This window comes from Campylobacter novaezeelandiae (assembly GCF_004323845.1).
GTDB lineage: Bacteria > Campylobacterota > Campylobacteria > Campylobacterales > Campylobacteraceae > Campylobacter_D > Campylobacter_D novaezeelandiae.
In genome coordinates this window covers 1-57,671 of sequence record NZ_QPGR01000009.1, presented here as the reverse complement: position 1 = coordinate 57,671, position 57,671 = coordinate 1, and the positions used below count along the sequence as shown (strand labels likewise).

Below are 57,671 nucleotides of genomic sequence, written 5' to 3'. Positions count from 1 at the left end.
TATCACACCATATTCACTGTCCTTTAATTAATGCAGGAGATGGAAAACATGCTCATCCAACTCAAGCTTTACTTGATTTATTTACAATTTATGAGCACTTTAAAGGCGAAATAAAAGGGAAAAAAATCACTATTATAGGAGATATTAAAAGTTCTCGGGTTGCAAACTCAAATATTGATCTTTTAACACGATTTGGACTTGAAATCACCCTAGTAGCACCACCTCATTTTATGCCAAATTCTAATTTAAACTATACTTATGATATAAAAAAAGCTATAGAAAAAGCTGATATTATAATGAGCTTAAGAACTCAGGTTGAAAGGCATGAAAAAATAGTTTATGCTTCATTAAAAGATTATGCTAATGACTTTTGCATTAATTCAAGCCTAATCAATGATAAAAAAGTAATTTTACTGCATCCTGGTCCTGTAAATAGAAATATTGATATTAGTGATGAAGTAATGAACGATCCAAGAAATTTAGTTTTAAAGCAAGTTGAACACGGAGTGGCTATTCGTATGGCTGTTTTAAAAAAATTTATTTTAGAAAACTAAGGAGAAATAAATGCTAGAATGGGATTTAACCGCATTATTTACAAATGAAAATAATCTTAATGAATTTATGCAAAAACACCTAAAAAAATCTTCTGAATTTAGATTAAAATATGAAAACAATCTTTATAAATTAAATCCTAAAGAATTTTTAAATTCTTTAAAAGAATACGAAAATCTTAATCTAGCATTGCAAAAAATTCTAACTTTTGCTTATTTAACTTTTGCAAAAGACACAACAAAGGGTTCTTTTTACGCAAAATATGAAGAAGAATGCAAAAAAATTGAAGAGAATATACTTTTTTTTGAACTAGAATTTTGCGATTTAAAACAAGAAAAGACACAAGAATTTATCGATTTTTGCAAAGATTATAGCTTTTATCTTAGCAATTTAATCAAAAACAAGCAATATAACTTATCAAAAAAAGAAGAAAGAATTTTATTGCAACTTTCAAATACAGGTGCAAATGCTTTTGCAAGACTCTTTGATGAAAGTATGAGTGCTTTAAAAATACCTTTTGAAGGGAAAAAACTAAGTGAAGAAGAAATTTTAAGCAAACTTTATCATCATGATAGAAAAATTCGCAAAAAAGCTGCTAAAAAATTTACCAAAAGCCTAGAAAAAAACTCTTCGCTTTTAACCTTTATCTTTAATATGATAAAAACCCAAAGACAAATAATTTGTAATCTAAGAGGTTATGAAAATTATGAACTCCCAAGACATATAAGCAATCAAATTTCACAAAAAAGTGTTGATGCTTTAATTCTTAGTGCTCAAAAAAATTTCCATCTTGTTTCTAAATTTTATAAAAGAAAAAAACAAATTTTAGGTTTTAATAAATTAAAAGATTATGACAGATATGCGCCTATTGGAAAAGAAGCTCACTTTGATTTTAAAGAAGCTAAAAAAATAGTTTTAAATGCTTTTGGAGCCTTTTCTAAGGAATTTAAAGATATAGCGCAAGAAGCTTTTGATAAAGGTTGGCTTGATGTATATCCAAAAAATAAAAAACAAAGCGGAGCTTTTTCTCATCCAGCAACACCTGATTCTCACCCTTTTATTTTGCTAAATTATACCGATCAAAGACGAGATCTTTTTACACTTGCACACGAGCTAGGCCATACTATACATCAAAAACTTTCTTACAAGGTAAGTTTTTTAAACCAAAATACACCTTTAACAACCTCTGAAATGGCTTCTGTTTTTGCAGAAATGCTTGTTTTTGATTATATAAAAGATAAACTCAATAAAGAAGAATTATTAACCCTTTATGCTGCTAAAATTGAAGATATTTTTGCTACTTTTTATAGACAAATTAATTTTACTTGTTTTGAAAGACGCATTTATAAAGAAAAAGATGAATTAAGCAAAGATAAGATCGATAGAATTTGGCTTGAAGAATCTCAAAAAATGTTTGGAGATAGTGTTATTTTAACCAAAAACTATGCTTGTTGGTGGTCTTATATTCCACATTTTATACACTCACCATTTTATTGTTATGCATATGCTTATGCACAACTTCTAGTTTTAGCTCTTTATGGGCTTTATAAAAGTAATAAATGTCCAAATTTTAAAGAACTATATCTTAGCATGTTAAGCTCAGGTGGTAGTATTAGTCCTAAGGATCTTATAGCTTCATTTGGATTTGATATAGAAAGTAAGAATTTTTGGGAAATAGGTATTAAAGAAATTGAAAAATTAATTAATGATTTTGTTAACTTTAAATAGTCTTTATCTTTAAGGAAAAATTATGATAGAAAAACTTTTACAAGATAATGAATTTGTAGAATTAATGCAGCAACATTGTTATGAAATAATTCAAACTTTAATTAAAAAAAATATAGAATTTTCCATAGTTTGCAATACAAAATACACTCAATTTAATCCAGAACTTCCTAAGCATTTAGATCTGAGTGAAAATCCTTATACGCTTTTTGCATTAGCAGGATATACTTTTACTTCTATTAAATTAGACAAAGAGTATATTCATTTTCATGCAGGATTTGGAACAGATGATTTTGCTACTTTTGTTAGGGTTGATTTAGGCGCCATTACTCAAATTCAAATTGAAAATAATGTTATCTTTATTAATTTTAGTTTTTATAAAAGAAAAGATGAAAATCTTGCCAAAAAATCAATAGATTTATTTTTAAATAATCCTAAAAATAAAGATATCTTTAAAAAATGATTTTTAAAGATATAAATCAAAGCCAAGAAAAAGCTATAAGGCACATAGATGGTCCTATGCTTATTTTAGCAGGAGCAGGAAGTGGAAAAACAAAAACTATTACAACAAGACTTGCTTATTTAATCGACGAAGTTGGAATTCCTGCACAAAATACTTTAACTCTAACCTTTACAAATAAAGCGGCCAATATTATGAAAATTAGGGCTTTAAATTTGATGAAAAATTCCAATAACCAAAATCCTTTATTATGCACTTTTCATAAATTTGGTCTTTTATTTTTAAGAATGCATATAGAAAAATTGGGACGTAAAAATAATTTTATTATTATTGATACTGAAGATAGAAAAAAAATTATCAAAGAACTTATAGATGAAGAATTAAATGCTTCAAATATTTCTAATTACATTTCATATTTAAAAAACCATTCTAAAAATGTAGAAATGGTTTTTAATGATTTAAACCTTTATAAAAACGACGAAGAAAAATTTAAAAAATTTGAAAAATTAGCTCTTTGCTATAAAAATTATCAAAATTATCTTTTAAAAAATAATTTTGTAGATTTTGATGATTTGTTAATGTTAAGCAATGAAATTTTAGAAAGCGATCATAATTTTGCCAAAGAACAAAGTGAGCTTTATCGCTATATCACAGTAGATGAATACCAAGATACCAATGCTTTACAATATCAAATTCTAAAAAATCTTTGTTTGGTGCATGAAAATATTTGCGTTGTAGGCGATGATGATCAAAGTATTTATGGATGGCGTGGTGCAAAAATCGAAAATATTTTAAACTTTCAAAGCCAATTTAAAAATGTAAAACTTGTTAAACTTGAACAAAATTATAGATCAGTAGGAAATATCTTAAATGCCGCTAATAAACTTATAAAAAACAATGATAAAAGATTAGGTAAAGAACTTATTTGCACCAAAGATCAAGGAGAGCAAATTAAGATTGATGAGGCACAAGATGAAAAAGAAGAAAGTCTTAAAATAGCAAAACATGTAAAAACATTACTTCAACAAGGAGTTGATGCTAGCGAAATTGCTGTTTTATTTCGTATTAATGCTCTCTCTCGTGCCCTAGAAGAAGCACTGAATAAAGAAAAAATTCCTTTTAAACTTTTAAGTGGGATTAAATTCTATGAAAGAGCAGAGATTAAAGATATCATTTCTTATCTTAGACTTTTAACTAATCTTAATGATGATTATTCTCTAAAACGCATTATAAATAGACCTAGAAGAAATTTTGGTTCTACAAGCTTAAAAAAATTAGAAGATTATGCACAAAAAGAAAAAATTTCATTATTTGAAGCTCTTAATAATCTTGATCAAAGTGATTTTTTTCCAAAAAAAACTCAAAAAGAAATTCATCTTTTTTTAGAACACATAAAAACCTTAAAAGAATGTAACAATTTAAAAGAACTTATATATCAACTAGAAGAAAAAATCAAATTAAAAGATTTTTATCAAAATCAAGCAGATTCTGAAGATAAAATTTCTAATATTGATGAATTTTATGCAAGTCTTAAGGATAAAATTAAAGAAGGATATTATGAAAATTTAGATGATATTTTAAATGAAATCGCACTCTTAAGCGATCAAGATGATTTAAGTGAAAAAAGTATTAATATTATGAGCATTCACTCAAGTAAGGGACTTGAATTTGATCATGTTTTTATTATGGGGTTGGAACAAGGCATTTTTCCACTGCTTAATGATACAAGTGATATTGAAGAAGAAAGACGCTTAGCCTATGTTGCTATCACAAGAGCTAAGAAATATCTCTATCTTAGTTTTACACATTCAAGATTTCATAAGGGTATAAGAATGCCCTTTAAAAAAAGTCAATTTCTTGAAGAAAGTTGCTTAAATATAAAATCTTCAAAAAAAGAGCATATTTTGCAAAAAAAAGAAGTAGGATTTAAAAAAGGGGATTTAATCAAACATAAAATTTTTGGTATAGGAAGGATAATTGATGTTCAAACAAGTAAAAATGAACAAAAACTCAGCATTAATTTTGGCGGTATCACACGTAATATTTTATCTTCCTTTGTGGAAAAAGTAATATGAATAAACTTTTTGTCGGTTACAAACCAAATGGAATAAGCTCAAACGCTTTTTTAAATACCATTAAAAAAAAATACAAAGTAAAAAAAGCGGGTTACTCAGGAACACTAGATCCTTTTGCCAAGGGAGTTTTAATTATAGCTTTTAATCAATTTAGTAAACTTTTTCGTTTTCTAAAAAAAACTCCAAAAACTTATAAAGCCACCCTTTGGCTTGGGGTTAAATCTTTAAGTTTAGATGATAAAAATATCACTCAAGTAACAACAATTAACCCCTATAATTTAGCCTTTTTAGAAGAAATCAAAAATAAGCTTTTAGGAGAAATTGAATTTATACCTCCTAAATTTAGTGCAAAAAGAATTCAAGGCAAAAGAGCTTATGAATTTGCTAAAAAAGGACAAGAAGTAGAACTTAAACCATGTAAAATGCATATTTATGAATGCAAAATTCTACATTATATCCACCCTTTTTTGAGTATAGAACTTTCAGTTAGCGAAGGAGCTTACATTAGATCTTATTGTGAAATTTTTGCTAAAAAATTAGGGATAAATGCAACACTAAGCTCTCTTGAGCGTATTAAAGAGGGTGAGTTTATTTATAACAATGAAAAAAGTTTAAATGTGCTACAATATCTAAATTTAAAAAAAAATTTCCTTAAAGATAGTAGTAAATTACAAAATGGATTAAAAATTGATATTCAAGAATTAACATATCAGGAAAATGGCACTTACTATCTTGAAGAAAAAAATTTTTTTTCAATTATTAACATAGAAAATAATAAAGTTCATTACATTTTAAATAAGGTTGCAAAATGTTAATATTATCACGAAAAGAAAATGAAAGTATAAGAATTGGTGAAGATATAGAAATTAAAATTGTTCAAACAGGAAAGGGTTATGCAAAAATAGGTATAGAAGCACCAAAATCTTTAATGATACTTAGAAAAGAACTAATTACACAAATTAAAGATGAAAATTTACATTCAGTCGTTCAAAAAGAAATTAAACTTGATGATCTTAGTAAGAAATTAAAAAAATGAAAGCTTATGCTAAAGCAAATATTTTTCTAAAACTCATTGGTTTTGATAAAAGATCTTATCATCTTTTAAAATCTCGTTTTATTTTAATCGAAGATCTTTTTGATGAACTTTTGATTATAAATCAAAAAACACAAGAAGGATTTGAGCTTATTAGTGACTTTGTATGCGAAAATAATATAATCAAAAAAGCCTATAATCTACTTTGTGATTATGGATATAAAAATGAATTAGAAGAATTTTTTAAAAATCAAAGCCTTAAACTTATCAAAAATATACCAACTTGTGCAGGACTTGGAGGAGGAAGCTCAGATGCAGCAAGTTTCTTACTAATGATGAATGAAAAATTGAATTTAAAAATTCCTAAAGAAAAGCTTATAAATTTAAGTTTGCAATTAGGCAGTGATATAGCCTTTTTCTTAAGTGGATGCAAAAGTGCCAATGTCAGTGGTTGTGGAGAGATCATAGAAGAATTTCACGATGATATTCCAAATTTAAAATTTACTTTTCCAGAAATTCATTGTCATACAAAAGAAGTTTATGGACAATTTGATAAAACTTCTTTTAATTTTTCAAAAAATTTTAAAGAAGCTAACAACTATGAGAAATTAAGCACTAAAGAACTCTTAGAAAATTTTGATAATCTCAAACTTAATGATTTATTTACTCCTTGTGTAATTTTATATCCTAAAATGGAAGAATATTTAATTAATGGTTTTTTTTTAAGTGGTAGCGGTAGTAGTGTTTTTAAGGTTGAAAAATGAAAAAAAATATTGCAAGAAATAAAAAAGCTCTATTTGATTATGCCATTTTAGAAACCTTTGAGGCAGGAATTGTTCTAAAAGGAAGCGAAGTTGTAGCATTAAGACAAGCTAGAACCAATTTAAAAGATTCTTTTGTTCGCATTATCAAAGGAGAGCTTTATTTACTCAATGCTCATATTTCTCATCTTAATACAACACATTCTCATTATAAACATGAAGAAAGGGCTCCAAGAAAACTTCTAATGCATAGAAAACAAATAGATAAACTTTTAGGAAAAGTAAGCGTGGAAGGCTATACTTTAGTGATTTTGGATCTATACTTTAATGTTAAAAATAAAGTTAAGGCGACATTAGCATTAGCTAAAGGAAAAAATTTACACGATAAACGTGAAAGCTTAAAGAAAAAACAAGCTGATTTGGAAGCAAAAATTGCTATAAAAAATTATAAAGGATAGAGAATGAAAAATAAATATGCTTTATTGATTTTATTATTACTAGGTTATTTTATTAGCGCCTGTTCTAACAATGAAGAAAAAATTCAAAATGATTTTTTATTTAAAGAATACAATCAAGGCGATAAAATTGTTTTAAATAGTGTAAATGGTGGAAGTAAAACACTAATAAGAACTCAAAAAGGTTTTATTGTAGAAGGAGATGAAAATAAAGTACTAATGTTTGACTTTTTTGGAACATTTTGTGCTCCTTGCAAAGAAGAAGCTCTTGAACTAAGCACTTTATGGAAAAATAATACCAAGCAATTTTTTATTATAGGTTTAACACATTTTGAAGATGTAAGTGATGCTGAAGTTAAAAAATTTGCTGATGATTATGGGGCTTATTATTTTTTGAGCAACTCTAATGAAAATAGTAGAATTATTGCGCAAATTTTAAAAGATATAAACTATCAAAGCATGGAACAACTTCCTTTTAAAGTTGTTTTAAAAAATGGAATTTATCAAGAATTGACTGATTATTGGAATGAAGGTAAAAAAACTTATTTTTATTTAGGAAAAGTTCCTACAAGCTTAATGCAACAAGACTTAAATTTAATTTATGGAAAAAAATAATGCCAAAGACACAAATTTTAGAACACACAAAACTAAAAGAACCAAAAATGTTTAAAGTTTTACTTTTAAATGATGATATTACTACAATGGATTTTGTTATAGAAATTTTAATGAATATTTTTCATCATAGTTTTGAAGTGGCTAATAATATTATGCTTGAAGTTCACTGCAATGGTTCTGGAGTATGTGGGATTTATACTCAAGAAATAGCCCTTTCTAAACAAAAGCAAGTTTCAAATGCTGCCTTAATGGCTAATTTTCCATTAAAAACAAGAGTAGAAGAAGAATGAAATATCAAGAAGAATTAAAGAAATTTTTAGAAAATGCCAAACAACTAAGCAGTATAAACCACCATGAATTTGTTACTTGCGAACACGTATTATTTGTTCTTTTAAAATTAAGCGAAAATTTTAAAGAAATATTTAAAGAGCTAGACGATAATGACAATTTTACGCTTTTAGAAAACGAACTTAAAAATTATATTAGTCAAAAAAATCAAATTTTAAGCAAAGAAGTTGTGCCTGAATTTTCTTTAGTATTGGAAGAAATTTTATCTAAGGCCAAAAAAGAAAATCCTTTACAAGAAATCACAATTATTGACTTTTTAAATCAACTTTTACAAGATGATAGATCTTATTCTAATTTCTTACTTCAAAAATATGGTTTAAATCTTGATAAAATTCAACAAATTAGAAATTCCAATAAATCAGAAAATCTTAATACCTTTGCAAGTGATTTAACAATCTTAGCACAAGAAGGAAAAATAGATCCTTTAATTGGTAGAAAATTCGAATTACAAAGAATTATGCAGATTCTTTGTAGAAGAAAAAAAAATAATCCTATTTTAGTAGGAGAAGCTGGTGTCGGAAAAACAGCCATTATAGAAGGACTAGCCTTAGCAATTTATGAAAAAAAAGTCCCAAAACAACTCCTTGATGCAAAAATTTACAGTCTAGATTTGGCCAATCTTTTATCTGGAACAAAATATAGAGGAGATTTTGAAAAAAGAATTAAAGATATTTTAAATGAACTCAGTTCCATACCTAATGCTATTTTATTTATAGATGAAATTCATACTATTGTTGGTGCAGGAGCTAGTAATGATTCTTATACTGACTTTTCCAATCTCTTAAAACCTGCTCTTAGCAATGGAAGCTTAAAATGCATCGGGGCTACAACATTTATAGAATACAAAAACACCTTTGATAAAAATAAAGCTTTAAGTCGTCGTTTTGCTAAAATTGATATTGATGAGCCAAATGAAGCCGAATGTTTTCTTATTCTTCAGGGTTTAAGACCTAAATATGAGAAATTTCATAATGTAAAATTTAGCGATGAAATACTTAAATCAAGCATAAAATGGGGTAAAAAATTTTTTAATGACAAATTTTTACCAGATTGTGCTATTGATCTTATTGATGAATTAGGTGCCTCATTTGCACTCGAAAAAAAACAAAAAAAGAATGTAACCTTAAAAGACCTAGAATTAACACTAGAAAAAATGACCAAGTCTCATAAAATTTTTGAATTTGATCAAAATAGTGCTTTAATTAAACTAGCCTCTAATTTAAAATCAGTTATTTTTGGACAAGATGAAATTATTGATAGTATTTGCAAAACTCTTAAACAAAGTTATGTAGGATTTAAAAATCAAAACTCTCCTAGAGGCGTTTTTCTTTTTACAGGTTCAAGTGGAGTAGGAAAAACAGAACTTTGTAAAAATTTAGCCAAATTTTTAGGACTTCACTTAGAAAGATTTGATATGAGTGAATATGCCGAAAAACATGCTTTAAGTAAATTTATAGGATCTCCTGCTGGATATGTTGGTTATGAAGATGGTGGACTTTTAAGTAATGCGGTTAGAAAAAATCCTTTTAGCGTAATTTTATTTGATGAAATCGAAAAAGCTCATCCTGATCTTAGTAATACTTTTTTACAAATATTTGATAATGCAAGTTTAACAGATAATAGCGGAATAAAAATCGATTTTCAAAATACCATTATCATCATGACCTCAAATCTTGGTCTAAAAGACTACAATGAATTAGGCTTTTTAAGTCAAAAAGAAGAAAAAAACAATAGAGCTATTAAAGATTTTTTTGCTCCTGAATTTATCAATCGCATTGATAAAATTTTACATTTTAATGATTTAAATGATGATATTTTAAACAAAATTGTTCAAAAAGAAATTAATGAAATTTCAAAAAATTTACAAAATATTACTTTAGACATTGATGAGAAAGCTAGGGTTTATTTAGCTAAAAAGGCCTACAATAAAGAGTTTGGTGTTCGATTATTAAAACGCATTATATCTGAAGAAATTGGGGAAAAAATAAGCGATGAAATTCTTCAAGGAAAACTCAAAAATGGGAAAATAAAGATTAAACTTGATAAAAATGGAAAACTTCAATTTATATACTAAACTTTTAAAAGCTCCAAAAGATGCTCCTGTATTTTTAACTTCTTCACTAGAAGAGAATTTTATACTTAAAGCTTATACTTTTGGATTATTCCCTTGGACTAGTAACCCAGTGACTTGGTGGTGTCCAGATCCTAGGTGTATTCTTTTGCCCAAAGATATTCATATACAAAAAAATATAAAAAAATTTTGTAAAAAATATACTATTAAGCTTGATTTTGATTTTTTAAATTTAATAAAACTTTGTAAAGATACTAGAGAACAAAGTTGGATAAATGATGATTTTATATATACATACACCAATCTTTTTAATCTAGGATATGCTCATTCTTTAGAAATTTATAAAGATGATATTTTAGTAGGAGGAATTTATGGACTTATAATAGGAAAGGTATTTTTTGGCGAAAGTATGGCTGGAATAGAAAAAAATGTATCAAAAATAGCCTTGATTAAACTCTGCGAGTTGCTAAGACCTTATGATTTTTTAATAGATTGTCAAATTTACAATTCACACTTAAAATTCATGGGGGCTAAAAATATCACAAGGGAACAATTCTTAAAAATATTAAGCAAAAAAACCCAACTAAATAGTGGATTTAAAAATTTTAAAGAACTTATATAATGTTATAATATTAAGTTTGCCGTTAAATTTTTATCAAAATTATTTTTTATGTTTAAATAATTTTATAAATTACTATCTCTATAATTTATATAAATTAGTTAATCCTAATAAAATCATTTTAATTCCCATAGCAACTATAAAAACTTGCACTATCCTAGAAAATACATGTAAAATTAATTTTCCAAAAATTTTTTCTATCGTTGCTGCAAAATGAAATAAAAAAAACATAAACATAAAAGCCAAAACAGTAGCACCTAATGCTACATCTAACCCACTGTCTTCACGAATAACTATAACAGCAGCTAAAGTTCCAGGCCCAACAAGCATAGGAAACGCCATAGGAATAAGACTTTTTCTTAAGAACTCTTTTTCGCTTAAATCTTGATAATGTGAGAAATCTTCAACAACTGTTGAAGCAGAAAAAAGTAAATTTCTAACTGCCATGATCATAAGGATTAAACCGCCAGCTATTCTTAAATGATCTAAATCAATTCTAAAAATATAAACCATTAAATAAGATCCAGAAAACAAAAAAACAAGAACAATCAAACAAGCAGTGTAAAGTATATTTCTAAAAAGCTTTTTACGTATAGCAGTTGGCAAACCTTCACTCATAGCAATAAACTGAGTTAAATTTCCAAAAGGATTTAACACAGCGAGCAATGCAATAGCAGAAACTAATATTAGGTGAAATTCTGATTCTAGATCAACAAACATTCTTTAAACTTGATCAAAAAAATTATTTAATATTATTAGTAATTTTCATTAAATCCCCTTTTGAAAAAGGTTTTAAATCTTTATACGATATCTCAAAAAAATCCAAATTTCTACCTACTTCTGCCAACAAAAGACGTAAATTGATATAAAGAGAATTTTCTTTAAATGATATATCTTGCTCAAGAACATTAAAATTATACTTATTATTAAAAAAATTCAAATTAGCCAAATCATATCTTTTATGAATTTCAAAGTAGTTTTTAAGCTTTTCTGTAATCAGTTTTCTAAAAGCTTTATTATTTCTAACAACATCTTTTAAAACATATGTTTTTATCTTTTTATCTTTAAGATTAAGCGCAAAACCGCTTTCATAAAAAGAAGGATGTGCTGCAGAACTATAAGAATAATCTACAAAATTATCAAAAAATATCATATCTTTAACTATATAAGTAATTTTTAAAGTATTATTAAAATCTTTACCGTATATATTAAAAGGATCTTTTTTTAAAAAATTATCCTTATCTTGTAAAATTTTTTCCAAAGTTTGATCCAAAGTTATAAAATCTAAATTTTTATTAAATTTCTGATTTTCAAAACTGCCTAAAGTAATATTTAAATCTGGTATAAAAAATAAATTATTGTTATAAGAATTTAATGCTTTAACCTTGCCTTGCGAAGTTAAATTTTCTACTTCTAATTCTTTTTTTAATTTAATATATTTAATTGAACAGATATTGTTTATTAAGCATTTATCTTTTTCATTTTCAATTAAACCATAATTTCCATTTTTTATACTAAAACCATAATCTTTAATCTCATAAGCATAGAGATTAAACACAAAAAATACCATTGATATTAAAATTCTAAACATCACTTCACTTGCCTTAAATAATTTTAAAATTATAAAGTAAAAAATTTAATATTTTTTAAAATTTAACTATATTAGTTTTCTTAAATAATATAAATTTAAACCTCATTAAAAACCTATATAATTATAATAACATTATTCATCTCATTTTTATCCTAAAAATTTAATTAATACTAAAAATTTTTCATTATTATTTGTATCATTTAAACAACACAAAATAACAAATTTTTCATAGCTCCTAAATATTAAGAAAATACATATAAAATAATATATGTAAATATAGTCAATATAAAAATATTTATAGTAAAATATACAATTAAATCAAGGTTCATAAATGAAAAAAGAATTTTTTAATACTTTAGAAAAAATTTTATATAATCAAAATCTAAATCAAAAAATTAATGATTTTTATAATTTTTATGATGATTTTAAAAGCAAAAAAATCATTTTTGATCACTCTAATATAAGCGTTCTTAAAGAATGTAACTATGAAAAAGTAAAATTTATACATCCTACACGCATAAGAAGACCTAAATTTACTAAAAATATAAAATCTCTAGCTCAAATTATACATTCAATTGCCCACATTGAATTTAGTGCTATTAATTTGGCTTTGGATAGCGCTTACCGCTTTAAAAATCTTCCTTTAAATTTTTATCAAGATTGGCTAGAAGTTGCAGATGAAGAAATAAAACATTTTCAATTTTTAAATCAAGCTTTAGAACAGTTAGGATACAAATATGGGGATTTCTTTGTTCATGATAATCTAGATTTAGCTTTAAAACTAACCAAAGATTCTTTAGCCTCTAGAATGGGAGTTGTTCATAGAGGATTAGAAGCTAAAGGACTCGATGCAAATCCTTTTGTTTTAAAAAAAATACAAACAAGCGATAATGAAATTAAATCTTTTTTAGAAGAAATTTTACATATTATCTTAAAAGATGAAATTACACACGTTAGCAAAGGAGATTTTTGGTGGAAATTCTCTAAAGATAAAAAAGAGAATTTTTTATCTTTATGTAAAGAATTTAAAACCTTTTCTTTGGCCGGAAAACAACTTAACTTTGAAGCAAGAATTCAAGCAGGTTTTGATCCTTTAGAATTACAAGAAATTGATAAATTTTATAATAATTAAATCTTCTTAAATATTATAATTATAAAATTATACAAAGCTCTAGTAATTCCATATAAAACATAAAGGCTTACCAAAAAAACTAGAGCTTCTAATGGATAAAGATATAAAAAAGAAAAAATTATCATTAAAATAATCAAAACTTTTAAAAAATTTGCACGAGAAAAATCAACCTTTTTAAAGCTTGGATAACGTATATTACTCACCATCAAAAATCCAAGAATTGCTTGCAAAACTAAAAAAATAAAACCATAAGATTCTAAAAATTCATATTTTATATAAGCATAAGTATAAATTGCACTTACAACAGCTGCAGTGGGTATAGGTAAACCTATAAATACAGAAGGCTCATATGTCCCAGTTGTTACATTAAATCTTGCCAAACGAATAGCACCAAACACAACAAAAAAAGCTGTGATTAAAGATCCTAATTTTCCATAATCAACTCCAATACTCATATAAAAAAATATTGCTGGAGCGACGCCAAAAGCAACTAAATCCGCCAAAGAATCAAATTCAACGCCAAATTTTGAAGTAGTTTTTGTTAATCTTGCAACACGGCCATCTAATCCATCACAAATTAAAGATAATATAATGTAAAATAAAGCTTTTTGATAATTTCCTTGTATAGAAGAAATTATTGAAATAATCCCTAAAAATGCCGAAATAGCTGTAAAAAGATTGGGCAACACATAAATAAGCTGAGGTTTATTATTCATAATTTCTCCTTTAAAAAATTTACTCTAAATAACCTATCAAAGCTCCTGCTTTTATTTTATCTCCAAGTCCTACTTGAATACGAATTTTATCTTTTGGTAAAAATAAGCTTATATTTCCATTAATAAAAAATCCTATTTCATCTCCTGCATTAAGATCTGAATAAATATCATACAAATATAATTTTCTATCCATTGATCCTGCATAAATCTTATAAATAATATTTCTATTATCTGTATTTGCAAAAATTGATATATTTTCATTCATATTTTTTGCAACTTTTAAATTATTGCATAAAAAAAGCCCATGCTTTGTTTTAATCTTATCAATTTTCATTTTAAAACAAGCATAAAATGTCCCAGGATGATAAAAAGAATTTTTAATATTTATTTCTATACACTCTCCCAATAAATGATGATTTAAATTTTGTATTTTTAAAATTTTACCATCAATAGGAGATAATATAGCCTTTTCATCCACACAGATCAAAGTTCTTTTTGGAACTCTAAAAAGAAATAAAAAAAATAAAAATATAAAAAAAACTAAAAATGAAAAAGACCAAAATATCCAGATGATTACAAATAGGCTTAGACTAATCCCTATAGCAAAATATCCAACCCTTGAAAAGTACTTATTCATTTATCTCTTCTTTTGAAAGCGAAGAATCTTTATCTTCTTGCAAACGTGTTGGTAAATTATTTTTTATCTCATATTCTTTAATAATCTCTCTAACTTTAGCACCTTCAATAGTTTCTTCTTCATATAAAGCTTCAACCATAGTTTCAATAGCACCTTTATAATCATTTAAAGTTTTCTTTACTTCATCATATCTATCATCCAATGTTTTTTTAACATAAGTATCCAAAGACTCTGCCATTTTTTCAGAGTAATCTTTAATTGTTTGCCCACCATTTAAAAACGTATTTCTTTGTTTTTCAAGAACCATAAGTCCTGCAATTTCACTCATACCATACATTGATATCATAGCTTTTATAATATCTGTAGCTCTTTCAAGATCATTACTTGCTCCTGTTGAAATCTCGCCAATAAATACTTCTTCAGCAGCACGCCCACCTAAAAGAACATCAACTTCTGCAAGTAGTTCGTGTTTTTGCATCAAAAATTTATTCTCCTCAGGAGTATTTAAAGTATATCCTAAAGCTGCTAAACCTCTAGGAATTACAGAAACTTTGCTTACTTTTTTAGCTCCTTTAGTTGTTTCTGCAATTAAAGCATGCCCACATTCATGATAAGTAACGATTTTTTTCTCTTTATCATTAATACGACGTGATTTTTTCTCAAGTCCAGCTATAGCTCTTTCAACAGCTTCAACTAAATCATCTTGCTCGACATATTTTTTAGAATCTCTTCCAGCTAGAAGGGCAGCTTCATTAATAATATTGGCTAAATCCGCTCCTGCTAAACCTGCTGTAAGTCTTGCTATATCCTCAACTTTTACACTAGGAGAAATTTTTACATCTTTCATATGCACTTTTAAAATTTCACATCTACCTTTAAAATCAGGCTTATCTACTAATACCTGCCTATCAAACCTTCCTGGTCTTAAAAGAGCTGGATCTAAAACTTCTGGACGATTTGTAGCTGCTAAAACAATTACTGGAGAACTTTCGCTTCCAAAACCATCCATCTCAGCTAAAAGCTGATTTAAAGTTTGCTCTCTTTCATCATTACCCCCCATCATACCACTTGCCGCACGACTTTTACCAATAGCATCAATTTCATCAATAAATACAATAGCAGGGGCTTCTTTTTTAGCATTTTCAAATAAATCTCTTACTCTACTAGCTCCAACACCTACAAACATCTCTATAAAACTTGACCCAGAAACACTAAAAAATGGAACATCAGCTTCGCCTGCAACAGCTTTAGCCAATAAAGTTTTTCCAGTACCTGGAGGTCCAACCAATAAAAGGCCTTTTGGAATTTTTGCTCCTAATTTAATATAACGTTCAGGAAATTTTAAAAAATCAACAATCTCTTTTACTTCTTCTTTTGCTTCTTCAACTCCCGCTACATCAGAAAATTTTACTTTTGGTTTTTCAGAATTTACAAGCTTTTTTGAACTTCCTATTCCCAAAATAGAGCTTCCCATATTTTTTTGCATACGACTTGCTAAAAACATCCAAATACCAAAAAAAATAAAAATTGGCAATACCCATGAGAATAAAATATCAGTAAACCAATTAGTTTCAGAATAAGCCCCATAAGCAATATTTTTTTGATCAAGTAAATTTACAAGCTCTGGATCATTAACTTTTTTAGCTGTATAGATAGTATTATGTGCTGAAGATATAGCTTTAATAGTAGTTTGTCCTATACTAACTTGATTAATCTGTCCGCTTTGTATAAGTTTTTTAAGTTCAGAATAGGCAATATTTTTGCTTATCTCACCTCCATTTAAATTAGCTCCAAAAGAATTATTTCCATCAAAAAATCCTTTAAAAAGAACTATCATTACAATTGCAAAAATTGCAAAAATAAAAATTGGATTTTTGTTAAAAAAATTATTATTTTTTGGAGTATTATTTTTATTATTTGGTTTATTCATTGAATTTCCTTTTTATAAACTAAACTTATCCATTCGTTTGATTGGATCTTGTCAATTAATTTTAAATCTTGAAATTTATCCTTTATTCGGCTTTCATATTTGTCTAAAATTCCAGATAATATAAGTATAGCATTATCATTTAAACACTTTTTAATATCGCTTTCTAAAACTAAGATGATATCAGCAATCAGATTGGCCACTACCAAATCATATTTTTTATTAGCTTGATCTACAGAGCCACACCATATATTTTGAAATTTTACTTTATTAATTTTAGCATTTTTTTTGGCACTTTCAATAGCCAATATATCTGTATCACAAATATCAACTTTACATAAATATTTTGCTAGAATAATAGCTAAAATTCCGCTACCACAACCTATATCTAAAGCTAGCATATTCTTTTTGGCGTATTTTTGTAAAAATTTTATACAAGAATGAGTGCTTTCATGATGTCCAGAACCAAAAGCAAGCGCTGGATTTATTTTGATATTTAAACAATTTTCTTTTGGTTCTTGCCAAGAAGTATGAATATAAATATTTTCAATTAAAATAGGATGAATACTTTTTTTGTATTCTTCAATCCAATCTTTATTTTCTTTTTTTTCAAGTATTTTATAAAAAAAAATTTTCTTATTTTCCAAGTTAGAAAGTTTTTCTATAAAAACATCTAAAGCAAAATCCAAATTTTCTAAACTATCTTCAGACCTTATAAAAAAACCTTCATTTTTTTCTTCTAAAGCGTCAATCCCTAAATCAAATATAAAGTCAATAAATATCTTTTCATAAGACTTTTCAACTTTAAAAAATAATTCATAGTAAAATTTTTGCATTTTGAAACTATTTTGCCTAAAAAAGGCTTAATTTTTATTCAGATACCTCAGATCCAGTTCCTAAAACATCTTCAAGTTTTTCTTTCAATACTTGCGGGGTAAATGGTTTTACAATGTAATTATTAACACCTGCTTTTAAAGCTGTAATAACCTCAGCCTTTCCACCCTCGGTTGTAACCATAATAATAGGCATATCTTCATATTTTTTTTCAGCCCTCACCTTTTTAACTAACTCTAAACCATTCATTTCTGGCATATTCCAATCAGTTATTAAAACTTTTATATCTTCATTTTTAGTTAGCAAATCCCAAGCTTCAACCCCATGCTCAGCTTCAAGAACATCATTATGCCCAAGTCTTGTTAGAGTATTCTTAATAATCCTTCTCATAGTAGAACTGTCATCAACAACCAACAATTTCACAATTTCGTCCTTTCAAATTTCTAATTTTACTATTTATTCTACTGAAACAAAAAATAATTATAACATCTTTTTGTTAATTATTATCATAAATATGACTATTTTTATATTTTACTGCAAATAAGTATACACTAAGTCCAATTAAAAGAAGATTAATGCCAGCTATAAGGTATATCACATAAATCATTTGAGATAAATCACTTGATACAAGTTTAAACACTAGCATCAAAGCTTCAATAGCTAAAGCAATAATAATTGATCCTAAAAACCTCACCATTGTTTTTTGTATACCATGAGCTTCTTTTTTCATTTTTCCTAGAACTTCTTCTTCTATTATAGTTTTTGTTAAATCAAAAATAGCTAAGGCTAGAGTAATAGCTATAGTACTTTGAAATATGATTTGTATTCCAACTTTTTCTTGCTCATGAAATAAACTAAAAAATCCTTTTTGAAACAAAAAACATGTAATGATAAATAAAACCACAGCAAAACAAAAATAAATTACACGACTAAAATAATTAAAAGTTGTTTCAAAATATCCAGCTTCTATTACTTTTAAAATATTAATTAAACTTACATCTATACATACTACAAATAATAGTTCATTTTTATCATTATAAATTGGCATAGAAGCAGTAACACATAATTCATTGTTTAAGCTTGAAGGATAAGGGTCACTTAATATACAGCGCTTAAATTTAACGGCTCTATAAAAATAAGCTTTAGAACTTCTATCTTCCCCAGCTCCTGTTTCATATTCTTTTTTTAAAGCTATCGTATTGCCAATTTGCCTTCCAGATGTATCAAGTATATATAAAGCATCAAAAATAGAAATATCATGTTCAATTTTATCTAAGGCTATTTTTATACTATCAAGATGTATATTAGGGAGTTTATTAGGTAAATTTCTTGTTAAGATATATGTCATATATGCTCTTGCTTTATAGCGATTGTCTTCAAATTTTTGTATATCCTTAATAAACATTAATTACCTCCGGCGTTATGTTTAAATTCTGGAACAATTTCAAGCAATGTTTTAATTATATCTTTATTTTGCTTAAGCTTATCAATTTGAGAATTCAATTTAACAAGATCAGTTTTTTGATCTTTTACCACAAAAATACTTTCATATTTTGTTTTTGCATCATTTTCATCGATTAAAAGCTCTTCAAAAAGTTTTTCTCCTTTTCTAAGTCCAGTAATTTTAATTTCTAAATCAGGACGATTTGAAAGCAAAAGCATTTTTTTAGCTAAATCCATAATTTTTACAGGTTTACCCATATCAAGAACAAAAAGCTCTCCGCCTTTTGCTATAGCGCCCGCTTGAAGAACAAGCTGCACCGCCTCATCAACAAGCATAAAATATCTCACTATATCAGGATGAGTAAGACTTAAAGACTCACCCTTTGCAATTTGCTCCTTAAATTTAGGAATAACACTTCCACTTGAACCTAAAACATTTCCAAAACGAACACAAGCAACTTCAAAGTCTTTATTTGATAAAGCCAAGGTATAAAGCTCGCAAACTCTTTTAGTACAACCCATAATACTTGTAGGTCTTACAGCCTTATCAGTGCTAATCATAACAAATTTTTTAACTCCATTATCTTTTGCACTATCAATTAAAATTTTAGTTCCTATTATATTGTTTAATACTGCAGAATAAGGATTTTGCTCACAAAGTGGTACATGTTTATAAGCTGCTGCATGCAAAATAAGTTCTGGTTTGTATTGTTTTAAAACACCTTTGAGATTATCTTCTTCTAAAATACTCATCAAAATAGGAATAATTTTATCTTTATGATTACTTAAATCTTCATTGATTTTATAAAGATTAAATTCACTATGATCAATCATTATAAGCTGTTTTGCGCCAAATTTTATACATTGTTTACAAAGTTCGCTACCTATACTTCCCCCAGCTCCACTCACCAAAACAACTTTATCCTTTAAAAAATCTATAACCGCATTATTATCTAAATCCTTAGGTTTTCTAGCAAGTAAATCTTCTATACTAATATCCCTTGCCTCATTTCTTGTAAAAGAAAAAATTTTAACATCTAAAATTCCATAACCAACAAGCTCTTCAAAAAGCTTTTTTAAATCTTCTTGTTCAAGCTTTAATGCAATAATCGCTGTCTTTGTGCCTTTGTCTACATAATCTTTAATTTTATCTTTTGATTCAACCTTAAATTTATCACAATAAGTTCCAATGAGTTCTTTTCTTTCATCAATTACTCCAACAGGATAAAGTCCTAAATGCCCTTCTTTTGCACCTTTTAGCAAATGAAGTGCTTTAGATGTAGCTCCTATTACTATGCAAGGATTTTCTTCAAAAGCATTATTTGATTTAAAATCAACAAACATCCTTTTACTGATTCTTAAAGTACCTATAAACATATAAGATAAAACAAAATCTATCCCTATAACACTTCTTGGAAAAGGATTAAAAAAATCACTATAAAAAGAAAAAATTATTAAAAAAATAATTTCAGATAAAATAAGGGCTATAAAAATTTTTCTTGCTTCATTTAAAGAAAAAAATCTCCAAGCAACTTTATAAATCCTAAAAACAAATAAAAAGAAAATTTTTAAAATAATAAGTATAAGCCCTGATTTAAACATTGAGTTATAAAACTCATCAGGTATATCACCACTAAATCTTAAAGAAAAAGCTAAAAAAATAGAAAGTAAAAATAAAAAAATATCAAAACAAACAAAAAATATTAATCTTTTGCTTTTATAAAAAGTAAAATCCATCTTAACCTCGGATGCTCTTTAAAATAAGATAAGAAATTTCTTTAACATCATCTTTGCTCATAGTAGTGCTGCTTGGTAAACAAATTCCTTTATAAAAAAATAATTCACTATTGCCATTTACATAAGCTTTTTCACCTTTAAAAACTGCTTGAGCATGCATAGCCTTCCAAAGAGGTCTTGTTTCAATTTGTTCTTTTTTTAAATCTTGAATCAATTTTGAAATTTTAGGATGCAAAGGAAGATCTTTTTGTGTAATACAAATACTTTTTTTCTCTTTAAAAAGTTCATTTAGCTTAAAATCTATTAAAGCTGTGCTTAGCCAACGATTACTTCTTGAATTTTCAAGTTCGTCTAAAAAACTAAAACTATCGCCTAAAAATTCTTTATACCACTTATAAATTTCTCTTTTTTTAAGCACTCTTTGTTCTAAAACTTCCATTTGCGCAACACCAATAGCACCCAAAACATTACTAAGTCTATAATTATATCCATAATCTAAATGCTCATAATGCAAACAATCTTCTCTAGCTTGAGTGCTATAAAACCTTGCTTTTTCTATTTTTTGCTTGTCTTTTCCTACAAGCATTCCTCCACCTGAAGTTGTGATAATTTTATTTCCATTAAAAGAATAAACCCCAAACTCTCCAAAAGTTCCCAAAGCTTTACCCTTATAAAAACTCCCTAAAGCTTCTGCTGCATCTTCAATTAAAATAATATTATTTTCTTTACAAATTTCAAGAATCTCATCCATTTTTGATGCATTACCATAAAGATGTGTTAGAATTAAAGCTTTAGGTTTTTTTTCGCTTTCATAAATAGCTTGTTTTAATAAAGTTATATCTAAATTAAAAGTTTCATCACAATCAATAAAAATAGGCTTAGCCTTAAGATAATAAATAGGTGCAACCGAAGCAATAAAAGTAAAAGACGAAGCTAAAACCAAATCATTTTCTTTTACTCCAGCCACTCTTAAAGCAAGATGTAAAGCCGCTGTTGCAGAATTTAAAGCTAAAGCATAATCACTTTTTGTATAATCTTTGATACTCTGCTCGAAACGATTAACAAATTCTCCTAAAGGAGCTATATAATTACTTTTAAAAACTTCTTGTATATATTTTAATTCATTTTCGCTCATATGTGGAGCTGAAAGAAAAAATTTCATAACTTATCCTTTATACTTCTTGCAGGAACACCTATATAAGTTCCTTTTTCAGTTATATCACGCGTTAAAACCGCACCTGCACCCAAAATACTATTATCCGCCATAGTCAAATTAGGTAAAATACAAGAATTAATTCCCATAAAACACTTTTTGCCTATTTTTACATTCCCAGCCATTTTAGCCCCAACACTTATATGAGAAAATGTATCTATTTTACATTCATGCTCTACAACACAAGAAGTATTTAAAATAACCCCTTTAGCAATAAAAGCTTTAGCATTAACCACTACACAAGGCATAATTAAAATTCCACTTTCTTCTAAAAAAGCACTTGGACTTACAATAGCACTTGGATGAATTAAATTTACAATTTTAAAACCATTTTCTTTAATAGTATTAAAAACCTTTTCTCTAATGCTATTATCTCCTATAGCAACAAATATATCCCATTTTGGCAAATCTTTGCTAAATTTTACACCTTTATTATCATCTAAAAAAATACATTCTTCATAACCTAAAGACTTGGCTACATCTGCACAAACTAAACCGTGCCCACCTGCTCCATAAATATAGATTTTTTTAGTTCTTTCCATTAAATTTTTCCGTTGTGGCTTGACCTGTTTTATTTATCCCGCTTCGTTTTAGCACTTTAAAAAAAGTTAAAAAAAGAATTTTTAAATCAAGAGCAAAAGAAATATGTTCTACATAATACACATCAAGTTCAAATTTTTGCTTCCAAGAAATATTATTACGTCCATTAACTTGTGCCCATCCTGTAATACCTGGTTTTACATTATGACGCATTTTTTGTCTTGAATCATAAAGTTTTAAATATTCAGATAATAAAGGACGCGGACCAACAAAACTCATATCTCCTTTTAAAACATTAAAAAGTTGCAATAATTCATCTAAACTCAAACTTCTAATAATTTTTCCTAAAGATTTTAAACGCATTTCATCAGGAAGTAAATTTCCTTGCTCATCTTTTTCATCGCTCATTGTCTTAAATTTGTAAATTTTAAATTCTTTTTCATTAAGCCCAGGTCTAATCTGCGTAAAAATTACACTTTTTTGAGTGATTTTTAAAAGTATAGCTATAATTAAAATCAAAGGAGAGAAAAAACTTAATAAAATTAAAGCTAAAATAAAATCCAAAATCCTTTTAATATACTTTTTATACATTTTTCATACTCTCATCATAAATTTTTAAATAATTTTTTGCAATTAAATTTTCATCTAGTTTTAGAGCTTCTTTAAATGCATTATGAGCTAAATTTTCTCGTAATTTTGTATCTTCTATCAATAAAGTGATTTTTTCGACAAAATCATTTATATTTTTACTCTGAAATAAAAGACCATCATAACCGTTTGAAATTGCTTCTATGCAACCTTCACAATCACTTACAATACAAGCTTTTGCGCAAGCTTTTGCTTCTAAAATTGTAGCAGGAAAACCCTCTTTATAGCTTGGCAAAACAAAAATATCACACAAATTTAATAAAAAAGCTATATCATCTCTTGATCCAAGATAAAAAACTTCACCTTTTTGTAAAAACTCTAAAGGAGCACAAGATTTATTATCATCTCTACCGCCTACCAAAATAAAATTAGCTTTATTTTTTAAAAGTCTGGCTGCCTCATAAAATTCTTTAATCCCCTTATGCCACAAAGCTCTAGCTATCATTAAAATTAAAGGTTTATTGGGCATATTATAATTTTTTAGAAAATTTAACTTAATATCATTTTGAATTTTTACAGGAAAAAATTTCTTAAGATTAACTCCTACAGATTTTATAATACAAATTTTTTCTTCTTTTAAGCCTAAATTTCTCATGAATTCAGCATTACTTTCATTTACAAAAATAAATTTAGTAGCAAATCTAAATGATATTTTATATAATAAATTAATCGTTGTTCTTACCAATTTGCTTTTAAGATCTTCATCAATATAAAACGATCCAAGTCCTTCTACAAGAGCAAAAATTAATTTAATTTTTGCTACTTTTGCTGCTATTACTCCAAAAGTATTACTTTTATGAGCACTTGTTTGAATCAAATCTAAATTTAAATTTTTTAAAGTTCTTGCAAGATGTAAAAAATTTTTAAAAACAACCAAAGGATTAAGACTTGAGCGATTTAGATCATAAAAAATAATATTAGCTTTTAAATCCTGAAGCTTATGAGCGTAATTATCCTTTGGAACTATAATAAATACCTCATCTCCTCTTTCTAATAAAGCTTTAATAATAGGAGCTCTAAAATGATAAATGCTCATGCCAGAGTGACTTAAAAATCCTATCTTCATATTTTTAATTTAAATACCTTTGCTTCTTTAGTATTTAAAACCAAATCGAATAAATTTTTATCATAATTGCCTAAAAAAAACATTTGAACAAAAGCACTTTGATACATATTTTTATCCATCAAAATAAATTGAGTAAAAGGCATAGAGGAATCTTTAATATAAAAAATATAAAAATTTGCACTAGGATCAACATTGATAATTTTATATTCATTTTTTTCTACAGAATCAAATTCTATAAAACTATTAATAGCAAAAACGTCTCCATTTAACTTAAAATTTCTAAAATCATTACTTAAAATTATCCCATTACTTAAAATAATCTCGCCATTATTTTCACCTAAAATATAAGAAGTGCTAAAAGTAAATGGTTTATTAAGCTCCCCTGTTTCAAGATCTATAAAAGAAAAACTTGCAACAGTTGAAAAAATCGAAACCATTCGCGATGGGAGATAAAGATAAATATCTCTTGTTTTTGGAGTATTGATTTTGAAATTTTCTTTACTTAAAGAATTTAAAAATAAATCAACATTACTTTGATTATAATCTCTCATCATAGCATCAAGCAAATCATTATATGGCTTATAAAAACTTTTTTCAGTATATTCCACACTTAATCTTGCCATATTTGCAGCCGATCTTTGATCTTTACTTAAAACAAAAGAAGGAAAAAAGTTATCTTTTCCTAAATGTTTGCCACCATCTACCAAGGTTTTAACATCACTATAATATCTAATAGGATACCCATAATCCCACCACGTTACAACATAATCTTCTCTTGATGCCAACTCTTTAAGCTTTGTCAAAAGAATAGCTTCATTTTGAGTAAAAACAGTTGGGGCTTTGTAATTATAAATATGCCTTAAAGCAGAAGATAAACTTATCATTAAAATGGCTATGATAAGAAAAACACGCATTAATTTTAAATTCTTTTTATATAAAAATTTTAAAGCCATAAAAATAAAAAAGAATAATATTAATAAAAATGCAAAATATCCTAAAAAATCATATGAATCAAAATTTTTTTGTATCAAATAAAAGAATATAAATAATACAATAAAAAGAAAAATTATAATTAAAAGAAATCTAAAAAATCTTATATCTTTAATATTTTGTATTTTAATTTTTTCTAAATACTCTAAAAATTTAATACATAAAAAACCAAATCCCAAAGCCATAATAGGTACTGCATAGATAGTAAAACGAAGCCCACCCTTAAGCGCCAAAAAACCAAGCAAAAGCATAGGTAAGGCTAAGATAACACTCTTGTGCTGTTTGATAAATAAAATAAAACCTATAAAAGAAAGTAAAAAAATAATTTCATTAGAACTTATTCTTTGCATAAAAACACTTAAATCTATACTTTCAACTTCTTGTATAGTTTTATTAACATTAAAATAAACAAAACCTTGAGTTAAATTAGCACTAGAGTCAGTTCGAAATATATAAAATTTAAGCTGATAAAGTATAGGGTCAACACCGCCACTTAAAATTAAAAAAATAAGAGTGAAAAAACCCAAAATAAGAAGCAACTTTAAGTTAAAATAATAATTTTTTAAAACAAATAAAGAAAAAAGTATTACTATAATTGCGCTTTGGTAAAACCAAGCAATATTTGAAAGAGTAATAAGCATTAAAATAATACTCATATACAATATAGTTTCTTTTCTATGAAAGATAAGAGTATAAATTAAAAATAACCCTATCAAAGCAACATTTAAAGTATAACTTGATGGATACCACCAAAGATAAATCATTACACAAAAAGGTAAGAAAATAAAAGATAATAAATCCTTTTTTAAAATAAGCCTTATCATAAAAAATAAAATAAACATAGGAAGGACTATTACAAGCATATCCGTATCATAATATCCTGCCATAGTACGATTATAATAACTATTTGCTATGCTTGCTAAAAGAGCAGCTATAAAACCCATTAAAGGATTTTTATACTCATTAGCAATCAATACAAGCGGTATAACAAGCAAAGAAGATAAAAATACACTCATATATAAAATAATACTCTCAAAAGAAAAAGGGGTAATTTTATAAAGCCAATAAGTAAGAGTAGAAAGTGATGATCCATAATAGCTTAAGTCATTAGGCTGATGAAAGCCGGCTATCATATCTCTTGCACCCTCTGCAAAAGCATACCCATCATTTGAAATAATCATTAATTCGTTATTAAAAAAATACTCATTAAATTCACTTGCCCAAAAAATCCAATAAAAACGACACGCAATACTAAAAATAAAAGCTATTAAAATAAAAACTATTAAATTATAATTTTTAAAAATACGGTTTATCTTTTGCATTATTTACCCTAATAAATATTTTAAAGCATCTCTTGCAATCTTAATTTTATCAAATTCTGATGCTCTTTGTTTTGCTTTATTTTTATAAGTATTTTTTAAATTTGTATCTTCAAGCATTAACTTTAAGCCCTTATACATACTCTCTTCATTATCTACCTCCACCAAAAGACCAAATTCATTATCACCAAATAATTCTCTTGCTCCACTTTGATGATCTGTACAAACTACTGCACAAGAGCAAGCCAAGCTTTCAATTAAAACATTAGAAAAACCTTCAAATACCGAAGCAAAAGCAAAAAATTCACACTTAGACATATATTTATAAGGATTATTATCAAAACCTAAAAGTAAAACTTTTCCTTTTAAATTTAATTGAAAAATTAATCTTTCAAGCTCATCTTTTAAAACCCCTTCTCCAAGAATGACAAGTTTTAAATCTGTTTTTAATCTTGCATAAGCTCTAATTAGTAAAGCATGATTTTTTCCTTTGTCTAATCTTCCCACGCTTAATATAAATTTATCTTTTAATTCAATAGGCTCTAAAGATTGTTTTTCTATATTTTCTATATCAATGGCATTGTATAAAATATTACATTTTTCTTTTTTAATATTAAAATTTTGCACTAGATCCTCTAAATTTCCTTTAGAATTGGGCAAGATTAAATCAGCTTTAGGATATAAAAAATAAATTAAAGCTTTATTTATAAAAGAGGTGAAATTTTTTTTAGCATACATCACGCTAGGAGTTGTACATTCATTAATAACTAATTTCGTTTTTAATCCAAACACTCTTGATAATAAAGCAATATAATTAGGGCGATTAAGAAAAACAAATTGTGTATTGATATTTAATTCTTTGCAAAGTTTTTTGTATCTTAAGGCTAAAAAAGGAAGTTTTAAAAATTTCATCAAAGAATTTTCATTAGGATAAGATTTTTCTAGAAAATGTATTTTGCATTCTGGAATTTTATAAGAAATTTTATCATTCATTAAAATAAGATGTACTTCAAATTTCATATTTAAAATAGGCAATAAAGTTGCCACAACCCTTTCTGCTCCGCCACTACCCAAAGAATAAATAAAAATAGCTAATTTTTGCATAAACTCACTCTAATTTTTGATAAAAAAATAATAATCTTATTTGGAATTATACTTAAACTTAGCAAGATTAAAGCAGGAGTATTAAATTTAATCCATAAACTTTTAAAAAGACAAAAATACATTTGTTTATAAAGATGGGCTAATTTAGCATAATAAGCTGCCATTTTATAGTAACTTGCGCATTGTTTTTTATAGTCTTTATCCTTACTTTTTAAAAGTTCATTCTCTACTATCCTAGCAAGCTCCAAATAACCAAGATAAACTCTTTTTGAATTTTTAATAGCTCCTAAAGTTACACTATCCTCTCTGTTAACTTTATATATTCTTAATGCTTGATGAATATAAAAACTTTTTTCATCATACAAATGCACCCAAAGAGTTGCTTCATTTCCATAAAATTCTTCATTAAAGCGATGATCCTTAAGTAAAGATTTCTTAAAAATTGATAAAAATTCTCCATAAAATTTTGCCATTAAAAAATCTTTTTTTGTTACCTCGCTATCTTTGGTAAAACCTTTACCGCTAAATTCTTCTTTTAAAGAGCCATTTTCTTCAATTAAACAATTTCCAAAAACATGAGAATAACCCTGTTTGCTTTTTTCTATTAAAACACTAAGCGCATTAGGCAAGAGCTCATCATCATCATCTAAAAAGGTAATAAATTCTCCCCTAGCATGATCTAAGCCATTGTTTTTATTGCCATTAGGACCATGCTTATACTTGGTGTTTTTAACATATTTTATACGTTTATCACGAAGAATAAATTCTTGAACAATTTTTTCACTTTGAGAATTAGGCTCATCATCGCTAACAATAATTTCTAGATCTTTAAAATCTTGATCTTGCACACTTTTTAATGCTTTTTTAAGCAATAAAGGGCGTTTAAAAGTAGGAATAATAACAGAAATTTTAGGAAATTCTAAGCTCATTGATTATTTTCATCCATTTTTCTTTAATTTGTAAAATATCATAATCTTTGCATCTTTTTCTTGCATCTAAAACTAATTTTTTTCTTAAAGATTCATCCTGCATTAATAAAGTCATTTTTTCAGCTAAAGCTAGTTCATCATCACAATTTACCAAAAATCCGTCTTTAGCATCATTGATTAAATCACTTGCTCCATTATAATAACGAGTTGCTATACGAGCCACATCAAAATATAAAGCTTCTATTAAAACCGTTGGTAAACCTTCCATAAAAGAACAAAGACATAAAATCTTAGCTTTAGAATAATAAGTTTTTACATCCTTGATACGACCTAAAAATTCTACTTTAATATTCAAGCTTTTAGCTTTATATTCTAATTCTTGTTTTAATTCTCCATCTCCCAAGATTAAGAAATTATAATTTTTTCTTAAATTCTCATCTAAATTTGCTATAGCTTTTAAATACATCAAAGCATTTTTATTATGATCTAAGCGTCCTATAAAAAGAATAAAATTTTCTTTTTCAAAACTTTCATTTTGGAGCTTAAAATGAGTTGGATTTGCTAAAACAATAACCTTTTTAACAAATTTTTCATAAAATTCTTTGTCTTTATTTCCCAATACACTTAAAGCATCACAAAAAGGATATGTAATTCTTCTTAAAAAACGCCAGATTTTTGATTTCAAATAAGCTTCATTGCTATGCTCACAAATTATTAAAGGGGTTTTTATACCTATTTTTGCAACTATACAAGCAATATTAGTTGTATCCAAAAAAGAGATAAAAATATCACTTTTTTCTTCCTTTAAAGCTTTTCTTAAAGCAAAATATTTTTTAAAACGGCTAGCAATTTTATGATAAATATTATCAAATCTAAATTGTTGTAAAGTTTTAACTTTTATTTTTTCATCTAAAGGGTAAAAAGAATCTCCAGAATGAAACTTTATAATTTTTATCTCGTGTTCTTTACAAAACTCATTTGCTAAAGTCACCAAGACTCTCTCAGCTCCACCAGAATTTAAAGTGGCTATAATAAAAGTAATTTTCATTTTTGCCTCTCTAAAATAAGCTTTGAATGCTCTAATTTATAAACTTTATCACATTTTGCTATACCCAAAAGTCTATGAGCGATAATAATCATCGTTTTATCTTTAGAAATTCTAAAAAGCTCATCCATAATTTTCATTTCACTCTCATTGTCTAAAGCAGAAGTTGCCTCATCAAGAATTAAAATTTCAGGTTTTAAATACAAAGCTCTTGCAATGGCAATCCTTTGCTTTTGCCCCCCGCTTAAATTATTTCCACCATCTCCTACTTTTGTATGAATTCCATTAGGCAAGCTTTTAATAAAATTTTCAAGATTAGCCTGTTTAATAACCTCTTTAAGCAAGTTAAAATCGATCTCATCGCCAAAGGCAATATTTTTAGCTATGCTATCATTAAAAAGATAAATTTGTTGTGGAATATAACCTATTTTAGATCTTAAACTTTTAATATTGTCTTCATTTAACACTTCATTATCAATATAAATTTTGCCCTCTTTTACTTTTAATAAACCCATAATAATATCAACTAAGGTGCTTTTTCCACATCCACTTTCTCCAATAAATGCAATTTTTTCACCTTTTTTTATACTTAAGTTTAAATGAGTAAATAAATTATCTTTATTATGATAAGCAAAGCTTATATTTTCTAAACGAATTTCTTTTTGAAAACTAATACTTTTATTTTCCAACTTTTCTTCTTTTTGATTTAAAATATCATAAATGATATCTAAAGAGGATCTATAATAAAGCAAATCATGATAACTCGTAATAATACGATTTGCACTAGGCATTAATCGATAAAGTGCCAAAACAAAGACAGAAATAGTTGCTAAAATATTAGAAATATCACCTTTATTTTTAAAAACTAAAAAAACAACTATAAAAATTAAAACACAAAATCCAATTGCTTCAAGGTATATTCTTGGCAAAGCAGCAATACTTTCATTGCTTATATTTGCCTTGCTAAAATCCTTACTTTGTTGTTCAAAAAGTTTCAAAATCGATTTTTCTTTAATTTTTAGTTTAATAAATTTAAAATTATTTAAACTTGTATTAATAATTTCAAAAAAATTTTTCATTGCTTCTTCGCGTCTTAATCCAGCTTTTTTAACAAGTGGAGATAAAATACGCATTAAAATAAAAGCATTTAAAAACAAAAAAACACTTAAAGCTAGAGTAATCTTATAATCAATTAAAAGAAGCAAAATATAAAGCAATAAAACAACAAAAATTTCACTCATCATCAATAAAAAAGAAGAAATCATTGTGCTAAGATTATAAACTTCTCCTGTGATATTTTTTAATAACTCAGAATGACTTTTTTGGGTAAAATCTTCGTAATTAATATGAAGATATTTTGAAAAAATCTTATAAGATATACTATGATACCTTCCCTTGGAAAATTTTGCTAAAAGATGAAAATAATAAGAATTTAATAACGCACGCAACACATAAAAACAAACTAAAACTAATCCAAAATAAACAATAATTTTATAAGTAGGCAAGGCTAAATATTCTTTGATAGAAATTAAATACTCATTTCTATCAAAATAAGAAAAATCACTAGCCAAGGTAACAAAAGGCATAATTAAAGATATGGCAAAAGTTTCCATAAATGAAATAAAAATAGAAAAAACCAACAAAGAAAATAAAAAATTCTTGTCTTTTTTATCTAAAATAAAAAAAAGTTTTTTTAGCACTGTTTTTCCCAATCAAAAGCACTTTTACAAATTGTTTCTAAATTATCAAATTTTGGTTTCCAAGATGTTAAAGATCGAATTTTATCTGCATTAGAAATTAAAACACTAGGATCTCCTGCACGAGGCGGGGCAAGTTCTACTTTAAAATCTACTCCGCTAACTTTTTTCATAGTTTGAATCACTTCCTTTACGCTAAAGCCGTGACCATAACCCACATTAAAAATATTACTTTCATTATTTTGTAAATATTCTAAAGCGGCCAAATGAGCACTTGAAATATCATCTACATGGATATAATCTCTTATACAAGTTCCATCTTTAGTATTATAATTATCCCCGAAAATAAATATTTTATCACGCTTATTAGCCGCACATTCTGCTGCTACTTTTATAAGTAAAGTTGCTTTTGGATAACGCTGACCTAGTTTAAAATCCATACAAGCGCCTGCAACATTAAAATATCTTAAAATACAATATTTAAAAGAAGGATTAGCCATATTAGCATCTCTTAAAACTTCTTCACTCATAAGTTTGCTTCTTCCATAAGGGTTAATAGGACTTAATGGGCTTTCTTCGCTTACCACAGAATTTTTAGGTTCTCCATAAGTTGCTGCAGTAGAAGAAAAAATAAAATTTTTAACATTATTTTCCAAACAAGTTTGTATAAGATTACTTGTATTGGCCGTATTGTTTAAATAATATTTTAAAGGATTTTGCATGCTTTCAAACACCTCAATACTCGCAGCAAAATGGACTACTGCATCGAACTTCTCTTGCTTAAAAAGCTCTTTAATTGCATTAAAATCGCTCAAATCTTGTTTAAAAAATTTAAAATCTCTAATTTCTTTTAAATCTTTAATTGCAATTTCACTTCCCTTAGATAAATTATCTAAAACACAAATTTCATGATCTGTATTTAAAAACTGTCTTAAAGTATGTGATCCGATATAACCTGCCCCACCAGTGATTAAAATTTTCATCTTTTTCCTTTTTTTGCTTATAAACAATATTCTAATATATTTAATTAAATGCTAAGTTTTATTTTAGAAATTTCATCTTCGCTTGCTTTAATAAAAAGATCAATATAAGAACGATTTTGCTTTTTTTGCATAAGAAATTCTTTCATTGCATTCAAAGAATCTATAAAATCATTTTCATTAATATTACCCTTAATAAATTCATATTTTAAAAACAACATAAAAGTGTTTAAAGTATCACTTTCACAATACTCATGAATTTTTTCTAGTTTATTTTCATAAAAAAGTTCAAGAACTTCATTGCCATGAATTTCATATTTTCCAGGCAAATTTACCATAGCACAGATAAGATCGAGTTTTAAACCTCGATAAGAACCAAAAGCTTCAAATAAATCACAATGCTTATTTTCAGAAAAACGCGTTTTATAATTATTCCATTTATCTGTAATAGTATCTAAATAGGTATTTGCTTTAATATTATATTTTAATGCTCTTAAAACAAGCAAAGGCATATCATAATTTTTACCATTAAAACTAACTAATTTAGGCTCATATTTATCAATAAATTTAAAAAAATTAGCAATCATGCTTTGCTCATCATCACCATCAATTTTATTGACTTTAATAAATTTTCCAAAACTATTTGTTATAACAGCACAAATACTTATAATTTTATGATAAGGCAAGGGCAAAAATTCACTAGAAGTTTGTTCTTTTTGAAGTTCTAAAGCTTTTTTAGAGATCTCTAAGTCATCTCCTTTTAAATTTAAAGTTTTTCTTATAAGTTCAGTATCTGGGATACTTTCGCAATCAAAGATGCAAATATAACCTTCTTGATTCATTTTAACCCTTTTTTAAATAAATTTGATAAAATCATAACAAAATTTTAGTATTTTAGGTTCTTAATGAAAATAGCGATTGTTAGGTTATCAGCGCTTGGAGATATTATCCAAAGTGCTATAGTATTACAATTTATTAAAAAATTTAAAAAAAATATAGAAATTCACTGGTTTGTTGATGAAAGATTTAAAGATATTTTAAAAGATCATCCTTTAATTGATAAAATTTATCCTTTGCCTCTTAAAGATAAAAAAATTACAAAAACACTAAAGATTCTTTTTGAAGCAAGAAAAAATAATTACAATGTATCAATAGATCTTCAAGGGCTTATTAAATCAGCTATTATAAGTAGAATTTTAAATCAAAATAATTTTGGTTTTAACAAAAATAGCCTTAAAGAAAGTTTTGCGCATAATTTTTATAATCAAAAACTAAATATCAGCTATAATGAAAATGTTTTTGTTCGTTATTTAGCTTTAATTTCTTTTGTATTTAATGAAGAATTTGACATAAAAAACATCTTTTTTAAAAAAGATGTTTTTTACACTGATGACATTTTAAAAGAGAAACTTATACAAGAATTAAAATTAAAAGAAAATAAACAAAATATACTCATACATGTTGGTTCAAGTGCAAAAAATAAAATCTATCCAGCTAAGAAATTTGCATCACTTTGTAAAAAAATTATCAATAACTTCCCAAATTTAAAAATTTTACTTGCTTGGGGAAATTTAAAAGAATACGAAATCGCAAAAGAAATTCAAAATTTTTATCCAAATGATCGTATTGTTCTAATTAGAAATTTAAATTTACAAGAATTAATCGCACTCACAAAAGCTGTAGATTTAATCATAGGAAATGATAGTGGTCCCACTCATCTAGCTTTTGCTCTTAATAAAGCTTCTATAACTATTTTTGGAGCAACACCAAGCCAAAGAAATGCTTTTACAACAGAAATTAACAAAACCATTGACGCAAAAAAGAAAATTTTAGATGCTAAGCATATTGATAAAAATGATTTTTGCATTGAAAATATTGATGAAAATGATATTTTTAAAATTGCCAAGGAATTGCTAAATGAAAAATAAAGATAATCTTTATCTTATGATTTATTATATTTTAAAATTCATTGTTTTTATTTTTCCAAATTTTATTTTAGACTTTTTTGCTAAAAATATAGCATTTATTGTTTTTTGCTTTAATAAAAAACATAGAAGAATTATTGATATTAATTTAAAAATTTGTTTTCCACAAAAAAGCTCAAAAGAAAGAAAAAAAATAGCTCTAAAGATTTATCAAAATTTTGCTAAATTTGGTATTGATTGCATTAAAAATCAAAATACCAATAAAGAAAAAATTCTTAAAAAAGTTGTATTTGATGATGAGGAAATTTTATGCAATGCTTTAAATTCAAATAAAGCATTAATTTTAACAACGGCTCATTATGGAAACTGGGAGCTTTGTTCTTTAGCATTTTCTGCTAAATTTGGAGCTATGTCTATAGTAGGAAGAAAACTAGATAGCGAAAAAATGGATAAAATTTTAGCCCAAAATCGTACTCAATTTGATATAGAATTAATCGATAAAAAAGGCGGGATTAAAAAAATGTTTCAAGCTCTTAAAGAAAAAAGAACTCTAGGTATTTTAACCGATCAAGATTGTTCCGATAATGAAGGGATAAAAATAGATTTTTTTGATAAAAAAGTAAATTTTTTAATTGGAGCTAGTTTAATTGCAAAAAAAACTAAAGCTTTATTGTTGCCTGCTTTTATTTATCAAGGCAATGATAACAAATATCATATAAAATGTTTCAAGGCTCTTGATGGCAGTATAAAAAGCTTAGAGGAATTAACCTCTTATCAAGCAAAGTGTTGCGAAGAAATGATTAAATTTAAACCTGATGAGTATTTTTTCTTTCACAAAAGATTTAGAAGTTTCGATAAAGATCTTTATCTTAAGGTACAAAAGTGAAAATTTTTATAAATCTTCCTACTTGGCTAGGTGATGCTGTAATGTCTAGCACGGCTATTTATGCTTTGCTTGAAAAATTTCCTAAAGCTCAAATTATTTTTTATGGCTCCTTTGTAAGTACAGAGCTTTTTAAAAATATAAAAAATTCTAAAATCATTATAGAAGATAAAAAACATAGATATTTAAATGTCTTAAAACAAAGATCTCTCATAGGAGAGTGTGATATTGCGATCTCATTTAGATCTGCATTTTCAAGTAAAATTATTTTAAATTTGATTAAATCCAAAAGAAGATTTTGCTTTAATAAAAGACAAAATGAAAATGAACATCAAGTTTTAAAATACCTATATTTTATAGAAAAAAGTTTTAATTTTAAAGCAAATTCAACGCAATTAAAACTTCCCATTTTACCAAAATATAAATGTAATATCACTTTAAAAGATGATAAAAAAATTCTAGCCTTAAATCCAGGCGCTCATTATGGTAGTGCAAAAAGATGGGAGGCTAGTTATTTTGCTAGTGTTGCAAAAGAATTTGCTAAAACACATAAAATTCTTATCTTTGGAATAAAAAGTGAACAAGAAATTTGTAATAACATAGAAAATATTTTAAAAAAAGATGGCATTAGAGTTAAAAATTTATGTTCTAAAACAAGTATAAGTAGTCTTTGTAAAAATATAGCATTTTGTGATTTATTTATCACTAACGATAGTGGTGCTATGCACATAGCAGCTGTATATAAGATAAAAACTGTAGCCATTTTTGGACCTACAAAATTTAATCAAACATCACCTTGGCAAAATGAAAATGCTAAAATTGTTCATTTAAATTTAAGCTGTATGCCTTGTATGCAAAAAACTTGTCCCCTAAAACATCACAAATGCATGAAAGATCTAAAACCTGAACTTGTGATAAAAGAGGCTAAAAAACTACTTGGCTATTAATCTATTTTTCAAGTCATTAAGCTCTTTTTCTAAAATTTTAAATAAACTCTCATGAAATATATTATTGTTAAACTCTAAAGAAAATTCTTTTATAAGCTCAAGACTTTTTTGTTTGTCCAAATAATTTTGATATAAAAATTCTTTACTTTCATAACGTCCATTTTTATTAAATTCATAATAATAAATAAACTCTTTGCAAATTTTTATTCTCTCACACTGCATAAAATACATATAACAAAAAAACATATCTTCACTATAACTTAATCTTTCATAAGGATTTATTTTTTGAAAAACTTTAAATATCATATCTTTTTTAAAAATCTTAGCCCAAACACTCCAACAAAAATGTCTTTGTTTAAGCAAAAAATCTAAAAATTCAATTTTATTAAAATCTTCATTTTGCTTAAAACGATAAAATTGCTTAGTATTTACTCTATGCACTAAAGCATCAAAACAAATTAAATCAAAATTTTTAATCTCTTTTAAAGCCAACTCACAAGCATTTAAAGCTAAGGTATCATCAGGATCTAAAAACATTATATAAGGTGAGTTTGAATTTAATACTCCTATATTTCTACTTGCAAAGGTTCCTAAATTCTTCTTATTATGAATAATTTTAATTCTTTTATCTTTTAAAGCTTCTTCTTTAGCTATTTTAATACTATTATCACTTCCTAAATCATCTACTACAATAATCTCTATATCTTTAAGACTTTGATTTATACAACTATCTAAAGCTTTTTTTATATATTTTTCTACATTAAAAGTTGGAAGTATAATAGAGACTTTAGGCATATTTAACCTTTATAGTTATTTGATTTGTCAAAATTTAAGTTTTAAAGACTTTTTATAAATTTGAAATATCTATTTTATCAAAAAAAAAAAAAAATGAATTTTTATATATAATTTTATTTTTAAATTAAAGGAGTAAGGGTGCAAAAATATATTTTATCTAATAGAGAAGATTCTAATGCCACAAGATTACTTGGGATATTAAACGCTTTTTATTTAGCCAAAAAATTAAACACAAAAGCATTTTTTACTTGGATAGAAGTTGAAGAAGCTGCTAAAAAATATAATAGAGATATAAAACTTTACACCAATAAAAACTTTCAAGGACAAAAAATTATCTCTTGTAATAACGATACCAAAGAAGAGGTGTTTACTAAAGATTTTTTAGATAGACATTGCATCTTGCAAAATGAAGTAACAAGCTTAATGACTTTTTATCCTCACGTAAATATGAAAAATATGAAAACTTATCCAGCTAATATCAATAATCTTGAAAAATTTAAAGAGCTTTTCGAAAAAGAAAGTTATGATTATTTTGAAGCTCCTTTTGAAATGAGATATTCTTGGGATATTGATGAAGAAGATTATTTAGCACAAATCAATCGAATTTGGCAAAATATAGGTTTTCATTCAAAGATTAAAGAACTTATACAAAAAGCTACTTTAAAGGCTAAGGAATTGGGTGATTTTTGTGCTATACACATTAGAAATTCAGATACGGTTTACTCTTATGCTCCTTTTAGAAAACAAAATTTAGAAACAACCTATCATGCAACTCCTTATGAACTTGCTTATCATATTATCAAAGAAGAAGCAAAGAAGCAAAATGTTATTATTTTTACAGATGATATTAGTTCAGCTGAGCATTTACTAAAAGCTCTTAATTTAACCAATGTATATTTAGCCAATGATTTTAGAGATTTTAACACTTTAAGTCAAACACAAATGCTTTTATATGATATAAGTTTAATGTCTTTTGCAAATAAAATTTATGGGACTCATTCAAGCGTTGCAAGATTAGCAACTTGTTTAAATAGCAAAAGCAAACAAATTGATCCTCATAGCTTTTTTACCAAAAAACAAAGATATAGCATTATAAAACAAAATTATTCTTTACTGAATTTACATCCTGATCAAAAGGCTTATTCTTTATTTTATCTATTTGTAACGGGGGGGGGGTATAGAAGAAATAGAATTTGGAGATAAAGGCAAAAGAAATTTTTTAAATTCTAAAAAACTTATAGAACTTCAAAGTTATCTAGAAGAAGCATTAAAACTAGATTACGATAATGATAAATATAGAATTTATATCATAAATACGCTTTTTAGAAGAGGTAAAATTAAAGAAGCTAATACTCTTTTAGGAGAGTATTTAAAAGAAAGAGGGAATGAATTTCTTAATTTGTTAATTTCTGGTGAGAGTGAAAAAATTTATCTTGGTAAAGCTACTTTTCATAAACTACTTCTAAATTATCAAATTTACAATAAAGCAAAATACGAAAATATAGCTAAAATTGCAGAACTTAGCTTAAACAAGATGCCAAAATATTTGCATAAAAAGCGCTATAAAATTTATTTGGGTAGAATTTTAAGCTTTACTCCTTTAAGATGCTATTTTTAAAGGATAAAAATAGATTTAAATAATTTTACATTTTTATTCATAAGAATCCAAATAAAAAATACTTTTTTATAAAATAAATGTTTCTTAACATTAATAAAATTTGATTAATTTGAACATAACAATTCATTAGCCTTTTTCAAATCCTCTAAAGTATCTATATCTAAACTTGATACCTCATCCATTTCAAAATAAGTAGTATTTTTAAGCAAAAAATTAGATTTTTTTAAAAATTCCTTTACCTTTAAAATATAAATCGCCCCATTGCTCATATAAGTATTTGGGAGTTCTTGTCTTGGATAAAAAGGATAATCATCATTGCTTATTCCCTTTAGATTTCCTTTTTCATCACTTATAAAAGCTTTTAAAATTTTATTATCACATTTGCAAACACTAATGAGTGCATTAGCATTTTTTTGTATAAAATGATAAAAAGATTCATCTATATGTTTGCTTGTTCTAAAAGGTGATGTAGGTTGAAGCAAAATTATATTTTCATAAGTTTTATATATTTCTAAAGTATGCAAAATCACTTTATCACTTGTAGTATTATCAAGTGATAATTCTTTAGGACGCTTAATAATATCAATTCCTTGGCTCCTTGCATAAGTTAAAATTTCGTCTCCATCACTACTTAAAACAATTTTATCAATGCAGGTTGCTTCCTTGGCAGCTTTAATGGTATGATAAACTAATGGCTTGTTGGCTAAAAGAGCTAAATTTTTATTTTTAATACCTTTTGATCCAGCTCTTGCAGGAATTAAAGCCAAGGTTTTATTTGACATTTTTATCCTTTGAGTTTTTAAAAAATTAATAATTTATTTTACATTTTTTATATTTTTTAATTTCAATGTATTATCTAATTCTATATTTATATTTTTAAATCTTTAAACATTTTTTGTTTAGAAATTTTAAAAAATATTCCACTTTTTAAAAGTTTTATAAATTTAGCACTACTTTTTTCTTTTATTTTTTTATGAATAGTTTTTTCTTTTTTCTTTACTTTTTGTATAGCTTTTAGTATCTCATCGCTTTCATAAGAACTTTGCATAACTTTATTTAAACCATTTCTTTTTTGTTGTCTTGAGCCTATATTTATTCCATCAACTCCTAAAAAAACAGCTTCTTTTAAAATACAACTTGAATTTCCTATAATAAAATCTGCATTTTTTAATAAAGTAATAAAATATTCAAATCTTAAAGATGGAAAAATTTTAAAATAAGATAAATTCTGAAGTTTTTCATAACTTTTTAAAATAAACTCAAAACCTAAATCATTATTAGGATAAATCACTATATAATTTTTCTTGCTTTTAATTAAAGCATTGACGAATTTTTCACTTTGCTCTTTAATAAATTCAAGCTCTGTCACCACAGGATGAAAAGTAGCTATAGCATAATTTTTAAAAGTAATGTCATAATAAGCCTTAGCTTCTTCAATACTAATAGAATTATCAGATAAAATATCCAAATCAGGAGAACCTATAATAAAAATCGAATTCTTATCTTCTCCAAGTTGTATTAAACGTTTTTTAGCTAATTCATCATTAACCAAATGAATTTGGGCTAACTTTGAGATAGAATGTCTTATACTATCATCTATAGTTCCAGACAACTCGCCTCCTTCAATATGAGCAACTAAAATATTATTTAATACTCCGACTAAAGCTCCTGCCAAAGGCTCTATCCTATCTCCATGTACTACAATTAAATCAGGTTCTATTTCATTAACAAATTTAGAAAAACCGTCTATAGTTGAAGCTAAAGCTGCTGGCATTTGATAGTATTTGTCATGGTTGATAAATTCATAAATATTTTTAAATCCACTTTTATAGATTTCTTTTGCAGTATATCCGAAATTCTTACTCATGTGCATCCCTGTAACAAAGATGAAAAGTTCAAATTCATTTGATTTTTCGATCTCTATCATCAAAGACTTAATTTTAGAAAAATCAGCTCTAGTTCCCGTAATAAAAACGATTTTTTTCATTGAAAATCCTCATATTTTAACTGCACATCTTTTGCAATATCTCTTAGAGCAACTTTCCCTAAAATACTCTCAAATTCTCTAGCTGCAATCCCGCCAATCCCTGGTCTTTTCACCCAAATATTTTCCAAAGAAAAAATATCACCCTTTTTAATTTCTTTTATACTAACAACACTTGCAAAAGCAAAATCAATAGTAACTTGCTCCTCTTTAACTGCACTCTTTTTAGTATTTAAACCACGCATTATTGCCATTTGTTCACTTTGAATTATAAGCTCTTTTAAAGCACCTTCATCCATAGAACAAATTATATCAGGACCACTTCTATCCATAGTATCTACAAAGTGCCTTTCAAGCACACAAGCACCTAAAGCAACAGCTCCTAAACAAGCAAGATTGCTAGTAGTATGATCGCTAAGTCCCACTAAACAAGAAAACTCTTTTTTAAGCTCAAGCATAGCGTTTAATCTTACAAGATTCATAGGAGTTGGGTAAAGATTAGTTGTGTGAAGCAATACAAAAGGAATTTCACTAGCTCTTAAAATTTCTATAGTTGGTTTTATACTTTCGATACTATTCATTCCAGTGCTCACAATCATAGGTTTTTTAAAATTTGCAATATGTTTTATTAGTGGATAATTATTACATTCTCCAGATCCTATTTTAAAAGCACCAACTCCCATATCTTCTAATCTATTTGCAGCTGCCCTTGAAAAAGGAGTGCTAAGATAAACAAGTCCTTGTTTTTGAGTATATTCCTTAAGAGCCAACTCATCTTTATAATTTAAAGCACACTTTTGCATAATCTCATATATACTCACATTTGCATTTCCAGGAATTACGTTTTTGGCTATAGCACACATTTCATCTTCAACAATATGAGTTTGATGTTTTATGATCTTAGCACCCGCTCTTTTGGCACTATCTACCATAAGCTTTGCCAACTCTAAACTACCATTATGATTAATACCAATTTCCGGGATAACTAAAGGAGAATTTTGTTCAGATATAGTTAAATTTTCGATTTTTATTTGCATTATTCTTTCCATTCTTTTTTAATTTTTTTTATTTTAAATAAAAAGGTGAAAGGATGTTTAATTAAATTACTACCTAAATTATAAGCTAAAGTTCGTTTTATTTTTAAAGCTTCCTTATAGTCACGATAAAACTCCAAAGGCGGTAATTTTAATGATGGGCTTTGTTTTATTCTTTTTTTATAGCGTCTTTGATCTTTTAAATGTCTATAAACTACATAAGATAATACAAAAGGCAACTTAATATAATCACTTAAATTCCTTAAATCAATTAAAATATTTCCTAATTTATAACAAAGATGATTTTGAATTCTTTCCTTAGCTGAACGTTGATTAAAATTATTTTTAACATTTGGAAATATGTTAATTTTATTTCTCTTCTTAATTTCTAATTGACTAGGGCTTTTAGTCTGAAGAACTTTATTATAATAAAGCTTTATAAAAGGAGTTTCTTTAGGAATAAGAATATCATCTAAGGTATTTTGTGTCTTTTTTAAAAGTATAAAAGAATTATTGTCTACAGGAGCTAAACCAAAATTTTTAGCTAAAATTGATTCTGGATTTAAAGAAAAAAATGAAATATCATAAGTTTTAGCAAGAAATTCTAAAGCCTTTAAATCGGTATCTTTGCTATGAAAATAAAATGGAATTTTATTTTCCCCTATTAATTTATTATAGTTTTGTTTGTTGGCATTGTAGACATAAACATTTTTTCCTGTTGAAAAATCTATATCACCCTCATAAAAATCAATTCCGCTTAAATAAATCCTTTTATGACCCAAAGCTACTGCAACAGCGCACATATAAATTCCACTGGTTATACGTTTATCTTCATAAAGTTCGTTATAACAAATATAGGCATTAAATTCTTTTAATTTCTCAAGAAAATTACTTCCTAAATTAGCATCTGGAAAAAATATATCAAAATACTTTATAAAATTTAAATGATTTTCATAAATGCTATGAAGTTTAAAATTAGAACAAACAAAATTACCAATTTTATATTCTTTATTTTTTATAAGAGTTTTAGCAGTATAAATTTGCTCTAAGAAAAAACTTTGATTAAAAAAAGCTATTTTAACATCTTTACCTAGATAGTATTTATCTTCAAGGTAAAATTGATTGCATCGAAAAACTTCATAGTCCCTTGGTAATCTTTGATAATCGATATTTTTTAAACTTGGACCATTGCCTGCTACAATTAAATCCTTCATTTTTTCTCTTGCTACCTGAAAAATTAATTAAAAAAATGATTATACCCCCCCCCTGTAAATTTAAGCTTAAAATAAAAATAATTCAAATTTCAAGTTTTAAAAAACTAAGATTTGCTATAATTTATAAAAAATAATTAGGAAAATTTATGCCAAAACGAAACGATATTAATACTATTTTACTTATAGGAAGTGGTCCTATTGTTATAGGACAAGCTTGTGAGTTTGATTACTCTGGTACTCAAGCCATTAAAACCTTAAAAGAGTTAGGCTATCGTGTCGTGCTTATAAACTCAAATCCAGCAACCATTATGACAGATCCTGATTTTGCTGATGCAACTTATATAGAGCCTATAACCAAAGAAAACATTTTAAGCATTATTAAAAAAGAAAAAGTTGATGCTATCTTACCCACTATGGGCGGTCAGGTTGCCCTAAATGCTGCAATGCAAATTTATGAAAGTGGGCTTTTAGGAAATGTAAAATTTTTAGGAGCCAATCCTGAAGCAATCAAAAAAGGAGAGGATCGTCAAATTTTCAAAGAAAGTATGAAAAAAATTGGTATGGATCTTCCAAAATCTATGTATGCTTATAACTATAATGAAGCCTTAAAGGCTATAGATGAGATAGGCTTTCCTTTAATGATACGCTCTTCTTTTACATTAGGCGGGGCTGGAAGTGGAGTTGTTTATAATTTAGAAGAATTTCAAGAGCTTGCCCAACAGGCGTTATCTTTAAGCCCTATAGGAGAAATCTTAATAGAAGAAAGTTTGTTAGGCTGGAAAGAATATGAAATGGAAGTTATACGCGATAAATTTGATAATTGCATCATAGTTTGCTCCATAGAAAATTTAGATCCTATGGGGGTTCATACAGGAGATAGCATCACTATAGCCCCAGCTCTCACCCTAACAGATAAAGAATACCAAGCTATGCGTAATGCCTCTTTTGAAATTCTACGTGAAATTGGAGTTGATACAGGTGGATCAAATGTGCAATTTGCGATAAATCCAGAAAATGGCAGAATGATAGTAATAGAAATGAATCCTAGAGTTTCAAGATCAAGCGCCTTAGCAAGCAAAGCAACAGGCTATCCTATAGCAAAAGTAGCTACACTTTTAGCAGTAGGCTTTAGTTTAGATGAAATTAAAAACGATATTACAGGCACTCCAGCCTCTTTTGAACCTGTAATTGATTATATAGTAACTAAAATTCCGCGTTTTACTTTTGAAAAATTTCCTAAAGCAGACAAAATTTTAGGAACTTCTATGAAAAGCGTTGGTGAAGTTATGGCTATAGGACGCACTTTTAAAGAAAGTATACAAAAAGCTCTTTGCTCACTTGAAAAAGATTATGATGGTTTTAATGAAATTAATATCAAAGATAAAAATGAACTGATTTTTAATATAAGAAATGCTAACGAAAAAAGACTTCTTTATATAGCTGAGGCTTTTAGAGAAGGCTTAAGCATTAATGAAATTTATGAGTATTCTAAAATAGATATTTGGTTTTTAAATCAAATCAAAGAAATCATTGACTTTGAGAAAAAAATAGATATGGATATTTTAAGCAATAAAAATTCATTAAGAAAAGCCAAAACTATGGGATTTTCTGATAGAAGAATTGCACATTTAATAAACATAAAAGATAATTTAGAATTAAGCCAAAATGATATTTATTATACAAGAATCAATCAAAACATTATCACCGAATTTCACGAAGTTGATACTTGCTCAGGTGAATTTGATGCTATCACGCCTTATTATTATTCTAGTTTTAATGTCTCAGAATTAACCCAAAGTATAAACAATAAAAAAGAGAAAAAAGAAAAAAAAGTAATGATTATCGGCGGAGGGCCAAATCGCATCGGTCAAGGGATTGAATTTGATTATGCTTGTGTTCAAGCTTCTTTTGCTTTAAAAGATATGGGTATAAAAACTATAATGTATAATTGTAATCCAGAAACCGTTTCAACTGATTATGATATAAGCGACACGCTTTACTTTGAACCTATTGATTTTGAACATTTAAGAGCTGTAATAGAAAAAGAAAAACCAGATGGTGTTATTGTGCATTTTGGAGGACAAACTCCCTTAAAATTTGCCAAACAATTAAGTGCTTTTGGTGCTAAAATTATAGGAACAAATGCTAGAGTAATTGACCTTGCAGAAGATAGAAAAAAATTCTCTGAATTTATTGCAAAACTTAAAATTAATCAACCTAAAAATGGTACAGCCTATAGCATAGAAGAGGCTATTTTAAAAGCAAATGAAATAGGTTATCCTGTTTTAGTGCGTCCAAGTTATGTTTTAGGTGGACGGGCTATGCGTATCGTTCACAATGAAGAAGAATTAAAACTCTATGTTAAAGAAGCTGTTAAATTAAGCAATAAAAGCCCTATTTTAATCGATGAGTTTTTAGATAATGCGAGCGAATTTGATGTAGATGCAATTTGTGATGGTAAAAATGTTTATGTAGCAGGAATTATGGAGCACATTGAAGAAGCTGGAATTCATTCAGGTGATAGTGCTTGTTCTTTGCCACCTTGCAACATTGATGAAAAGATACAAGAACTGATTATACAAAAAACAGCAGATATAGCTTTAAATTTAGGAGTTATAGGGCTTTTAAACATTCAATTTGCTCTTTATCAAAATGAACTTTATATCATAGAGGTAAATCCTAGGGCTAGTAGAACCGTGCCTTTTGTAAGCAAAGCAACAGGTATTTCTCTTGCTAAAGTTGCAACACGCGTAATGTGGCAAGGAAATTTAAAAGAAGCTTTAAATTTCTATGATCATTTTGGGGTAGTCAAAGAAAAAAATGGAATTTTAAGAGCTAAAAAACCTCAAAGGGTGAGTTTAAAAGGCGTTGTATTTCCTTTTTCTAAACTTGGCGGAAGCGATTTAGAACTTGGACCTGAAATGAGATCAACTGGCGAAGTAATGGGGATTAGCAAAGATTTTGCTAATTCTTATGCTAAAATTCAAATTGCCTCATCAAACAATCTTCCTGAAAAAGGAAGCGTTTTTATATCCTTAAAAGATGAAGATAAAAAATATGCCAAAAAAATTGCTACCGAATATTTAGAACTTGGTTTTAAACTTATGGCTACAAGCGGAACTTATAAAGAAATCATTAAAAATGGTTTTGAGTGCGAATTGATCTATAAGATATCAGAAGGACGTCCTAATGTTGAAGATAAATTAAAAAATGGAGAAATAGAGCTTGTTATCAACACAAGTGATGAAAATAGCTTTAAAAAAGATACAAGAAAAATAAGAGCTAATATCATACGTTTTAAAACCCCTTATTTTACAAATTTAAGAGCTGCTTTTGCAGGAGCAAAAAGTATAAAGGCTATACAGAAAAAAAGTTATTTAGAAGTTAAAAGCTTACAAGAGTATTTGAAAGATTAGTTTAATGCAAAAGCATTTAGATGAAAATACTACTATAAATTTAGGAAGTTTTTACACGCCTTCTTTTGTAGTAGAAATGGTTTATAAGCTTTTAGAAAAGCATATAAAAAATTTAAATTCTTATACTTTTTTAGATAGCTCTTGTGGATATGGGGATTTTTTTACCAAAGATTTTAAATATATCGGTGCAGATATAGATAAAATTGCTTTAGAAAAAGTTAAAATTAATCATATCTTTCATACAAATGCGCTCTTAAATATAAATAGAGAAAAATTTAAAATAAAAAAGAATGAAAAATTAATTATTATAGGAAATCCACCCTATAATGATAAAACTTCTATCATAAATGCAAAAATTAAAAAAGAATTATTTTCTTGTGACGAAAAGTTAAAATATAGAGATTTAGGAATTTCATTTTTAAGATCTTATGAGTGTTTAGAGCCTGATTTTATCTGCGTTTTGCATCCTTTATCATATCTAATCAAAGAAGCAAATTTTAAAGCTTTGAAAGATTTTAAACAAAAATATAAACTTGTTGATGGTTTAATTATCTCTTCTTCTATTTTTACACCTAAATCATCTACTCATTTTCCCATTATCATCTCTTTTTATAAAAAAGACAAAAAGGGAATGGATTTTGAGTATATTAAAAATTTCACTTTCAAAAGCGTAGAAAATTATTCTTTTTGTTTAAAGGACTTTGATTTTATAAATAATTATGTTAGAAAATATCCCAATTTAAACGATAAAAGAAAAGCTATTGCTTATTTTCATACTTTAAGAGATATCAATGCTCTAAAGAGAAATAAAACTTTTATGAAAAATATAAATTCTAATACAATTAAAGTTTTTAAAGAAAATCTTACATATTATATTTATATCCATTTTTTTAAAGAATTTTGTTATAAACTTCCTTATTGTTTTGGAAATTTAGATATTTTTATAGATAAAGATAAATTCTTAAAAATAGAACAAGAATTATTAAATTGGTTTTATAAAAAAGAATTTGATAAACAAAAAATAGAAAATTATTTTAAAATGCTATTTTCTACATATCTTAAGGAATAAAAATGAGTGATTTTAACTATGAACTATCTCTAACATCTGTTAGTGGCAAAATAAGAATTAAAGAAAGAAATACTTTTAATGATTATGGCTTACCTATAGCTCCTACAAAAACAAAAATAGATATAAAACATTATATAGAATGGCAAATAGGCTATGATGAAATAGTTTTACCAAACGAAGATTATCATTTCATAGCAGCCAATACAAAAAAGAAAAAACTTTATGAATTAAGCAATATTATCTTTAACTTTTATAAAAAAGAGATAATTAAAAAAGAAAATTTACTTAACATTAAAAATTTTATAGAAAATAATACTGAGCTTATTGAAGAAAAACTTAATATCACTAGAAGTATTTTTTTACCTACAAAAATTGCCAATATAAATTTTTTAAAATCTGAAATTTCCTACCCTTTATTGGTTTATAAATTTAATAACGATAACTATTTAAGCGAGATTATCATAAGAGAAAAACAAAGAGCAGTTGGAATTCAGGCAATGTTATTTTTTTGTTTTCCTGTTTATATTTTAAAAAATAAACAAGGGGAAAGAGATTTTCTACATAGATTTATACAAAGTAAAGAAAAGGGATATTTAGAGATTAATGAAAATAATATTTGTATTTTTCTTAATATGCTTAAAATTTTTGGAATTTTAAGTAAAAATCACAAATATGATGTTTTGCAAATTTTAGAATTTATACTAAAAAGCAAATGATTTATCTAGCACAAACTGATACAACAGTAGGGTTTTTAAGTAAAAATTTAAAAAAGCTAAATACTTTAAAAAATAGAAATCAAGATCAACCCTGCTTGATAACAACAACCAAATTTAGCGAACTTAAAAAACTTGTAAGAGTGCCAAAGTATTTTAAAAATCTAGTAAGAAAGAGTAAAAAAACCACTTTTATTTATCCAAATTTACAAGCTATTCGTATTGTAAAAGATCATCCACACGAAGATTTTTTAAAAAATTGGGATTGGCTTTTTTCTACCTCAGCCAACAAACATGGTAAAGAATTTGATGAAATTTGGGCAAAAAATGTTGCTGATAAAATTATAGATCAAAAACTTTTTGAAGGCAATGCCTCAAAAATTTTAAAACTAAGTAAAAAAAGAAAAAGAAAAATACGCTAATTTTAAAATAATATTTTTAGTATAATTAATATTTATTTTCAAAAAAGGATAATTTTGAAAAAACAAATAAGTTTAAATCTCGCTTGGAGTTTGATAGTTCTAGGAGGAATCATTGAATGTTTTTGGGTAAGTGGCTTAAAATACGCTAATACCTTACCTTTATATATCTTAACAGGTATTGGAATTTGTATTTCATTTACCTGTGCTGTTATTGCTATGAAAAAGATTGAAGTGAGTATTGCCTACTCTGTATTTGTAGGGATTGGAACAACTGGAGTGGTATTACTTGAAATGCTTTTTTTTAAAGAAAGTTTTTCCTTACTTAAAATTATACTTATTTTAATCTTGCTTAGTGGTGTTATAGGACTTAAACTTATAAGCAAAGAAAATGAAAATATAACTTAAAGAAAATATAATGAGTTGGTTTTTTTTATTTTTAGCAGGTTGTATGGAGATTATAGGTGTTATAGCCATGAAAAAATTAATTAATACAGGTAAAAAGATTTTTTTATTGGCTATTTTAGTCCAATTTTCCCTTAGTTTTAGTTTTCTCTCTTTGGCTATGCGTGAAATTTCTATGGGTATAGCTTATGCTATATGGACAGGTATTGGTGCTGGGGGTGGAGTTGTTGTTGGGATCTTGCTTTTTAAAGAAAGTAAAAATATTTTAAAATTTTTCTTTCTTGGCTTAATCTTAGTTTCAAGCATAGGTTTAAAACTCTTGGCAAATTAATGAAAATTTATATAAGCGGCATTCATACAGATGTAGGAAAAACTCATTTTAGTGCAACTTTTTGTGCAAATTTTAATTACGATTATTTTAAACTCATCCAAGCAGGAATTCCAACTGATAGTCAAAAAATATCTAAGTTTTGCCCTAAAACTAAAATCTTTAAAGAGGGTATTTTTTTAAAAACTCCCGCTTCTCCTCATCTTGGAAAAATCAAAGAAAATCTTATCTATAAAGCTCTTGAAATTCAACTTCCAAAAAGTGAAAATTTGCTTATAGAAATTGCTGGGGGACTTTTTTCTCCCATAGATGAGTGCTATACTATGATAGATTTTATGGATAAATTTAAATTTCCTACTATTTTAGTGGCAAAATACTATCTTGGTAGTATTAATCATATTTTATTAAGCATAGAAGCTTTAAAGAAAAGATCTATTGATATAATAGCCCTTGTAATGATGGGAGAAAAAGATATCTTACAAGATAGTTTTATACAAAATTACACCCAAATCCCTCTTATTAATCTAGAATTTTTAAACGAAAAAAATCTTATTAATTTAGAATTTCAAAAACAAATGAAAACCCTTCTTAAAAAGCTTTAAAAATTTCTCTTAAACTTTGAACTACATAAGAAATTTGTTCTTTTGTAACGATATATGGGGGCATAAAATATATAGTATTACCAAGTGGTCTTAAAAGCAAACCTTTAACTAGAGCTCTTTGATATACTTCAAGCCCAGCTCTTTGGTATTTACTCTTTACAATATCAAAAGCACTAATCATCCCACAAGTTCTAAAATTGGACAAAAAATCAAATTCTTTTAATTTGGCAAATTCTTCTTTAATAAAAAAACTCAAATCTTTATTTTTTTCTATGATATTCTCTTTTTCAAAAATATCTAATACAGCATTTGCAGCACTACAAGCTAAAGCATTTCCTGTATAGCTATGAGAGTGCAAAAAGGCTTTTTGAGTTTCATAAGGAGCATAAAAGGCATTATAAATTTCATCCTTTGTTACAACTACAGACAAAGGCATAAATCCTCCTGTAATTCCTTTTGAAAGACAAACAAAATCAGGTTTTTGCTTACATTGTTCAAGAGCAAAAAGTGTGCCTGTGCGTCCAAAACCAACTGCAATTTCATCAAAAATAACTTGAACACCATAATAATGACAAAATCTTATAGCCTCATCTATAAATTCAGCCTTATACATATGCATATTTCCTGCACATTGAACCAAAGGCTCTAATATAAAAGCACAAAGTTCATGAGAATGCTTTTCTAAGATATTTTTTAATGCATTTAATTCTTTTTCAAAATCATCGTTCAAAGGCACAGGGGTACTTAAACACTCTAGCAACAAAGGAGTATAAGTTTTTTTATAAAGTGCTACATCTCCAACACTTAAAGCCCCCAAGGTTTCACCATGATAAGAATTGCTTAAAGATAAAAATTTATTTTTTCTTTTATTTTGATTTAAAAAATAATGAAAACTCATTTTTAAAGCTATTTCTACCGCAGAAGAACCATTATCTGCATAAAAACATTTGTTAAATTTATCTCCCAAAAGCGAACAAAGTCTTGAGGATAATTTTATAATAGGCTCATGTGAAAAACCGGCTAAAATAATATGTTCTAAAGTATCAAGTTGCTCTTTTATGGCTTTACTTATATATGCATTACAATGCCCAAAAAGATTCACCCACCAAGAACTTATACAATCCATATAAGCCTTATCATCAAAATCATAAAGCCATATTCCTTTTGCTTTTTTTATAGGGATCAAAGGAATGTTTTCATGATCCTTCATTTGTGTGCAAGGGTGCCAAATATGTTTTAAATCTAAATTTTTTAAATCATTATTCATAATTTAACCTTTTGAAATTTAAATATTTAAATTATTTTTAATATTTACTTGACTTTAAATTTTATAAATAAATTAAATATTACAGAAAATTATTTAAGATTCAAAATAATTCATTTAAGTGCTTGTAAAATTATTTTTATACGACAAATGCTTATAAATTTATTCTAGAAATTAGAATTTATTTTGACAACGAGTAAATCTGATTAATTATAGATTTATTTTTATCACTCTATATAAAAAACAATTTTTTAAAACAGATAGTGATTTTAATCTAAGTAAAAACAAGTTTGATACAAGAATTTAAATAGTATTAACTAAAAATGGTGTCAAGGGGGAGACTTGAACTCCCGACCTCCGGCTTATGAGACCAGCGCTCTAACCAGCTGAGCTACCCTGACTTTTAAAAAACAAATTTGAAATACGAAAAAGAATTATAGCTTTTTTTTCTAAAATTTTTCTGATTTTGTTTATTTATAAAATTTTAGCTATAATAATTTCTTTTTTAGACAGGTGTCCGAGCGGTTTAAGGAGCACGCCTGGAACGCGTGTAAAGTTAATAGCTTTCGAGGGTTCAAATCCCTTCCTGTCTGCCATTTATTCCAACACTTTAATTTTCATTAAAACTACTTTTATTTGACCTTGCGGCACTTGATTTGTTTTTTTTTGATAAAATGCCATAAATTTTAAGTATGGTTTTATAATGCTTCAATCAAGATTATTTATGAATTTAAAAGGAATAGGAATATCTTTTGTACCAAGATATTTTTTCCAAATCAATTTATCTAAGATTTTCAATGAAATATTAAAATACAACACTAAAGAACTAGAAGAAATACAAGTTCGAGTAAGATACTATAATAAAATAAATCAATTTTTTACACCAACAGAAAAAGAAAAAATAGGAAAATTTCCTTTTAAAAAAACCTCTTATGCTTTTGATGCGTATGAAATTAGTAAATACTTTAAAGATAAATTTTTATGGAATAAAGATTTTAATGATGTAAAATGGACTTTTAAAGATCCAACTATTTGCAAATCGCGGCCACTAGAAAATAATAAAAATAATATTTTATTAAAACTTGATAAAAATAGACATTTTTGCTTTTTAAAAGATGATTTAATTTTTGAAAATAAAAAAGATATAGCAGTATTTAGAGGAGCTGTATACCAAACACACAGAAAAGAATTTTTTCATTCTTATTTCAATAAAACATTTTGCAATATAGGCGATACCTCAAAAGAAGCTAGCCAATATAGAAAAAATTTTTTAAGCAAAAAAGAACAAATGGGATATAAATTTATAATTTCTTTAGAAGGTAATGATGTAGCAAGTAATCTAAAATGGGCGATGAGTTCTAACTCTTTAGTTTTAGCTCCAAAAATGACTTGTGAAACTTGGTTTATGGAAGGAGCTCTAAAGCCAAATTATCATTTTGCCCTGATTGATAATGAAAATTTGGCTCAAGTGATTGATCATTTTAGAACCTATCCCAAAGAAGCACAAGAAATTATTCATAATGCCCATAAATATATCAAACAATTTTTAGATAAGAAAAAAGAATTTCACATAGGAATTTTAGTATTAGCCAAATACTTTTACTATTCTAAACAACTTGATCTTAATGAGCTAGGATATGAAAGAGAAATTTTAGAATTAATTAAATAATTTAAAATCTGTTTCTCTTTTAAATAAAATAAATTATTATAATGAATACTTTATAATTTTATTTAATTTAAAAATATCAAATGTATATTTGATTTCAATTTTCAGCCAAAAAAAAGTAAGATTATGATATAATCTAAGCTTTTTAAGGGGCATTAGCTCAGCTGGGAGAGCACAACGCTGGCAGCGTTGGGGTCAGCGGTTCGAACCCGCTATGCTCCACCATGGTTCCGTAGCTCAGTTGGTAGAGCACTACCTTGACATGGTAGTGGTCGTTGGTTCAAGTCCAATCGGAGCCACCACTGCAAAATTTAATTCTGCAATTTTATTGATATATGATTTATTAAAAATTTAGTTTTTTCAAATATTTTATAAATCTTTTAAGGATAAAATAACTAATATTTTATTCAAAAAGGATTTAAGTGCAAGAATTTACCATAGAAAAAGCCACCATAAAAAATTTAGATGAGATACTGAAAATAACCCAACAAGCTTTAATAACTATGAAAAAATTAGGCTTTCATCAATGGGATGAAAATTATCCTAACATTGAAATATTTACTCAAGATATCGAAAAAAATCATCTTTATATCTGTCGCGAAAAAGAGCAAATTTTAGGTTTTATTTGTATTAATGAACTTTTTTCACCTCAAGAGTATAAAGATATTTGTTTTAATCCTAAATTTAATGATAAAACCTTTTATTTGCATCGTTTAGCAATCAATCAAGATTTTAAAAGGCAAGGAATCGGTTTTAAACTTTTAAATTTTTGCGAAGAATTTGCTATAAAAAACAATAAATTAAGTCTAAGAGCAGATACATCAAGCAAAAATTTTCCTATGAATTCTCTTTTTCAAAAATTAAATTATCAATTTTGTGGTGAATTTAATATAAAAAATTACAACGACAAATTCTTTGCTTATGAAAAAATTTTAAAAGAATCATAACTTTGGTGCAATAAAATTTTTGTAAGAAAAATATTGCTATAATAAGCCTTTGCGTAGTAGACAATTTTAAGGGATTTTAATGTTAAAAGAATTACTCGAAATCAAAAAAGAAATGGAACCTGTAATCCACGATGCCAATGTAAAACTTAATGTTTTAGCAAGAGAAGTTATAGTGCGTAAAAAAGAATATGAAATTTATGGTCCTATGATAGATCGTGTTTATCTTGATAATGCCATTTATGTTAAAGTTATGTCTAGCGGACGCGATGTTAAAACGGATAATGTGCAAATTAAAACTGGTTTTTATATGGTTTTTGTTGCCCCAGAAAAAGAAAGTACAAAAGATATAAAAAATAAACTCAAAGTAGCCTATGAAGCACTTGATAATAAATTTATTTCAACACTTATAAGATCTTGTCAACGCTTTAAAGAAATTGTTTCAAAAACTCAAGCTACTTTAGCAAAAGCTTCTCAAATGAATGTTTTGGTAAAAACGAATTTAGGCGAAGCTAGCTCAGCTTTAAAATTTAATATCACTATAGAATACACCAAGGACAACCAAAAGCTTACTAGAGAAAATTCAAAATCAGCAGGAAGCTTTAGAGATACAAAAACTTATATTAATTTAGTTGTTGAAAAAAATACGGATTCTAGAATATGTGAAAAATTGCTTGATGATGTTGAAAAGTATTTCATCGGTGGGGGTTGAAATTTCATTTTATTAATTTTTCAAATTTTTTATAATTTTCCCAGAGATTTACTATATCTGGTCTTTCTTTTTTCACATAAAAAAGATGATTTTTTTCTAAAATATCTTTAAAATCTTTAATATTTTCTTTATCTTCTAAAAAACATTTAAAAAACTCATCTATACTTAATCTTTTTTGTCTTTCCTCTTTCTCTTTTGCCTTTAAAGCTTCTAAAAATTGAACTAAAAATAGGCGTATCTCTTCAAATTCGTTTTCTTTAAGACTTTTAATTTGATTAAAATGTTTTTCTTGTATTAAAATATAAAAAGGTATTTTTGTATTTTTAAAAAATAAACAAGAAATATCTTTTTCCAAAGAATTTAAAGAAGAGGTTCTAAGTGTTATAAAAATATCTTCATTAAAAAATTTTTTTAAATTAATATTGATTGGAAGCAAGATTCTAAAGCTACTCATTGTTTGAGTATAAAATTCCCTATCTTTAGAATTTGGAGTTTTAAAATGAAACTTAAGAGCTAATTTTTTCATCGTTTCAAAAGTTTTATCACCTACAATTTCACTCATATCTAAAAAATAAGTTTTTTTAATATTACTGAGTTTTTTAATCAATAAAGCATCATGAAAACCAAGAAATCCTGTAATATCTATTATATAGTCTTTCAAATCCTTTTTATCTGGAAATTCTTTTGCTTTATAATACCCTACTCTAAATTTTAATACTTGCTCAATATCATCACCAATATTAATTTTATCTAGATAATTTTTTCCAAAATTTCTACAATAAAACATACTAAATAAAGAATCTATAGGATCCCTAACTAAACAAATAGCCTCATTGACCTTAGGTAAAAGTGCATAAAATTTATCTGCTAATTTTGAACTAATATATTCTCTAAGCCAAAAACAAGGATTTTTATCTTTAAAATATAAAATTTGCTTATAGTAAAAAATATAATTTTTTATTCCACTATTACATTGAATAGAAACAATTGGCATAACTTCGCATTTTTTTAAAAACATCTTAAGCCCTGTCGCTCCACATCCATGGCTTCCCCAAATAAATAATTTAACTTGAGGCAAAGCAATATTAAGATCCCAAGCTAATTTTGCATTGATTTTTTCATAATTTATTTTTTTAGGATTTAGTAGCGGGGGATAATGATGATTTTGATATTTTTCTTTAAATTCCAAGGATGAAAGCCAAAAAATTATATTTTCAAATTGACAAATAAAATAATTACGATTAAAAAGATACAAAATAGCAAGGGATTTTTTGCTTTTATTATTTAATTTTTTATAAAATTTTAAAAGTTTAAAATCCGTTTTTAAGATATAAACAAAAACCAAAAATCTTCCCAAAAAACTCAAAAATATAAATTTTTGGGGATTTTTTCTATATTCTGAAGTTATAGCTTTTGCTATACCCCCCCCCGTTTAATGATTTTAAAATAATTAGCATTAAAAAATTTATTTATCTCTCTTTTAATTTTAAATTTTATTTTTGAAAGATTCAGCATTTATTCCCTTTGTTTTGCTTCATCTTCAACTTCTAGCAAAAATCTCTCTACAAGTTTGTCTTCTTTAAGCTTAGCCACTACTTCGCCATGCCTTATGATAAGCCCTTGATTTTTACCAAATGCTATAGCAACATCAGCTCCTTTTGCCTCACCTAAAGCGTTTACAACGCAACCCATTACACTAATGTTTAAAGGTTTGTTAATATGCTTAGTTTTTTCTTCAACTATTTTTATAGCTTTTATAAGATCACTTTGAATTCTTCCACAAGTTGGGCAAGAGATGATATTTACCCCGCTTTTTTGCACACCACTATCTTGTAAAATTGCCCTTGCTACACGAATTTCTTCTTCTAATTCCCCCGTCATAGAAACTCTTATGGTATCACCTATTCCTTTAAGAAGTAAATTTCCTAAAGCTATAGAACTTTTTATCGTGCTATGAAATTTAGTCCCTGCTTCAGTAACTCCTAAATGAAAAGGATAATCACAAAGCGATCTTAATCTTTCATAAGCTTCTATGGTTTTTTGCGCATCTGAAGTTTTCATAGAAATTTTAATATCAAAAAAGTCTAAATCCTCCAAAAGCTTGATATTATAAAGCGCACTCTCAAGCATTGCATCAAGATTATATCCGTATTTATCACTAAATTGTTTTTCAATAGAGCCATGATTTACACCTATGCGTATTGGAATACCTCTTTCTTTACACGCTTTAACCACGTCTTTTATATTTTCTTTAGAACCTATATTACCTGGATTTATCCTAATACCATCGATAAATTCGGCACAAAAAATAGCTAATTTATGATTAAAATGTATATCGACAATTAAAGGTAAAGGGCTTTTTTGCTTGATTTCTTTTAAAGCTCTAGCATCAATCATATCCAAACATGCCAAACGAACTATATCAGCTCCTGCAAAATACAAACGATTGATTTGTTCTAATGAAGACTCAATATCCCTTGTTTTGCTAAATAGCATAGATTGCACAGAAATTGGAGCATTTCCCCCAACAACAACATTACCTACTTTAATTTCTCTTGTTTTAAATCTTTTATATTGCATTTACAACTTCTTTGTAATTTTGCTTAATTTTATATTTTTTTCTTTTAATAAAACTTTATTTTATTATTTTTTGATAAAATTTTATAAAAGACTTAAATTTAGGATTTTTAATGCAAGAAAAAATCGATTTTTCTAAAGGCTCAGTTATTTGGCTAACAGGTCTAGCAGGTAGTGGAAAAAGCTATATTGCTGAGGCTTTATGCGAAAGATTACGTTTTAAATATAAAAATGTTATTTATCTTGATGGAGATGAACTAAGAGACTTGCTTGGAAGCTATGATTATGATAAGCAAGGGCGCATTAATATGGCCTTAAAAAGATCTCAATTTGCTCATTTTCTAAGTTCTCAAGGAATGATGGTTATAGTAAGCACAATTTCAATGTTTAAAGAAATTTATGACTACAATAGAAAAACCCTAAAAAATTATTGCGAAATTTATATCCAATGTGAGCTTGAAGAGCTTATTAGACGTGATAAAAAGAATTTATATACCAAAGCAATTAATAAAGAAATAATTAATGTTGTAGGAATTGATTTAAAATATGACGAACCAAAGCCAAATTTAATCATAGATAATAATCAATTTGGAAATTTAGAACAAAAAGTAGATAATATTTTAAATTTTTTAAAGCTCTAGTTTATCATACATAAAGGAACAATAATGCAAGATAATGCCTCATATAGAATAAAAAATACCCTCTCTTATAAACTTGGACTTGCTTTAATTAATTTTAATAAAAAAATAAATAATAATAGTATTCTGGGGGGGGGGATTGAGTATTTAAAGCTTATAAAAGAGCTTTATATTTTAAAAAGAACCCATCAAAAACAAAAAATACTCTATAAACAAATCACACAAATCTTTCCAGAACTTACTTATACACCCTTAA

Annotated in this window: 57 protein-coding genes, 4 tRNA genes and 1 pseudogene (1 of these 62 running past the window's edge); 33 read left to right on the top strand and 29 right to left on the bottom strand. The window is 26.6% G+C overall.

Annotated elements, in window-relative coordinates; all coding sequences use genetic code 11:
- The 12 genes in view from DU473_RS05640 to aat are tightly spaced (at most 22 nt apart) and all read left to right on the top strand, a layout consistent with a single transcriptional unit that may run on beyond the window.
- On the top strand, positions 1 to 554 hold the 3' portion of the coding sequence (locus tag DU473_RS05640; protein WP_131186680.1) for an aspartate carbamoyltransferase catalytic subunit. The gene continues 325 nt to the left of window position 1, outside the view; the window shows 554 of its 879 coding nt (coding positions 326–879); the start codon falls outside the window, past its left edge; it ends in the stop codon at positions 552 to 554.
- Between the two features lie 10 nt (positions 555 to 564).
- Complete coding sequence (locus DU473_RS05635; protein WP_131165666.1) at positions 565 to 2,280, top strand: M3 family oligoendopeptidase; 1,716 nt, start codon at positions 565 to 567, stop codon at positions 2,278 to 2,280.
- A gap of 22 nt (positions 2,281 to 2,302) precedes the next feature.
- Positions 2,303 to 2,740, top strand: a complete 438-nt coding sequence (locus DU473_RS05630) for a hypothetical protein (RefSeq protein ID WP_131164098.1) — start codon at positions 2,303 to 2,305, stop codon at positions 2,738 to 2,740.
- A complete protein-coding gene (locus tag DU473_RS05625) occupies positions 2,737 to 4,812 on the top strand; it encodes an ATP-dependent helicase (RefSeq protein ID WP_131165667.1) in 2,076 nt (691 codons plus the stop codon). Before DU473_RS05630 ends, DU473_RS05625 begins: the two co-directional genes overlap by 4 nt.
- Positions 4,809 to 5,627 carry a tRNA pseudouridine(55) synthase TruB gene (gene truB, locus DU473_RS05620; protein ID WP_131165668.1) on the top strand — a complete coding sequence of 273 codons (819 nt, stop codon included), beginning with the start codon at positions 4,809 to 4,811 and terminating at the stop codon, positions 5,625 to 5,627. Before DU473_RS05625 ends, truB begins: the two co-directional genes overlap by 4 nt.
- Positions 5,621 to 5,848, top strand: a complete 228-nt coding sequence (gene csrA / locus DU473_RS05615) for a carbon storage regulator CsrA (protein ID WP_131164101.1) — start codon at positions 5,621 to 5,623, stop codon at positions 5,846 to 5,848. Before truB ends, csrA begins: the two co-directional genes overlap by 7 nt.
- A complete protein-coding gene (locus tag DU473_RS05610; protein WP_131165669.1) occupies positions 5,845 to 6,609 on the top strand; it encodes a 4-(cytidine 5'-diphospho)-2-C-methyl-D-erythritol kinase in 765 nt (254 codons plus the stop codon). Before csrA ends, DU473_RS05610 begins: the two co-directional genes overlap by 4 nt.
- The gene (smpB, locus tag DU473_RS05605; RefSeq protein WP_131165670.1) at positions 6,606 to 7,064 is read left to right on the top strand and encodes an SsrA-binding protein SmpB; all 459 of its coding nucleotides are present in this window, start codon (positions 6,606 to 6,608) and stop codon (positions 7,062 to 7,064) included. The genes DU473_RS05610 and smpB overlap by 4 nt, the downstream gene beginning before the upstream one ends.
- A 3-nt stretch (positions 7,065 to 7,067) precedes the next feature.
- Complete coding sequence (locus tag DU473_RS05600; RefSeq protein WP_131164104.1) at positions 7,068 to 7,676, top strand: thioredoxin domain-containing protein; 609 nt, start codon at positions 7,068 to 7,070, stop codon at positions 7,674 to 7,676.
- Positions 7,676 to 7,966: an ATP-dependent Clp protease adaptor ClpS gene (locus DU473_RS05595; protein WP_131165671.1), complete on the top strand. Its 291-nt coding sequence runs from the start codon at positions 7,676 to 7,678 to the stop codon at positions 7,964 to 7,966. The genes DU473_RS05600 and DU473_RS05595 overlap by 1 nt, the downstream gene beginning before the upstream one ends.
- Positions 7,963 to 10,098 carry an AAA family ATPase gene (locus DU473_RS05590; protein WP_131165672.1) on the top strand — a complete coding sequence of 712 codons (2,136 nt, stop codon included), beginning with the start codon at positions 7,963 to 7,965 and terminating at the stop codon, positions 10,096 to 10,098. Before DU473_RS05595 ends, DU473_RS05590 begins: the two co-directional genes overlap by 4 nt.
- The gene (aat, locus tag DU473_RS05585) at positions 10,073 to 10,717 is read left to right on the top strand and encodes a leucyl/phenylalanyl-tRNA--protein transferase (protein ID WP_131165673.1); all 645 of its coding nucleotides are present in this window, start codon (positions 10,073 to 10,075) and stop codon (positions 10,715 to 10,717) included. The genes DU473_RS05590 and aat overlap by 26 nt, the downstream gene beginning before the upstream one ends.
- Positions 10,718 to 10,795: 78 nt before the next feature.
- On the opposite strand, the gene DU473_RS05580 is transcribed toward aat, so the two are convergent.
- Complete coding sequence (locus DU473_RS05580; protein WP_131165674.1) at positions 10,796 to 11,434, bottom strand: MarC family protein; 639 nt, start codon at positions 11,432 to 11,434, stop codon at positions 10,796 to 10,798.
- Positions 11,435 to 11,456: 22 nt separating this feature from the next.
- Positions 11,457 to 12,305: a hypothetical protein gene (locus tag DU473_RS05575; protein WP_131165675.1), complete on the bottom strand. Its 849-nt coding sequence runs from the start codon at positions 12,303 to 12,305 to the stop codon at positions 11,457 to 11,459.
- A 331-nt stretch (positions 12,306 to 12,636) separates the two neighbouring features.
- Between DU473_RS05575 and DU473_RS05570 the strand changes: the two genes are divergently transcribed.
- On the top strand, positions 12,637 to 13,437 hold the full coding sequence (locus DU473_RS05570) for a ferritin-like domain-containing protein (protein WP_131186679.1): 801 nt from the start codon (positions 12,637 to 12,639) through the stop codon (positions 13,435 to 13,437).
- On the opposite strand, the gene pssA is transcribed toward DU473_RS05570, so the two are convergent.
- The 18 genes from pssA to DU473_RS05480 all read right to left on the bottom strand — a co-directional run bounded on the left by pssA (position 13,434) and on the right by DU473_RS05480 (position 33,104).
- A complete protein-coding gene (pssA, locus tag DU473_RS05565) occupies positions 13,434 to 14,153 on the bottom strand; it encodes a CDP-diacylglycerol--serine O-phosphatidyltransferase (protein WP_131164111.1) in 720 nt (239 codons plus the stop codon). The genes DU473_RS05570 and pssA overlap by 4 nt on opposite strands.
- 19 nt (positions 14,154 to 14,172) lie before the next feature.
- Entirely contained in the window at positions 14,173 to 14,790 is a 618-nt protein-coding gene (locus DU473_RS05560; RefSeq protein WP_131164112.1) for a phosphatidylserine decarboxylase, read from the bottom strand.
- Positions 14,783 to 16,720 carry an ATP-dependent zinc metalloprotease FtsH gene (gene ftsH / locus DU473_RS05555; protein WP_131164113.1) on the bottom strand — a complete coding sequence of 646 codons (1,938 nt, stop codon included), beginning with the start codon at positions 16,718 to 16,720 and terminating at the stop codon, positions 14,783 to 14,785. Before ftsH ends, DU473_RS05560 begins: the two co-directional genes overlap by 8 nt.
- Positions 16,717 to 17,553 (bottom strand): 50S ribosomal protein L11 methyltransferase, encoded by an 837-nt coding sequence (locus tag DU473_RS05550; RefSeq protein ID WP_131164114.1) that lies wholly within the window; start codon positions 17,551 to 17,553, stop codon positions 16,717 to 16,719. Before DU473_RS05550 ends, ftsH begins: the two co-directional genes overlap by 4 nt.
- A gap of 34 nt (positions 17,554 to 17,587) precedes the next feature.
- Positions 17,588 to 17,974 carry a chemotaxis response regulator CheY gene (locus DU473_RS05545; RefSeq protein WP_131164115.1) on the bottom strand — a complete coding sequence of 129 codons (387 nt, stop codon included), beginning with the start codon at positions 17,972 to 17,974 and terminating at the stop codon, positions 17,588 to 17,590.
- A gap of 73 nt (positions 17,975 to 18,047) precedes the next feature.
- Positions 18,048 to 18,956, bottom strand: coding sequence for a PDC sensor domain-containing protein (locus DU473_RS05540; protein WP_131164116.1), 909 nt, complete (start codon positions 18,954 to 18,956; stop codon positions 18,048 to 18,050).
- Positions 18,956 to 20,731 carry a nucleoside-diphosphate sugar epimerase/dehydratase gene (locus DU473_RS05535; RefSeq protein WP_131164117.1) on the bottom strand — a complete coding sequence of 592 codons (1,776 nt, stop codon included), beginning with the start codon at positions 20,729 to 20,731 and terminating at the stop codon, positions 18,956 to 18,958. Before DU473_RS05535 ends, DU473_RS05540 begins: the two co-directional genes overlap by 1 nt.
- A gap of 1 nt (position 20,732) precedes the next feature.
- On the bottom strand, positions 20,733 to 21,893 hold the full coding sequence (gene pglE / locus DU473_RS05530) for a UDP-N-acetylbacillosamine transaminase (RefSeq protein WP_131164118.1): 1,161 nt from the start codon (positions 21,891 to 21,893) through the stop codon (positions 20,733 to 20,735).
- Complete coding sequence (locus DU473_RS05525) at positions 21,890 to 22,486, bottom strand: acetyltransferase (RefSeq protein ID WP_131164119.1); 597 nt, start codon at positions 22,484 to 22,486, stop codon at positions 21,890 to 21,892. Before DU473_RS05525 ends, pglE begins: the two co-directional genes overlap by 4 nt.
- Entirely contained in the window at positions 22,473 to 23,075 is a 603-nt protein-coding gene (gene pglC, locus DU473_RS05520; RefSeq protein WP_131165683.1) for an undecaprenyl phosphate N,N'-diacetylbacillosamine 1-phosphate transferase, read from the bottom strand. Before pglC ends, DU473_RS05525 begins: the two co-directional genes overlap by 14 nt.
- A complete protein-coding gene (locus DU473_RS05515) occupies positions 23,068 to 24,198 on the bottom strand; it encodes a glycosyltransferase family 4 protein (RefSeq protein WP_131164121.1) in 1,131 nt (376 codons plus the stop codon). Before DU473_RS05515 ends, pglC begins: the two co-directional genes overlap by 8 nt.
- Positions 24,195 to 26,510 (bottom strand): STT3 domain-containing protein, encoded by a 2,316-nt coding sequence (locus tag DU473_RS05510; protein ID WP_131186678.1) that lies wholly within the window; start codon positions 26,508 to 26,510, stop codon positions 24,195 to 24,197. The genes DU473_RS05515 and DU473_RS05510 overlap by 4 nt, the downstream gene beginning before the upstream one ends.
- A gap of 3 nt (positions 26,511 to 26,513) precedes the next feature.
- A complete protein-coding gene (pglJ, locus tag DU473_RS05505) occupies positions 26,514 to 27,611 on the bottom strand; it encodes an N-acetylgalactosamine-N,N'-diacetylbacillosaminyl-diphospho-undecaprenol 4-alpha-N-acetylgalactosaminyltransferase (RefSeq protein ID WP_131186677.1) in 1,098 nt (365 codons plus the stop codon).
- Positions 27,599 to 28,540: a GalNAc(5)-diNAcBac-PP-undecaprenol beta-1,3-glucosyltransferase gene (gene pglI / locus DU473_RS05500; RefSeq protein ID WP_131186676.1), complete on the bottom strand. Its 942-nt coding sequence runs from the start codon at positions 28,538 to 28,540 to the stop codon at positions 27,599 to 27,601. Before pglI ends, pglJ begins: the two co-directional genes overlap by 13 nt.
- Positions 28,521 to 29,588 (bottom strand): GalNAc-alpha-(1->4)-GalNAc-alpha-(1->3)-diNAcBac-PP-undecaprenol alpha-1,4-N-acetyl-D-galactosaminyltransferase, encoded by a 1,068-nt coding sequence (pglH, locus tag DU473_RS05495; RefSeq protein WP_131186675.1) that lies wholly within the window; start codon positions 29,586 to 29,588, stop codon positions 28,521 to 28,523. The genes pglI and pglH overlap by 20 nt, the downstream gene beginning before the upstream one ends.
- The gene (gene pglK / locus DU473_RS05490) at positions 29,585 to 31,285 is read right to left on the bottom strand and encodes a BC-type lipopolysaccharide transporter PglK (RefSeq protein ID WP_131164126.1); all 1,701 of its coding nucleotides are present in this window, start codon (positions 31,283 to 31,285) and stop codon (positions 29,585 to 29,587) included. The genes pglH and pglK overlap by 4 nt, the downstream gene beginning before the upstream one ends.
- Positions 31,279 to 32,265, bottom strand: a complete 987-nt coding sequence (gene galE / locus DU473_RS05485) for a UDP-glucose 4-epimerase GalE (RefSeq protein ID WP_131164127.1) — start codon at positions 32,263 to 32,265, stop codon at positions 31,279 to 31,281. The genes pglK and galE overlap by 7 nt, the downstream gene beginning before the upstream one ends.
- Before the next feature lie 44 nt (positions 32,266 to 32,309).
- Positions 32,310 to 33,104, bottom strand: a complete 795-nt coding sequence (locus DU473_RS05480; RefSeq protein ID WP_131164128.1) for a 3'-5' exonuclease — start codon at positions 33,102 to 33,104, stop codon at positions 32,310 to 32,312.
- Positions 33,105 to 33,167: 63 nt separating this feature from the next.
- On the opposite strand from DU473_RS05480, the gene waaC reads away from it, so the two are divergent.
- From waaC to waaF, 3 genes are read left to right on the top strand one after another with little or no spacing between them, the layout of a single operon-like run.
- Positions 33,168 to 34,190, top strand: a complete 1,023-nt coding sequence (gene waaC / locus DU473_RS05475; protein WP_131165689.1) for a lipopolysaccharide heptosyltransferase I — start codon at positions 33,168 to 33,170, stop codon at positions 34,188 to 34,190.
- On the top strand, positions 34,180 to 35,073 hold the full coding sequence (locus DU473_RS05470; protein WP_131164130.1) for a lipid A biosynthesis lauroyl acyltransferase: 894 nt from the start codon (positions 34,180 to 34,182) through the stop codon (positions 35,071 to 35,073). The genes waaC and DU473_RS05470 overlap by 11 nt, the downstream gene beginning before the upstream one ends.
- Positions 35,070 to 36,017 carry a lipopolysaccharide heptosyltransferase II gene (waaF, locus tag DU473_RS05465; protein ID WP_131164131.1) on the top strand — a complete coding sequence of 316 codons (948 nt, stop codon included), beginning with the start codon at positions 35,070 to 35,072 and terminating at the stop codon, positions 36,015 to 36,017. The genes DU473_RS05470 and waaF overlap by 4 nt, the downstream gene beginning before the upstream one ends.
- Here the strand turns inward: waaF and DU473_RS05460 are convergent.
- A complete protein-coding gene (locus DU473_RS05460; protein WP_131164132.1) occupies positions 36,003 to 36,812 on the bottom strand; it encodes a glycosyltransferase family 2 protein in 810 nt (269 codons plus the stop codon). The two genes, waaF and DU473_RS05460, sit on opposite strands and share 15 nt — an antisense overlap.
- Before the next feature lie 138 nt (positions 36,813 to 36,950).
- Between DU473_RS05460 and DU473_RS05455 the strand changes: the two genes are divergently transcribed.
- Together DU473_RS05455 and DU473_RS05450 are read left to right on the top strand one after the other, a co-directional pair.
- A complete protein-coding gene (locus DU473_RS05455) occupies positions 36,951 to 38,015 on the top strand; it encodes an O-fucosyltransferase family protein (protein WP_131186674.1) in 1,065 nt (354 codons plus the stop codon).
- A 196-nt stretch (positions 38,016 to 38,211) separates the two neighbouring features.
- Positions 38,212 to 38,430, top strand: coding sequence for a hypothetical protein (locus tag DU473_RS05450; RefSeq protein ID WP_131186673.1), 219 nt, complete (start codon positions 38,212 to 38,214; stop codon positions 38,428 to 38,430).
- Positions 38,431 to 38,534: 104 nt separating this feature from the next.
- Here the strand turns inward: DU473_RS05450 and DU473_RS05445 are convergent, their stop codons facing one another.
- From DU473_RS05445 to DU473_RS05430, 4 genes are all read right to left on the bottom strand, one after another.
- On the bottom strand, positions 38,535 to 39,212 hold the full coding sequence (locus DU473_RS05445; RefSeq protein WP_131186672.1) for an acylneuraminate cytidylyltransferase family protein: 678 nt from the start codon (positions 39,210 to 39,212) through the stop codon (positions 38,535 to 38,537).
- A gap of 86 nt (positions 39,213 to 39,298) precedes the next feature.
- On the bottom strand, positions 39,299 to 40,417 hold the full coding sequence (gene neuC, locus DU473_RS05440; RefSeq protein WP_131186671.1) for a UDP-N-acetylglucosamine 2-epimerase: 1,119 nt from the start codon (positions 40,415 to 40,417) through the stop codon (positions 39,299 to 39,301).
- Positions 40,414 to 41,451 carry an N-acetylneuraminate synthase family protein gene (locus DU473_RS05435; protein ID WP_131186670.1) on the bottom strand — a complete coding sequence of 346 codons (1,038 nt, stop codon included), beginning with the start codon at positions 41,449 to 41,451 and terminating at the stop codon, positions 40,414 to 40,416. Before DU473_RS05435 ends, neuC begins: the two co-directional genes overlap by 4 nt.
- Entirely contained in the window at positions 41,451 to 42,662 is a 1,212-nt protein-coding gene (locus DU473_RS05430; protein ID WP_131186669.1) for an alpha-2,3-sialyltransferase, read from the bottom strand. The genes DU473_RS05435 and DU473_RS05430 overlap by 1 nt, the downstream gene beginning before the upstream one ends.
- 146 nt (positions 42,663 to 42,808) lie before the next feature.
- Between DU473_RS05430 and carB the strand changes: the two genes are divergently transcribed.
- The 7 genes from carB to DU473_RS05395 are packed head-to-tail and all read left to right on the top strand — an operon-like array spanning position 42,809 to position 49,614.
- A complete protein-coding gene (gene carB, locus DU473_RS05425; protein WP_131186668.1) occupies positions 42,809 to 46,078 on the top strand; it encodes a carbamoyl-phosphate synthase large subunit in 3,270 nt (1,089 codons plus the stop codon).
- Positions 46,079 to 46,112: 34 nt separating this feature from the next.
- Positions 46,113 to 47,147 carry a DNA methyltransferase family protein gene (locus tag DU473_RS05420; RefSeq protein ID WP_438830691.1) on the top strand — a complete coding sequence of 345 codons (1,035 nt, stop codon included), beginning with the start codon at positions 46,113 to 46,115 and terminating at the stop codon, positions 47,145 to 47,147.
- A 2-nt stretch (positions 47,148 to 47,149) separates the two neighbouring features.
- A complete protein-coding gene (locus DU473_RS05415; protein ID WP_131186666.1) occupies positions 47,150 to 47,863 on the top strand; it encodes a R.Pab1 family restriction endonuclease in 714 nt (237 codons plus the stop codon).
- Positions 47,860 to 48,282 (top strand): Sua5/YciO/YrdC/YwlC family protein, encoded by a 423-nt coding sequence (locus DU473_RS05410; protein WP_131186665.1) that lies wholly within the window; start codon positions 47,860 to 47,862, stop codon positions 48,280 to 48,282. The genes DU473_RS05415 and DU473_RS05410 overlap by 4 nt, the downstream gene beginning before the upstream one ends.
- Positions 48,283 to 48,336: 54 nt before the next feature.
- Positions 48,337 to 48,687, top strand: a complete 351-nt coding sequence (locus DU473_RS05405; RefSeq protein ID WP_131186664.1) for a DMT family transporter — start codon at positions 48,337 to 48,339, stop codon at positions 48,685 to 48,687.
- A 10-nt stretch (positions 48,688 to 48,697) separates the two neighbouring features.
- Positions 48,698 to 49,015 carry a DMT family transporter gene (locus DU473_RS05400; RefSeq protein WP_131166180.1) on the top strand — a complete coding sequence of 106 codons (318 nt, stop codon included), beginning with the start codon at positions 48,698 to 48,700 and terminating at the stop codon, positions 49,013 to 49,015.
- Positions 49,015 to 49,614, top strand: coding sequence for a dethiobiotin synthase (locus tag DU473_RS05395; RefSeq protein ID WP_131166181.1), 600 nt, complete (start codon positions 49,015 to 49,017; stop codon positions 49,612 to 49,614). The genes DU473_RS05400 and DU473_RS05395 overlap by 1 nt, the downstream gene beginning before the upstream one ends.
- Here DU473_RS05395 and DU473_RS05390 read toward each other — a convergent pair.
- Both DU473_RS05390 and DU473_RS05385 read right to left on the bottom strand, forming a co-directional pair.
- Positions 49,601 to 50,884 carry an adenosylmethionine--8-amino-7-oxononanoate transaminase gene (locus DU473_RS05390; protein ID WP_131186663.1) on the bottom strand — a complete coding sequence of 428 codons (1,284 nt, stop codon included), beginning with the start codon at positions 50,882 to 50,884 and terminating at the stop codon, positions 49,601 to 49,603. The genes DU473_RS05395 and DU473_RS05390 overlap by 14 nt on opposite strands.
- Before the next feature lie 318 nt (positions 50,885 to 51,202).
- Positions 51,203 to 51,279, bottom strand: a tRNA-Met gene (locus DU473_RS05385).
- A 106-nt stretch (positions 51,280 to 51,385) separates the two neighbouring features.
- Between DU473_RS05385 and DU473_RS05380 the strand changes: the two genes are divergently transcribed.
- The 6 genes from DU473_RS05380 to DU473_RS05355 all read left to right on the top strand — a co-directional run bounded on the left by DU473_RS05380 (position 51,386) and on the right by DU473_RS05355 (position 54,200).
- Positions 51,386 to 51,474 (top strand) — tRNA-Ser (locus DU473_RS05380).
- A 107-nt stretch (positions 51,475 to 51,581) separates the two neighbouring features.
- The gene (locus DU473_RS05375; RefSeq protein ID WP_131186662.1) at positions 51,582 to 52,547 is read left to right on the top strand and encodes a glycosyl transferase family 90; all 966 of its coding nucleotides are present in this window, start codon (positions 51,582 to 51,584) and stop codon (positions 52,545 to 52,547) included.
- Positions 52,548 to 52,693: 146 nt separating this feature from the next.
- A tRNA-Ala gene (locus DU473_RS05370) sits at positions 52,694 to 52,769 on the top strand.
- Position 52,770: 1 nt separating this feature from the next.
- Positions 52,771 to 52,846: transfer RNA gene (locus DU473_RS05365), tRNA-Val, on the top strand.
- Between the two features lie 120 nt (positions 52,847 to 52,966).
- Positions 52,967 to 53,491: a GNAT family N-acetyltransferase gene (locus DU473_RS05360; protein ID WP_131186661.1), complete on the top strand. Its 525-nt coding sequence runs from the start codon at positions 52,967 to 52,969 to the stop codon at positions 53,489 to 53,491.
- Between the two features lie 79 nt (positions 53,492 to 53,570).
- Positions 53,571 to 54,200: a hypothetical protein gene (locus DU473_RS05355; RefSeq protein ID WP_131166185.1), complete on the top strand. Its 630-nt coding sequence runs from the start codon at positions 53,571 to 53,573 to the stop codon at positions 54,198 to 54,200.
- Between the two features lie 4 nt (positions 54,201 to 54,204).
- Here DU473_RS05355 and DU473_RS05350 read toward each other — a convergent pair whose 3' ends face one another.
- The gene (locus DU473_RS05350; protein WP_131186660.1) at positions 54,205 to 55,545 is read right to left on the bottom strand and encodes a DUF2972 domain-containing protein; all 1,341 of its coding nucleotides are present in this window, start codon (positions 55,543 to 55,545) and stop codon (positions 54,205 to 54,207) included.
- Positions 55,546 to 55,715: 170 nt separating this feature from the next.
- Positions 55,716 to 56,780: a flavodoxin-dependent (E)-4-hydroxy-3-methylbut-2-enyl-diphosphate synthase gene (gene ispG, locus DU473_RS05345; RefSeq protein WP_131186659.1), complete on the bottom strand. Its 1,065-nt coding sequence runs from the start codon at positions 56,778 to 56,780 to the stop codon at positions 55,716 to 55,718.
- 110 nt (positions 56,781 to 56,890) lie between these two features.
- Between ispG and DU473_RS05340 the strand changes: the two genes are divergently transcribed.
- Together DU473_RS05340 and DU473_RS05335 are read left to right on the top strand one after the other, a co-directional pair.
- Positions 56,891 to 57,418 carry an adenylyl-sulfate kinase gene (locus tag DU473_RS05340; RefSeq protein ID WP_166683079.1) on the top strand — a complete coding sequence of 176 codons (528 nt, stop codon included), beginning with the start codon at positions 56,891 to 56,893 and terminating at the stop codon, positions 57,416 to 57,418.
- A 24-nt stretch (positions 57,419 to 57,442) separates the two neighbouring features.
- Positions 57,443 to 57,671: pseudogene (locus DU473_RS05335) on the top strand (hypothetical protein); the annotation flags it as partial.

What these genes read in the sequence shown, in the direction of transcription:
- DU473_RS05415 (WP_131186666.1), top strand. Translation starts at nt 47,150, where the DNA reads ATGAGTGATTTTAACTATGAACTATCTCTAACATCTGTTAGTGGCAAA.
- pglE (WP_131164118.1), bottom strand. Translation starts at nt 21,893, where the DNA reads ATGAAATTTTTTCTTTCAGCTCCACATATGAGCGAAAATGAATTAAAA.
- DU473_RS05375 (WP_131186662.1), top strand. Translation starts at nt 51,582, where the DNA reads ATGCTTCAATCAAGATTATTTATGAATTTAAAAGGAATAGGAATATCT.
- carB (WP_131186668.1), top strand. Translation starts at nt 42,809, where the DNA reads ATGCCAAAACGAAACGATATTAATACTATTTTACTTATAGGAAGTGGT.
- DU473_RS05525 (WP_131164119.1), bottom strand. Translation starts at nt 22,486, where the DNA reads ATGGAAAGAACTAAAAAAATCTATATTTATGGAGCAGGTGGGCACGGT.
- aat (WP_131165673.1), top strand. Translation starts at nt 10,073, where the DNA reads ATGGAAAACTTCAATTTATATACTAAACTTTTAAAAGCTCCAAAAGAT.
- DU473_RS05430 (WP_131186669.1), bottom strand. Translation starts at nt 42,662, where the DNA reads ATGAAGGATTTAATTGTAGCAGGCAATGGTCCAAGTTTAAAAAATATC.
- DU473_RS05460 (WP_131164132.1), bottom strand. Translation starts at nt 36,812, where the DNA reads ATGCCTAAAGTCTCTATTATACTTCCAACTTTTAATGTAGAAAAATAT.
- DU473_RS05470 (WP_131164130.1), top strand. Translation starts at nt 34,180, where the DNA reads ATGAAAAATAAAGATAATCTTTATCTTATGATTTATTATATTTTAAAA.
- galE (WP_131164127.1), bottom strand. Translation starts at nt 32,265, where the DNA reads ATGAAAATTTTAATCACTGGTGGGGCAGGTTATATCGGATCACATACT.
- DU473_RS05515 (WP_131164121.1), bottom strand. Translation starts at nt 24,198, where the DNA reads ATGAAGATAGGATTTTTAAGTCACTCTGGCATGAGCATTTATCATTTT.
- DU473_RS05560 (WP_131164112.1), bottom strand. Translation starts at nt 14,790, where the DNA reads ATGAATAAGTACTTTTCAAGGGTTGGATATTTTGCTATAGGGATTAGT.
- pglI (WP_131186676.1), bottom strand. Translation starts at nt 28,540, where the DNA reads ATGAGCTTAGAATTTCCTAAAATTTCTGTTATTATTCCTACTTTTAAA.
- pglC (WP_131165683.1), bottom strand. Translation starts at nt 23,075, where the DNA reads ATGTATAAAAAGTATATTAAAAGGATTTTGGATTTTATTTTAGCTTTA.
- DU473_RS05630 (WP_131164098.1), top strand. Translation starts at nt 2,303, where the DNA reads ATGATAGAAAAACTTTTACAAGATAATGAATTTGTAGAATTAATGCAG.
- pssA (WP_131164111.1), bottom strand. Translation starts at nt 14,153, where the DNA reads ATGAATAATAAACCTCAGCTTATTTATGTGTTGCCCAATCTTTTTACA.
- DU473_RS05590 (WP_131165672.1), top strand. Translation starts at nt 7,963, where the DNA reads ATGAAATATCAAGAAGAATTAAAGAAATTTTTAGAAAATGCCAAACAA.
- DU473_RS05600 (WP_131164104.1), top strand. Translation starts at nt 7,068, where the DNA reads ATGAAAAATAAATATGCTTTATTGATTTTATTATTACTAGGTTATTTT.
- DU473_RS05635 (WP_131165666.1), top strand. Translation starts at nt 565, where the DNA reads ATGCTAGAATGGGATTTAACCGCATTATTTACAAATGAAAATAATCTT.
- DU473_RS05340 (WP_166683079.1), top strand. Translation starts at nt 56,891, where the DNA reads ATGCAAGAAAAAATCGATTTTTCTAAAGGCTCAGTTATTTGGCTAACA.
- DU473_RS05580 (WP_131165674.1), bottom strand. Translation starts at nt 11,434, where the DNA reads ATGTTTGTTGATCTAGAATCAGAATTTCACCTAATATTAGTTTCTGCT.
- DU473_RS05410 (WP_131186665.1), top strand. Translation starts at nt 47,860, where the DNA reads ATGATTTATCTAGCACAAACTGATACAACAGTAGGGTTTTTAAGTAAA.
- DU473_RS05535 (WP_131164117.1), bottom strand. Translation starts at nt 20,731, where the DNA reads ATGGATTTTACTTTTTATAAAAGCAAAAGATTAATATTTTTTGTTTGT.
- DU473_RS05575 (WP_131165675.1), bottom strand. Translation starts at nt 12,305, where the DNA reads ATGTTTAGAATTTTAATATCAATGGTATTTTTTGTGTTTAATCTCTAT.
- DU473_RS05355 (WP_131166185.1), top strand. Translation starts at nt 53,571, where the DNA reads ATGTTAAAAGAATTACTCGAAATCAAAAAAGAAATGGAACCTGTAATC.
- DU473_RS05435 (WP_131186670.1), bottom strand. Translation starts at nt 41,451, where the DNA reads ATGCAAATAAAAATCGAAAATTTAACTATATCTGAACAAAATTCTCCT.
- DU473_RS05570 (WP_131186679.1), top strand. Translation starts at nt 12,637, where the DNA reads ATGAAAAAAGAATTTTTTAATACTTTAGAAAAAATTTTATATAATCAA.
- DU473_RS05625 (WP_131165667.1), top strand. Translation starts at nt 2,737, where the DNA reads ATGATTTTTAAAGATATAAATCAAAGCCAAGAAAAAGCTATAAGGCAC.
- pglH (WP_131186675.1), bottom strand. Translation starts at nt 29,588, where the DNA reads ATGAAAATTACTTTTATTATAGCCACTTTAAATTCTGGTGGAGCTGAG.
- DU473_RS05480 (WP_131164128.1), bottom strand. Translation starts at nt 33,104, where the DNA reads ATGAATCAAGAAGGTTATATTTGCATCTTTGATTGCGAAAGTATCCCA.
- DU473_RS05395 (WP_131166181.1), top strand. Translation starts at nt 49,015, where the DNA reads ATGAAAATTTATATAAGCGGCATTCATACAGATGTAGGAAAAACTCAT.
- DU473_RS05610 (WP_131165669.1), top strand. Translation starts at nt 5,845, where the DNA reads ATGAAAGCTTATGCTAAAGCAAATATTTTTCTAAAACTCATTGGTTTT.
- csrA (WP_131164101.1), top strand. Translation starts at nt 5,621, where the DNA reads ATGTTAATATTATCACGAAAAGAAAATGAAAGTATAAGAATTGGTGAA.
- pglJ (WP_131186677.1), bottom strand. Translation starts at nt 27,611, where the DNA reads ATGCAAAAATTAGCTATTTTTATTTATTCTTTGGGTAGTGGCGGAGCA.
- ftsH (WP_131164113.1), bottom strand. Translation starts at nt 16,720, where the DNA reads ATGAATAAACCAAATAATAAAAATAATACTCCAAAAAATAATAATTTT.
- DU473_RS05540 (WP_131164116.1), bottom strand. Translation starts at nt 18,956, where the DNA reads ATGTTTATTAAGGATATACAAAAATTTGAAGACAATCGCTATAAAGCA.
- DU473_RS05595 (WP_131165671.1), top strand. Translation starts at nt 7,676, where the DNA reads ATGCCAAAGACACAAATTTTAGAACACACAAAACTAAAAGAACCAAAA.
- truB (WP_131165668.1), top strand. Translation starts at nt 4,809, where the DNA reads ATGAATAAACTTTTTGTCGGTTACAAACCAAATGGAATAAGCTCAAAC.
- ispG (WP_131186659.1), bottom strand. Translation starts at nt 56,780, where the DNA reads ATGCAATATAAAAGATTTAAAACAAGAGAAATTAAAGTAGGTAATGTT.
- DU473_RS05510 (WP_131186678.1), bottom strand. Translation starts at nt 26,510, where the DNA reads ATGCAAAAGATAAACCGTATTTTTAAAAATTATAATTTAATAGTTTTT.
- smpB (WP_131165670.1), top strand. Translation starts at nt 6,606, where the DNA reads ATGAAAAAAAATATTGCAAGAAATAAAAAAGCTCTATTTGATTATGCC.
- DU473_RS05550 (WP_131164114.1), bottom strand. Translation starts at nt 17,553, where the DNA reads ATGCAAAAATTTTACTATGAATTATTTTTTAAAGTTGAAAAGTCTTAT.
- waaC (WP_131165689.1), top strand. Translation starts at nt 33,168, where the DNA reads ATGAAAATAGCGATTGTTAGGTTATCAGCGCTTGGAGATATTATCCAA.
- DU473_RS05400 (WP_131166180.1), top strand. Translation starts at nt 48,698, where the DNA reads ATGAGTTGGTTTTTTTTATTTTTAGCAGGTTGTATGGAGATTATAGGT.
- neuC (WP_131186671.1), bottom strand. Translation starts at nt 40,417, where the DNA reads ATGAAAAAAATCGTTTTTATTACGGGAACTAGAGCTGATTTTTCTAAA.
- DU473_RS05445 (WP_131186672.1), bottom strand. Translation starts at nt 39,212, where the DNA reads ATGTCAAATAAAACCTTGGCTTTAATTCCTGCAAGAGCTGGATCAAAA.